Genomic DNA, 40,909 nt, shown 5'->3' with positions numbered 1-40,909 from the left:
TATTTCTGAACTACCAAACTTTTTCGAGAAAAAAAATGCAGATTGCATGAAACTTTTTTGCAGAGATTGATTTCTGTCAAGCCGCAAAACGGAAACTCCTTATTTATTATATATAAAGGACGTGTGGGCGCGCACAAATCTTTTTCTTCATTTCCGATGGCTGAAAAAGCACCCGAAACGCACCAATGCTGCTATTTCAAAGTTTCACTTTTAGAGGGAAGCTTTGCGGAAATGTGCAAAGAACGGGGAGATTTTGGATGGAAGAGCTATGAGGAAACACAAAGAATAGGGGCTGGCTTTGCGGAAATGTGCAATGAACGGGGCGGTGCTTTGCGGAAATCGCTACGCGATGGAAGTTGTGTTTTTGGGGAAAATTATTGGTATTGCGGTGAAAAAAGCGTACCTTTGCGTGCTGAACAGATAACTTATCACAAAACTATGAATCAAACTATTCTGAAAAGATACATTGCCATTTTCCTTTTCATCGCAACGGCTGCGGTGAACGGATGGGCAGCGACGCTAACAAACCGCTCTTTTACATCGCCTAACGGTTGCATCATCTGGAACACCATCACAACAGGCGATTCAATCACAGCCTTCGACATCAGTTACCGACAGGATAAAAACAGTAAGACACATCACGTGACAACCATCACAGAGTTTGGAGTAGAGACGAAAGACGGAGCTGGACACCACTTGAGACTGGTGGATACGAGTGATCCACACCCTGTGTTTGAAACCTACGCGATGATCGTGGGAAAGAAATCTATCTGCACCAATCACGGACGCGAAGTGGTCTATACGTTTGAGGATGATGTCAAACGCCAACAACGACTGGTGGTCAGACTCTATAACGACGGTGTGGCCCTGCGCTATGAGATGGATAACCTGTTGCACACACGTGTCACAACAGAACATACGACCTTCCGGATTGATGAGGGCACCAAGCGCTGGATGCAGAAATGGAACGAACCCTATGAGGATTTCTATCCACTCGCCACTACTGGCAACGACAACAACCACCGATGGGCTTTCCCTGCCTTGGTGGAAGCCGCTCCAAAGACATGGATGTTGCTGACGGAGGCAGGAATAGACGGTGGGCATAGTGCTGCATCGTTGTACAACGACAAACAAGCAACCGACTATCGTGTGGTGGCTGACGAACAACGACAGAACACCTCAGGAAGATGGGTTTCTCCTTGGCGTCTTGCCCTGATTGGCGGACTGGAAGATCTCGTAGCCTCAACACTCGTAACGGATGTCAGTGCGCCCTGCCGACTGAAAGACACGGCATGGATTCAACCGGGTGGTGTGTCGTGGATCTACTGGGCCCACAACCACGGCAGTCGTGACTTCAAGATTGTGTGTCAATATATCGACATGGCGGTTGCCCTTGGCCTGCCCTACGTGCTGATAGATGCAGAATGGGACGAGATGGGCAACGGCGGAACGATAGGCGACGCACTGGATTATGCGCAAAAGCAAGGTGTAAAAGTGCTGATCTGGTATAATTCCTCTACTGCATGGTTGGGGAAAGACGGAGCGCCAGGTCCCCACTTCCGCCTCAATGCGCCAGAGCGCAGAGAGCGCGAATTTGCATGGTTAGAACAACAAGGAGTGGCTGGCGTGAAGATAGATTTCTTTGCCGGCGACAAACAAGAGACTATGCAATACTGCATCGACCTGTTGGAGGCAGCAGCCCGCCACCATCTGATGGTGAATTTCCATGGTGCAACACTGCCACGCGGTTGGCAACGCACCTACCCCAACCTGCTATCGACGGAAGCTGTCTATGGTGCTGAATGGTACAACAACAGCCCTGTGCTGACGGACAAAGCAGCAGCACACAACGCCACACTACCCTTCACACGCGGTATTGTGGGATCGATGGACTATACACCCTGTACCTTCTCCGACTCGCAACACCCTCATATCACCACCCATGCGCACGAGCTCGCCCTTGCCGTACTCTTCGAATCGGGACTGCTCCACTGGGCAGACCGTCCTGAGAGTTATCTGACGCAACCGAAACAGGTGAAGCAGTTGATCGGTTCGCTACCCACCACCTGGGATGAGACACGCCTGTTGGCAGGTTACCCCGGAGAACAAGTAGTGATGGCACGGAGGAAAGGACGCGACTGGTATGTGGCAGGAATCAACGGAACCAACGAGCGGGTGACGCTGGAATTTAACATCGACTTTATCGGTAGTAAGAAAACCACGACAACCGTCTTTACCGATTCAGGGAATGCTTCGTCACCGTGGCACATCAACAGCAAAAGAATAGGCCGTATAGTCTGTGAGCCACGTGGCGGTTTTGTTATGGTTATCAAGAGTAAATAGACCCTATCAACGAACAATACTACAAAAAACAACTACAAAACGATGAACATCAAAACGACAATGAAACGAATGATGATGATCGCCCTAATGGCGGTTGTCACACTGATGGCTGGAGCAGAAAACTATCCGTACCGCAGCGACTACCTATGGGTAACCGTGCCCGACCATGCCGACTGGTTGTACAAGACCGGCGAGAAGGCAAACATAGAAATACAATTCTATAAATACGGAATACCTCGAAACGGCGAGGTGACCTATACCGTGGGCAACGACCTGTTGGGAACAGATACAAAAGGCACCGTCACGCTGAAGAACGGACGTGCCAAGATCAATATCGGAACGAAGAAAACGCCAGGATTCCGTGATGTCGTGCTGACCATGAAACTGGATGGACAAAGCTACACCCACCATGTGAAGGTAGGATTCTCACCTGAGAAGATACAACCCTTCACACAAGAGCCCAAAGACTTCAACACCTTCTGGCAAGGCAACCTCGACGAACTGGCAAAGATTCCGCTCAGCTACACCAAGGAGATTGCCGAGGAATACTGCACCGATAAGGTGGATTGCTATTTGGTGAAAATTCCCGTGAGCCGTCGCAAACAATGCGTCTATGGCTACCTCTTCTACCCCAAAAACGCGCAGCCAGGCAAGCATCCCGTAGTGCTCTGTCCTCCGGGAGCCGGCATCAAGACCATCAAGGAGCCATTGCGACATAAATACTACGCAGAGAACGGTTTCATCCGACTGGAGATAGAAATTCACGGACTGGATCCCCGACTGCCCAAGGAGACTTTCGATGACATCAGCCGCGCCTTCAACAGCGACGCGACAGGATATTTGGAAAACGGTATAGACAACCGCGACCGATACTATATGAAGCACGTCTATCTCGCCTTGGTGCGCTGCATTGACCTGCTCACCTCACTACCCGAATGGGATGGACGGAATGTTGCGGTACAAGGCGGCAGTCAGGGCGGAGCCCTCGCCCTCGTGGCAGCAGGTCTCGACAAACGCGTGAACCTCTGTGTGGTGAACCATCCTGCGCTCAGCGATATGGCAGGCTATACGGAGAAGGGACGCACCGGCGGTTATCCCCACTTCAATCGCATGACAGGACTCTACACCCCTTCCAATATCTCTACCATGGCGTATTACGATGTGGTGAACTTCGCCCGTAAGGTGAAAGCCACCACCTATATGACATGGGGATATAATGATAATACATGTCCGCCAACCACCAGTTATGCAGTATGGAATACGCTGAACTGCGAAAAAGAGTCGCTCATCACCCCCATCAACGAACATTGGACGAGCGATGCTACGGAATACGGACAGATGGTCTGGATAAAGAAACACCTACAATAATGAAACAAGAATCACACCTCCTGTCGTGGAAGCCACGACACACCGCAGTAGCCGTTGCCTGTTGCCTGGGAGCCCTACTCTCCGGATGCACCAACGATGCTTACGACAAGGGCGACGGCCCTTATTCCGATATGCAAGCCGAACTGGTTGATGTAAGTATCGGAGAAGAAAAGAAAGCCCTCGACTTCGTGACCGACAAGGGTCAGCACTATATGTTTGAAACTCCTGTCCTCGCTACATGGGCTTCAAAAGCTGATTCCACATACCGTGCCATCGTATATTTCGATGATTTGGGCAACGGAGTTGCCAAATGCAGGGCATTGGGAGGTGTACCCACCCTCCGTGCGAAAGAGCATAGGAAACTGCAGAATATGGCAGATGACCCTGTGGGTTACGAGAGTGTGTGGGTGTCAGACAACCACCGCTATGTGAACATGGCATTGCTGCTGAAGTCGGGAGTCTCTGATTCTAATTCAGCACTCCATAAGATTGCCCTTGCACAAGATACGCTGATCTGTCATTCAAACGGACGCAACACCGTGCACTACAGACTGTTGCACGATCAGAACAATATTCCACAATACTATACAGACCGGAGCTACGTGAGCATCCTGTTGCCCGAAACAACACCTCTCGACACCGTAGTGCTGCAGATGAACACTACAGATGGCGTGGTAAGCAAGGTCTTGACGATAAGATAAGGGCTTTGCTGAAATACGCAAAAAACGGAGGCTATAGAGAACGATATTAGCAATACGAGGCGGATTCATGATGGATCCGCCTCGCTGCATTAATTATAATAAGGTGTTAGAATCACATGCTTTCTAACATACGTTTAATCACAACCGAACATGAAATTTCTCTGTTGGCAGCTTCAGGAATAACGATGCTATCCGGACTCTCAATAACATTGTCAGTAACAATAAGACCACGGCGCACAGGTAGGCAGTGCATGAACTTAGCATGGTCGGTCCACGCCATGTGCTGTTCATCGACCGTCCAACTCATATCCTTCGATGTAATCTTACCATAGTCAGCAGGATTGGTCACGCCCGGATTACTCCAGTTTTTAGCATAGATAAAGTCCGCACCTTCGAACGCTTTACGCTGGTCGTACTCCACGCGAGCATTACCTACAAACTTCGGATCGAGTTCATAGCCCTCAGGATGAGTCACCACGAAATCCACATCGGCAGCATTCATCCACTCCGCAAATGAGTTAGGCACAGCCTGCGGCAATGCACGGCAGTGAGGTGCCCATGTGAGAACCACCTTAGGCCGTTGCTTCTTCTTATACTCCTCAATAGTGATGAGGTCTGCGAAAGCCTGCAGGGGATGCACGGTAGCCGTTTCCATGGCGAAGACCGGTTTTCCGCTATACTTGATAAACTGGTTGAGAACCGTCTCAGCATAGTCGTAGTCGCGGTCAGACAATCCAGCAAATGAGCGCACACCGATAAGGTCGCAATAGCACCCCATCACCGGAATAGCCTCCAACAAGTGTTCACTCTTATCGCCATCCATGATGACTCCACGCTCTGTTTCAAGTTTCCATGCACCCGCATTGACATCGAGCACGATGACATTCATGCCCAGGTTCATAGCAGCTTTCTGCGTAGAAAGACGCGTGCGCAGTGAATTATTGAAGAAAATCATCAGCAGTGTCTTGTTCTTGCCCAGATGCTGATATTTGAAACGATCGTTCTTAATCTCTTTAGCCTCGGCCAGTGCTTTCTCCAGCGGACCGATATCTTGTACGTTGATAAAACTTTTCATACAGGTTATGATAATTGATGATAAAAAGAAATGTCTTAGTTTCGAGTCTGTCCCTCACCCTCTATAATCCATTTATAGGTGCAAATCTCATCGAGTCCCATAGGTCCACGCGGTCCGAGTTTCTGCGTAGAGATTCCAATCTCAGCACCCAATCCGAACTGTGCCCCATCAGTAAACGAGGTTGGTGCGTTCCAATAGACGCAAGCAGCATCCACCTTTTGTTGAAAGAGCCGTGCGGCAGCCTCATCCTCGGTAATGATAGACTCGCTGTGTCCAGAGCCATACAGGTCGATATGAGCAAGTGCCTCATCAATAGATGCTACGGTGCGAATAGCGAGTTTATAGTCCATAAACTCCGTACCAAAGGAATCGTCGGTGGCAGGCATCAGGAGCGTATCGGGATAATGCCCTTTGAGTTGGTTGTAAGCCATACTATCTGCAATGAGAGTCACTTGTTTCTCCGCCATCGGAGCCACCAGTTGTGGGAGGTCAGCAAGTCGTTCCTGATGGATGATCAGGCAGTCGAGCGCATTGCAAACCGATACCCGTCGCGTCTTAGCATTAAGGATGATAGCCTGTCCTTTCTGCAAGTCACCACCTTTATCGAAATAGGTATTGACCACGCCAGCCCCCGTCTCAATGACAGGAATACGAGCATTATCGCGCACGAAATCGATGAGTTTTCTTCCGCCTCGTGGAATGCAGAGATCAATATATCCCACGGCATTAAGCATTTCGGCAGTAGCCTCATGAGTGGCAGGCAGCAGCGATACGGTATTTTCATCGATATTGTGACGCTTCAACACCTCATGGATGAGTGCAACGGCAGCACGGTTGGAGTCGTCAGCATCGCGTCCACCCTTGAGAACGCAGGCATTGCCACTCTTGAAACAAAGGGCAAAGACATCAAACGTCACATTGGGCCGCGCCTCATAGATGATGCCAATCACTCCGAAAGGCACAGTCACGCGATGAAGTCTCAACCCATTGGGGAGCGTTCGCTGATGACTGTTATGCCCCAGAGGCGACGGCAGTTTCGTCACGTTGCGCATATCAGCCGCAATACCTTCCAGTCGTTGTGGCGTCAGTTGGAGTCGGTCGTAGAGCGGATTCTTCACATCCATGCGCTCCAAGTCCTTAGCATTAGCCGCCAACAGCGTATCCTGCTGCGCCACGATAGCCTCCGCCACATCCAATAGGATGGAGTTGCGTTGCTCATCAGTCAGAGCCGATAGTGTTTTGCTGGCCCTCTTTACATCTTGAAACAGTTTTTCCATAGTTTTCTTCAAACAACAGATTGTTATGCTTTCACCAGTGGTACGAACTCCGTGTGTGGCACTTCCTCCTTGTTGTTGACCAAGTCAACGAGGATATTATCGCGCTCACCATTGGCAATAATCACCCTGATACCCGCTTGCGACACTTTCGTTGCCGTGGTGTATTTCGAGTGCATTCCTCCACGACCGAATGCACTCTTTTCAGGTTGAATATATTCAGAGAGGTCCCGTCCCGGCGCCACTTCACGTATGAGTTGGGCGGCAGGGTCTTCGGGATGAGTAGTGAAGATACCATCGATATTAGAGAGCAGGATCAGCGTCTCCGCATTCATCATCTGCGCGATGAGTCCCGACAGTTCATCGTTATCGGTAAACATCAGTTCGGTGACGCTCACCGTGTCGTTCTCATTGACGATAGGCAACACATCGTTTTCGAGCATCACCTTCATACATGCCTGCTGGTTTTGGTATTGTTCTCCCGGTTCAAAGTTTTCCTTCATGGTCAGCACCTGTCCGATATGGATATCAAATTCCCGAAAGAGGTCGTAATAGAGTCCGACGAGTTTGACCTGTCCCACAGCAGAAAACAGTTGTCGCTGTTCTACAGAGTCGAGCAGATGATCCACCTTGATTTCTCCGCGTCCACTCGCCATAGCACCCGACGACACGAGAATAACCTCATGGTCGTTTTGTCGTAGCCATGCAATCTGATCGACTAATGCCGACATACGCGTGACATCGAGTTTACCATCCTTACGGGTCAGCACGTTGCTACCCACCTTCACTACAATTCTTTTCATTTCTATAAGGTGTTCAACGGATTTATCCCTTTTGTTCCGAGTCTTTCTTACGTATTTCCACGCGGCGAATCTTTCCGCTGATGGTCTTAGGCAACTCATCAACGAACTCAACGATACGCGGATACTTATACGGAGCAGTTTCCTTCTTCACATGCTGTTGCAGTTCTTTGACGAGCTCATCGCCCGCTTTGTCCTTCCATTCCTTTCCTAATACGACTGTAGCCTTAACCACCATACCACGGATATCGTCAGGAACACCCGTAATGGCACATTCCACAACAGCAGGGTGAGTCATCAGTGCCGACTCCACCTCAAACGGACCGATGCGGTAACCACTCGACTTGATCACGTCGTCAATACGTCCTTCAAACCAATAGTAGCCATCTTCATCGCGCCACGCCATGTCGCCCGTGTGATAAACACCATCGTGCCATGCTTCGCGAGTCAGTTCCGGGTCGCGGTAGTATTCTTTGAAAAGACCGATAGGTTTGCGGTCTCCCACACGTACGACAATCTCTCCCTTCTCACCATCCTCACACGGCGTACCGTCAGGTTTAATCAGGTCGATGTCATACTGTGCGTTAGGCATTCCCATAGAACCCGGTTTCGGAGTCATCCAAGGCATGGTTCCCAGTGTCATAGTCGTTTCAGTCTGTCCGAATCCCTCCATCATCTGAATACCAGTTTTTTCTTTAAACTTATCGAATACTGCCGGATTGAGCGCTTCACCAGCCGTGGTGCAGTACTCCAGCGATGAGAGATCGTATTTAGAGAGGTCTTCACGAATCATGAAGCGATAGATGGTAGGAGGCGCACAGAACGAAGTGACGTGGTATTTCTCTATTTGTCTGAGCAGCGTATCAGCATTGAATTTCTCATGATCGAACACAAACACGGTAGCTCCGGCAAACCACTGTCCGTAGAATTTGCCCCATACCGCCTTACCCCATCCCGTATCAGCAACAGTCAGATGGAGTGAGTTTTCGTGCAGATTATGCCAGAACACACCCGTTGTAAGATGTCCCATTGCATAGAGATAGTCGTGTGCCACCATCTTCGGTTCACCACTTGTACCACTGGTGAAATACATCAGCATCGTGTCCTCGTTGGTATTGACGAAAGCAGGACGCACGAAGTGTGGTGCCTTTTTCCATTCCGACTGCCAGTCGCGGAAACCTTCAGGAATGGGTTTACCATGGTCAGTAACTGTGATGAGTAGCTTAACGGTAGGACTCTCCGGCATTGCCAATTTAATCTGTTCGGTCACATAGGCATCATCCACACAGATAATCGCCTTGACACTTGCACGCGTATTGCGATAAACGATATCGTGCTTGGTCAGCATGTGAGTAGCCGGAATAACGATGGCTCCAATCTTATGCAAAGCAAGCATGATGACCCACCATTCATAGCGTCTCTTCAGTATCAGCATGACAGGATCATTCTTCCCGATGCCCAATGTCAATAGGTATGAAGCCGCCTGGTCAGTCTGCTCTTTGAGTTCTCCGTATGTTGTGCGAATCTCGTCTCCTTGGTCGTTAGTCCAGAGGATGGCGAGTTTTTCAGGAGCCTCTTCCGCCCACACATCCATCACATCGTAGGCGAAGTTGAAGTTTTCGGGAATGATAAATTCCAGATGTTTGTTATAGTCTTCCACAGACTCGAAGTGTGTCTGCTTTAAAAATCTTTCAATCATGTTTGTTGTGTTTTTACTGCGTAAAGGGAAACTCCAAGCACTTCGTGTGTTGTAAGTCCCCAGTGTGTTGTTTGTAGCCTCCTTATTTCTCAACCACGAAGGCGAGGAATTTTACTGCTTTGTTGCCTACAGCGAGCATGCCGTGAGGTTTTCCTGAATCGAAATAAATGCTGTCTCCCTCTTCCAGGCGTATGGTTTTATCGCCGATGAAGAGATCCATTGACCCTTCGAGTACGAGGTTAAACTCCTGTCCGAGGTGAGTATTCTTATAGATTTTGTGTGCTTCAGGCTTGGGTTCTACGGTCACGATAAACACCTCCGCATCGTGGTTAACAAATCCACTGACCAGACTTTGGTATTTATAGGCCTTTGTGCGCTCCACGCTCATGCCCTGTCCTTTTCTCACTACGAAATATGATTTCATGCGTGGTGCCTCAGCAAACATCAGTTCTTCCGCCGACACACCATATTTTCGTGCAATCTTCATGAGTTTAGAGATGGTAATATCCACCTCACCGCGTTCTATCTTTTCATATACATCCACATCGATGCCGCAGGTTTCAGCCACTTCCTCAGCCGTAAGATCGAGCACGTCGCGCAATCCTCTGAGTCGTTCACCGATTTGTTTTAATTGTTCGTCCATTGTTTTTGTGTATAATCGTGTTATTATTTACTTTTAGCGTATTACAATCTTGTCAGACGGTTTCACTATTTCAGTCCGGCTTTCAGTCCGCGGATGACAGCAGAGGTAAAGCCAGCATGTTCCATCTCGTTGAGTCCCTTGATGGTCACTCCACCCGGTGTAGTCACCAAGTCGATGGCCTGTTCGGGATGCATTCCGCTTGCTTGCAGCAGTTTGACAGCACCCAAAACAGTCTGCATCACGATGTCTTTAGCAACATCCGCTTTAAAACCAAGTTCCACGCCGCCTTCAGAAGCAGCGCGGATGTAACGCATGGCATAAGCAATGCCACAAGAGGCAAGCGTAGTTCCAGCTGCCAGATGTTGAAAGTCAGTGATGAGTGTACTACCCATCTCATCGAATATTCCTTTGACGGTTGCGGTCTGTGCATCGTCAGCCCCTACGGGCACCATGAAGGTCATTGATGCCAATTGGGCAATGGCGATATTGGGGATTACGAGGAAGAATGGCGGTGTTTCGGGCAGTGCCTCACGCACCCGTTCCGGCGTTACTCCTGCTGCAATAACCACCAGGAGTTGGTCTTTTGGACGTATGCTTGCTCTGATACCAGCCAATACAGTATCAACGAGCCAAGGTTTCACACACACGCAAACGATATCAGCCGTTTTGGCTGCGTCAGCATTGTTTGTCGTGGTATTGACTCCCATTGCCTTGAATTTCTCCAATACTTCAGCCGTTGGGTCGGCCACTGTAATCTCTTCCTGCTTGAAGGATTTAGCCTTAAGCAATCCTTCTACGGTGGCGCCCCCCATGGCTCCAGCACCTATCATGGTAATTTTCATAATGCTGCGAAAACTTTATTGAGTTTATCGATAAACAGGTCTGCTTCTGCTTTGGTGAGGCAGAGTGGTGGCAAGAGACGCAGTACGTTGGTTCCTGCACAACCTGTGAAGCAGTGTTCTTGATAGATGAGCGGTTGTCTGACATCCTTATGTGGCACATCGAGATCTACGCCAATCATCATTCCTCTACCGCGCACATCGAGGATATGTGGGTTGTTGATTGCTCGAAGACGACCGATGAGATACTCTCCCACCTCGTTGGCATTCTCGACAAGATGCTCCTCTTCAAACACATCAAGTACGGCGAGTGCTGCTGCGCAAGCCAGATGGTTACCTCCGAAAGTGGTTCCGAGTTGTCCATATACGGGTTTAAACTCTGGCGAAATCAGTACGCCACCCATCGGGAATCCGTTGGCAATGCCCTTTGCCACGGTGATGATGTCGGGTCTGATGCCCAACCACTGGTGTGCAAAGAACTTACCGCTTCTTCCGTATCCACATTGTATTTCATCGCAGATGAGTATGGTGCCGTGCGCTTTACAGAGTTTCTGCAGTCCTTGCGCAAATTCGGCAGTGGCGAGTTTGATGCCTCCCACACCTTGTATGCACTCAAGAATGACAGCGCAGACATCTCCCTTAGCGAGTTCGTGTTCCCATGCTGCGAGGTCGTTGAGTGGCAGATAGGTCACGTGACCGTTATTGTTGATGGGCGCAATAATCTTCGGATTGTTAGTAACCTCTACTGCGAGCGATGTACGTCCATGGAATGCTTTCTCAGCCGAAAGCACTCTTGTGCGTCCATTGGTGAATGATGCGAGTTTCAAGGCATTTTCGTTAGCCTCAGCACCCGAATTGATCAGGAACAACTGATAGTCGTCGTAGCCCGAAATGCGACCGAGTCTTTCTGCCAATTCCACTTGCAGTTTATTGATTACCGAATTGGAATAGAATCCCAGTTTGTTCAGTTGTTCGTTTACCTTATTGATATAGTGTGGATGTGAATGGCCGATAGAGATGACCGCATGGCCTCCGTAGAGGTCAAGATACTCTTGTCCTTTATCGTCCCAAACGTGGCATCCTTTACCTTTGACGATATTTACATCGAACAATGGATAGACATCAAAGAGCTTCATATATGTTTTATTTATTTTATTGTTAGAAGGCAGAGGGTTTAAGTCTCAAGCCTGCGTGTTCATCGATACCAAACATGATGTTCATATTCTGCACCGCTTGTCCCACAGCACCCTTCAGAAGATTGTCGATGGCAGAGGTGATGAGGAGTTTGTTGCCATATTTCTCCACATGAACCAGTGCCTTGTTGGTATTGACCACCTGTTTGAGGTCGATGGGATTGTCGCTGACATGCGTGAAAGCCGCATGGCGGTAGAAGTCTTTATACGCTTCTTTCACATCCTCCAGCGGAGCTGGTGTACGCACCACAGCGGTGCAGAAGATGCCTCTGGCAAAGTTTCCGCGGTAGGGGATAAAGTCTATATCGGCATCAAGATAGCCCTGCACCTGTTTCAGCGACTGTCTGATTTCGGCAATATGCTGATGTTGGAAAGGTTTGTAGATGCTGAGGTTGTCGGCACGCCATGAGAAATGGGTGGTGGCTCCGGGTTTCTGTCCGGCTCCAGTACTGCCCGTGATGGCATTGACGCTCACATCTTCTTTCAGCAGATTGAGATAGGCAGCAGGAAGAAGTGCCAATTGAATAGCTGTGGCAAAGCATCCCGGATTAGCCAAATGTTGTGCGGTGGCAATCTCGTCGTGGTTGATTTCGGGCAATCCATATACGTAGTCGTGACTGCCTTTGATGCGGAAATCCTGTGCCAGGTCGATGATTTTCACGTTGGCGGGTATGGTATGTTCCTTGAGGAACGCCTCGCTCTTTCCGTGACCGAAGCAGAAGAACACCACGTCAACCTCGTCGAACGGCATCTGGTCGGTAAACTTCAGTTCGGTATCGCCTATGAGTCCTTCATGAACATCACTTACAAGGTTGCCTGCATTGCTTTCTGAATTGGCGAACACGATGTTTGCCTCAGGGTGATTGAGCAGCACACGGATGAGTTCTCCACCCGTGTAACCTGCTGCGCCAAGTATTCCTATCTTAATCATAATTGTCTGTCTGGTATAACGATCCAGCAGATGATATAGAATATCACCCCACTAAAACAAGTGAAGACAGTAGCCGCCAGCCATGCCAATCTTACGAGTGTTGGGTCGAAATCGAAGTATTCGGCAATTCCTGCACATACGCCCGCAATCTTTTTGTCGGGCGACAAAGTGAGTTTTCGTTCCATATCCTTGCTGTTAGAATCTATTGTATTGTTATGCTGTGATTATTTGCGCTCATCGGGATGAGTACCGTAATAGACGCGAAGTGGTGTAGAGAGCACCTTGATAAAGCCCTTGGCTTCGTCGGCAGTCCATCCGTTTTGTGTCTCTCCATATTCGCCGAGTTTCGACTTGGTGAGGTCGTTGTCAGAATCTACGCCGATAGTCTCAAAACCGTAAGGACGCAGTTTCAGAATAGCTGTTCCGGTCACATTGCGCTGACTTGAAGTAAGCATGGCTTCCATATCAGGCATGACGGGTTCGAGATACTGACTCTCGTGGAGGAACATGCCATACCAGTTGGCAACTTGGTCTTTCCAGTATTGCTGCCATTTAGAGAGTGTTGATTTCTCCAGCAGTCTGTGTGCTTCGATGATGAGTTTAGGTGCAGCAGCCTCAAAACCTACTCTTCCCTTGATACCGATGATGGTGTCTCCCACGTTGGCGTCGCGTCCGATGGCGTAGCTTGCACCTATTTCTTCAATTTTCTGAATGGCTTTCACTTTGTCGTCAAACTTCTCGTCGTTGACAGCAACGATTTCACCCTTGTCGAAAGTGATTTTCAGCGTAGCCTCAGCATCCTTTGCTGTGACGTGTTTGAGATATGCTTCTTCGGGCAATCCCTGTGTTGGATCGAGGAGTTCGCCACCGCAAATACTGGTACCCCATATTCCTACGTTATAAGAGTACTTCAGTTTGGTGAAGTCTGCAAAGAATCCATGTTCGTTGAGGAAGTCAACTTCCTCCTTACGGGTCAGTTTCTTATCGCGTGTCAGGGTGATGATTTCCACTCCGGGAGCCATCACGAGGAAAGTCATGTCAAATCTGATCTGGTCGTTTCCAGCACCTGTAGAACCGTGGGCAATGGCGTCAGCACCTATCTCCTTGGCATAGCGTGCAATGGCAATGGCTTGGAAGATGCGCTCAGAACTAACCGAAATGGGGTAGCAGTTGTTGCGGAGCACGTTTCCGAATATCATATACTTGAGCGATTTCTCATAGTATTCATGTGTCACATCGAGTGTTGCGTAGGCTTTAGCACCCAGTTTGAAGGCGTTTTCTTCGTTGGTTTTCAACTGTTCTGGGCTGAAACCGCCAGTATTGGCACATGCGGCATAGACGTCCCAACCGTCTTGTGCCAGTTTCATCACGGTGTAAGAGGTGTCAAGACCTCCTGAAAAAGCTACTACTACTTTCTTGTTTGCCATATCTTTCTTCGTTTTTTTGTTTTTATTTCCATGTTTCTCCCCTGCCCTTTCCTTAGGGTTTGTGGCGCTTGGCGTTGTCGGTAGGAAGGGCTGAGGACGTTGTTTCCTATTTTACTCCGTCCATTGCTTTAATACGTTCGAGCACTGCCTCAGGGATTTTCACGGGCAGGTGTTCTTCGGGATCGTATAGCATGGCGGTGCAGATGCAGTATTTTCGTCCGGTGCGGTGAAGCACATCTACATTGACACAACCCTCGCAACCGCGCCAAAACGATTCATCGTCGGTGAGGTCGGCAAAGGTCACGGGCTGGTAGCCCAAGTGTGTGTTCATCGCCATAACGGCAGCTCCGCTGGTGAGCGAGAATATCTTAGCATGTGGCCAGCGCACTCTTGCGAGCGAGAAGGTGAGGTCTTTGATGCGTTTTGCCACTCCGAGGCCTCTGAAATCAGGGTGTACGATGAGTCCTGAGGTTGTCACATAAGTTTTGTTTCCCCATGTCTCAATGTAGCTGAATCCTGCAAAACGTCCGTTTGACAAGGCTATTACAGCCTTTGCCTCTTTCATCTTCGTGGCAAGATATTCGTGTGTACGCTTTGCAATACCGGTGCCGCGCACCTTTGCAGCATCGGCGATGGTCTGCAGGATGGTATCTACATATACCTCATGCTCCGGACCTGCCACAATCACTTCTATTTCCTTATTGTCTGTCTGTTCCATCTATTTCGTTCAACTGACTATTTCGGTCTGTATTAATCTTTCGTCATTTCATGTTAGGCACTACTTCGCTCAGCGCGTCAATCACCTGCTGTGTATGCACGCCCTGCTTGATAACAATCAGAATGGTATCGTCGCCGGCTATCGTTCCGAGGATGTCGTCAATATTGCTGTTATCGATATTATAGGCTATACTGCTGGCGTAGCCCGGACGGGTCTTGATCACACCAATGTTACCTGAGAAGTTGATGCTCAAAAAACCAGGCACCTGCAACATCTCGCGCACGCTGTGCGGAGTGCTGACGCGCTTGTACATGGTGTCGTTGGGCAACACATAGACATAGTTGCCGCGCATGGAAGCGGCTTTTGCCACCTTCAGTTGTTTCAAGTCTCTACTCAGAGTTGCCTGTGTCAGCGTGAAGCCTTCTTGCTTTAAGGCGGTCAGCAATTCTTCCTGACTACCGAGTTCCTGACTGGAAATTATCATGCGGAGGGCCTCTAAACGGTCGTTTTTGACTTTCATAGTGCTAAGTATATTTATACGAATGTGGTGCAAAATTATACAATTCCATGCATATAACCAAACATTCTACTATCTTTTTTCAAAAAAAAAAGTGGATTACATGATTCAGACACTGTTCACTCAAGAATGAAGACAACCGTCCACGTATTATGTTGGGTATCATAGAAGAAGTGAAATGCAACATGCTACGCACGCGCACGCACGTTCATTATTATTATTATATTGATGCTCTACAGACTAAAAGCATCGTTTTCAGCAATCTTTTCAAACTTACATAATTTACTGGTAAACAATACTTTGCGGCATCACAGAAGCCACTTTTCTCAGCAAATTCATTGAAATTGGTCAGCAAATTCATTGAAATTGCTGAGGAAATTCATTGAATTTGCTTTGCTATGAACATCACATGCACATAGAGGGAACGTCACGAACACAACGAGAAAACGTCAGTTGCAAGGTGGAAGCGATATTGTTTCAGACTGCAACTGACGTCTTTGACTGTTTGATAAAGGGAAATGTTGTCTTATGGTTACCATATGCGGAAGCGCAAACGGTGGGTTGTCGATTTGTCGATGGCGTAGCGTTTCAGCACACCGGGACCACACGAACTATTGCCAAGTCCTAACACGGCACAATCAATAGACAGGTAGGTATGACCGTCGGGACGCAGTTCGTAGTGGTGGTTTTTTGTGGCCAACTCGCGTGCGGAATAGGGTAAGGCACTAAACGCAAAGGGTTCGCCTATGGCTTCAACGCGTATTGTCTTGCCAGCACCGTTGCGCAACACCACATAGGCACATGATCCGTGACTACCAGAATCCTGCGGACGCGCATAAGGGGTGTATTGTTCTGCCACGGTGGAAGTCCACTTGCCTATGGTGCAGGCAGCCTGTCGGTCGGGATAGTTGTCCCATGGTCCGAGTCCGTACCATTCCACTCGGTTGTAATCATCGGGCAGAGCCATGACAATGCCCAGTCGGGGCAGTTCGGGCAGCGTTCCCTGACAGGTGAAGGTCAGTTCGTATTCATCGTCTTGCTGTTCGGCTGTCATCGTGATGGTGCCTTCGGGCAGTCGTATCTCCTGTCGTCTGCCTCCGTCAGTCACTACCACTTGTGCGGTATCAAGGCCCTGTCGCTTCCAATCCTTTGCCAACCAGTTGCCAAAACTCTTATCGTTGTCGGTCGGTGCACGGAATGCTTGCAGGCGTATGTCTGCCAGCGAGACGATGGGCGACTGACGCTTATTTGCGGAGGATGCCATTGCCAAGAGATGATCGGCAAGTGGGAACTGTTCGTGGGTCACTTCCATACCGTTGCGATGGGCGGCGACAGTGAGTCGGATGTCGTGATCGGCATGGCGATTGATCAGTCGGGCGAAGCCATCAAGCGAGAGCTTTTCGGCGAATGTGCCCTGTGCAGCGGGTCGTCCATTGTCAGTCACAGTATATGTAAAGCGGTATTCTGAGAGTGGAATCTCGCTGTATCGCACGGCAGCCCGAATGGTGTTACCCTCGCGACGGAAGCATACTGGCGCATAAACTTTCTTCACTTCATAGTATTTCGGAGTGAGTTCGCGCTGACTGCGTACCACACCATTGAGGCAGAAAGCGTGCAGATTGGGTTTATCACCAAAGTCGCCACCATAGCAAACACTATCGCCACGGAGTATTCCCTGATCTACCCAGTCCCAGATAAAACCGCCTAACAGTTGACGATGACTGTAGATTTCGTCCCAATAGTCTTGAAAATTGCCCATCGCATTGCCCATCGCATGAGCGTATTCGCTGGTCAATATGGGGCGGGTATCGCCTGCATCGGCAATATCGAGCAGTCGCTCCCACCGTGCATTCTCAGCACGTTCGCGGTCGGAGCCCTCAGGTATGCCGGGATTGAGATATTCCTGGCGCACCCGTGGATAGAAGCGACTGATGACATCAACGGTCTTAGGGTCGTAAAGGTCGGGGTAATGGCCCTGCGCTCCTTCGTAGTGAACGGGGCGTGTGGGGTCGAACTCATGGAGCCAAGCTGCCATGGCAGCATGGTTGGGACCATAGCCACTCTCGTTGCCCAAGCTCCAAAAGATAATCGAAGGACGGTTTTTATCGCGCTCCGCCATGCGGATGCAACGGTCGAGAAAGGCGGGTGCCCAGTCGGGAGTACTTGCCAGGGTGCCTCGCAATCCGTGACTCTCACAGTCAGCCTCGTCCATCACAAACATGCCGATAGAGTCGCACAACTCATACCAACGCGGACAATTGGGATAATGCGACAGGCGCACGGCATTGATGTTGGCTTGCTTCATCAGCAAGAGGTCTTTGACCATCAGCTCTTCACTCATCACACGAGCTGTATGGGGGTCGTGTTCGTGGCGATTCACACCACGCAGTTTTACCACATGACCGTTGATAAACATCTCGCAGCCCTTGATTTCTATCTTTCGGAAACCCACACGCTCCTTCACTTGCTCTGCCACACTTCCGTCGGGGCGCAACAATACCAGGTGAAGGTCATAGAGATGGGGATAGTCGGCACTCCACAATCGTGGACGGGAAACCGTCATCGTCATGCGTCCCAACTTGCGATGCCCACGCTGTGGATACCATTCGTTCATGCGGACTGCCTTGTGTGAGAGGTCGAGCACCGTTGCCACATCTGCAGTATCGCTACCTACAGTCTGTCCGCCATCGGTCAATACGGCTGCCAAACGGTAGCCTTCGCCATCCTCGCCACGATAGACCGAGAACTGCGGGTCTATCTGCAACGTCCATTGGGCATCGGAAAGATTGTTGCAACAAGTTCGAATGGCAACATCGCGAAGTCGCACATCGGGAGTGTGGTAGAGCAATACGTCGCGATGGATACCGCCAAAGCGCCAGAAGTCCTGATCTTCGAGATAGGAACCGTCGCTGTATTTATACACCTCGACTGCCACTTGGTTCTCACCGCGATGCAGATAAGGGGTCACGTTGAACTCCGAGGGTTCCATCGATCCCTGCGAATAGCCCACGCGCTCGCCGTTGACCCATACGTAGAACGCACTCATCACACCTTCAAAGCGCAGGAAGGTCTGACCCTGTTGCCACTTTTCAGGCAACTGGAAGGTGCGCTTATACTGGCCTGTGGGGTTACGTTCCTCATAAGTGGTCCAGTCTTTTTTCGGCTCATCAGTAACGTAAGGGGGATTGATACGGAAGGGAAAACCTGCCGACACATAGATGGGGGTGCCGTATCCATTAACCTCCCAGTTGGCAGGCACGTTCAACCGTTGCCATGACGATGCATCGAAGTCAGTACGATAGAAGTCGGCTATGCGCTCCTGAGGGGTCCTGGTCCATCGGAAGTGCCATGCACCGTTGAGCGACAAACGGCTGTCGCCGGGCTTTTCGGCAAAGGGTATGAAATAGGCACGAGGTGCTTCGCGGTTGATCTGCAGCACATGGTGGTCTTCCCAATCGTGGTGTTCACGTGTGGGTAAGGATGATACGGATTGTGCCACTATCGGTGTGGCGGTCTGCAGCGCCATGCCACAACAGAACGTGGCGGTCAGCACGAGGCGCAGGATAGGATTCTTCATCGTTGACATGAGTATAGTGTATGGGAAACGAATCATCGTTTATTGTATTTCAAGTTCGCGAAACGATACGTCTGCCGACTCTACCGTGACGGTATAGGTGCCGGCATTGATCTGTGTTCCGGTGGTGGTGGAGAGCATCTTAAACTTTTTGGGCGTGGCAGGGAAGGTGATCTTGCGATCCACCAGCGTAATCTGCTTGGCATCAACAATGGTCAGGCGTGCCACAACAGGTGCGCCCGTCGTGTTCTTATAGCGGAAACGCAGCGCATATTCCTGTCCGAGACCCGGTTGAATGACAAACTGCGTGGCGGCAACCTGACCTTCGGCAGGGGTTGTCAACGGTTTGTAAGCCACGGCAGGACGAGTCTCTGTGTCCTTGGGCAAGAGGTCTTGGGGCAGTCGAGCTATGGTGTCGGTATCGAGCGCTTGCCATGTCGGACGACAATCGTGGGGAGGTTCAACCACTGGCTGCAGTGAAGCGATGGCAATGCCACTGATAACAGCCTGTCCGGCTTTAACCTCTGGGAATGAAATGCGCAGATGACCGCCCTCCACATGAACATTCGCCACACGTTTGGTGGCGGCACAATAGCCTGCCTCTGCCCACAGGTCTAGATCGTCGATAACAACCGAATCGTTGACTGCTACATCAAAGATGCGCAATCCCTCATAGTCATCGCCTTCTCCCCCATCCTTTCCATGCCATGGTTCTGCGAAGTATAGCTCTACTCGATAATCGCCATCGGCAACAGGGAAATCGTACCAAAGACGGTGACGACCGAAGCGGAAATACTGGAAGAGGCTTGCTGACTGTGTTCCGCGTATGCTATCGGTGATGTGGCGTTGGCTGGCTTGACGCGGATCGATGTTTTTAAAGTCCTGTGCCCACGAGTGCCAATAGCGCTGATCATCGGCGTGCCATTGCTGTCCATATTCATCAGTCATGCAATCGCCACCGCAGTTGATGCGATAGAGATAGTGGTAGCCCTCGGCAGCACGCAGGCAATCGGTCTGATGGTCGGCGGCTGTGAGTCGGAGCGACGGGGTGTTGCTCTTTCCTCTTTGGGCTATGATGGTATAGGCGAGCGATGGTTCTTCCCAGATGGTGAGCAGGCCTTTGTAGTTGATGGGGCCCACACGGTCGATACGGCGGTAGGCACCATCGGGTTGCACGCGTCCGGGATTGTCGTGAGAAACGAAGATCCACTGGAAATGACCGCAGACGCTGTCGGCAACCTGCTCGGCTAAGCGCATCTTGGTAGTAAGCAGTTGGGTGCTCTTTTCCTCACTGTATTTTGCTTCGCCATGCAGATCAAGGGTGCGCCAAGCACCGTATTCACCATTGAGCAACTGGTCGGGACGACACAACTCCTGATGATAGTTGTCGGCAGAACCGCCATAGGTGCCGCTCCAGTTCTGTACCACATTCCAATCGGTACCTTCACCGCCATTGCAAGTGGTAATGGCACGCTGGTCATGACAGGTGGGGTCGAGTGAACGGATAATGGCAGAACACTCTTCGGCAAAGTCTTTGGGCAACACACTTTCGTTTTGCAGTCCCCAAAGGATTACGCTCGGCGAGTTGCGACGCTCTTTTATCCATCTCACCAATAAGCGTTTGAAGTTCTGTCGGAATGCCGGTGTGTCGTACCAGATATGGGCTGAGAACTGACTCCAGAAGAGCATTCCCTGTTCGTCGGCAAGTTGCTGATAAAGCAAATTATGGGGCTGATGGGCTTCGCGCAAGGCATTGTATCCGGCGTGGCGTATCATTTTCATGCGTGAGCGTATCTGTTCGTTGGAGAACGCATGGCTCTGACCTAAAAGATGTTCGTATTCACAGGTGCCATTGATAAAGGTTGGCTGACCGTTGAGATAGAATCGGGGATCGTTATCATGGCGCAGTACGGGCCAAGATATGCTTCTTATGCCGAAAGGCGTGCGTACCTCATCGGTAGTTTTGCCTTGCCGCTTGATCATAGATGCCAAGGTGTAGAGATAAGGATCTGTCAAACTCCATCGATGTGCATCTGCTACAGCCTCAGCACGGGCTATCATGCGGGTCTCGCCGGGCTGCAAAGTCAAGGTATCGCTCTGTCGGAAAAGTTGCTTGCCACTGGCTAACGTGAACTTATTGACGAGTTCGAAGGTGGCTGGCAAACTGCCGTAGTTCTTCACCTCGGTTTCGATATATACCGAATCACAGGTATTGTTGTTCCAAATGTGTACACCAAACGGTTCGATACGCACCTCGTCGGTCTCGATGAGCGATACGGGGCGGAAGATGCCCAATGGTTGACTGCCCTCAGAGAAGCCCCATTCCGACGAGCAACCACCACAAACCCAGGGTGACTCGGTCTGCATAGATGGGTGCTCCACATGGATGGACAATTGGTTGGTGCCCGTTTTCAAACGATCGGTCACATCGAGCGTATAGACCGTACGGCCTACCAGTTCTCGCGGATATGCATGACCATTGATGCTGACTGTGGCATAGGTGCCCACGCCTTCCAACTGAAGGAAGTAGCGGCGACCTGCTTGTTTCTTACATTCGATGGTTTTGGTATAGTCGGCATTGCCGTGCAGATTGCCATGGCGCAACTGTCGGTAGCCGTAATAGTCATCGAAATTGTGGGGCAGATTGACTTTTATAGCCTCCTTCTTGCCCTTACCCGACAGGCGTGCCTGCCATCCTTCGTTGAGGTTGGTCACTTGGCGGCAACCTTTCCTCTCGGCTTTTGGAAAGTGGACAGAAGACCGTCCCATCGGCCGACTGGTAGCCACAGCAATGCCACGCTGCTGGTCGTTGTTGACAGCACAGTAGAAATGATAGACTACACCATCATGTTTCACCACATAACTCTTATGCGCAAACAGGTTGTCGTAGGGCTTTGAGGGGATTATCAAGTCTTCACCGTCCCAGTCAGTCCAATGGATAAGGTCGCGACTGACGGCAAAGGTATTGTAGGCACTGTAGCGACGAGACGGATTGTAAGCAGAGAAATAGAACATGACAAAAAGGTTGCCCATCTTCACAATCTGTGCATCGCCCGTGATAATGCCGGGTGCTTCATGGCTATAAACGGGATTGCCCTTGTAGCGCTGCCAGTGTTTCATGTCGTTGCTAAGGGCTATACCGATGCGCTCAGCTTTCAGTTGGTTGGATGGATTGATGCCGCCGGCATTGTAGAACATCACAAAACGCTTGCCCAGCGTGCGCTTGGGGTCGTCATATACCGTACTTTTATATTGTACCAACTTCTCCCACCATTGCGCATCCTTATCGTTGATGGACATCACCGGGCGCGACAGCGACTCCCATTCGTGGGCTTTGCTGACATCGCCTGCAGTCCATGCCAATCCAATATGTAAAGGTTCGCGTACTGCTTCATAACCAGTGCCGTGACCGCCAATATAGGTCATCCAGTGATGGCCCTTATAGGTGTTTATGCGGTAACTGCCATTCCATGTCCAGTCTATAAGTGCAGGGAATCCACCACGCTGATTCATGTCCCATCCGGCATCGCGATAACTCAGCAATCGACCTTCCACTTGCCAGTGTAAGAGGTCGTCGCTCGATGCCAGCCATGTCTCATAGCCACGTCCATCAAGTCCGCCTTTACCATTATACACCACATAGGTCATCAGCCAACGATTGCCTTCGCGGAACACCGTAGGACAGTCAATCTTATGACCATTATCGGCGGGAGCCACCACCATACCATATTTATAAGGTGTGCGTACTTCGTCATAGACGCGCTTCATGTCCTCGCGAGTGACAGCCACCTTTTGCTTATGGCGTGCAGCAAAGGATATCTGACTCAACAGCAACAAGGCTGACAGCAACAGAAACATCCGGTGGGTAAATGTAGTAGTATGCATCATTGTCGTATCTGATTCGTTTTATTTCTGAAACAGCCAATCAACCTCGTTGCCGGCACCGTTGAGTCCTGCATCGCGGGGCTGAATTTCACTGGATGTAAAACCAGCCACCATGATGATGCCCTTTGGCAAACGCAACAAATGATTACCAGCAGGAAGACAATACTGATGGATATTGACCTTCGGCATTTGTAGCATACTGATGGCATTGGTCAATACGGGCTCTGCCTGACCATATTCATTGCCCGTGGCATCAATCTCCAATTTTGGAGGATTCGCCCATTTATGGTCATCATCCTGAAAGAATCCAACCAGCACTTTAACAGGCTTGGGCGATGAAAAACTAATGGTGGTACCCTTGATGCGAGTAGTATCGCGATTGAGGACAAGGGCTTGAAGACCTTCCAGTTCGGGGGCTACGGCATCAACCTTAGTATCGGGACGACCTTCGAAAAGTATGGCATCCTTGGTTAGTGTCACAGTCTGCTGTCCGTCGGACAGTTTCACTGGGGCTGGAGTGACTGCCGCAATATGGGCTGTGGCTGTGGAATCAGCAGGATGACGCAATCGGTAGATGTTCTGTCGAAGTGCTTCCAACTCTTCTTCATAGATGGGCAGCATCTCTGTCCAAGTCTTATACTTGCCATCGTCGCCACCTACAGGGATGCGACGCTGTGCGGTCTGCATGGAATTGGCATAGAGATAGGTGTCGGCGGTGAGTTGGCAGAGCTTGCGCCATTCCTCAATAGACTGCTCCAACAACGGAACGGCAGCATCAAGGTGGCTGATATCCTTGCTCCATTTGTAGTTGAGAGCCTGCTGGGCAGCCAACACTTTCAGACGGAAAGCCTTGGCAAAATGGTAATAGCAACGCATATCGTTCTGCAAACGAAGGAACTCGTCTTTGTGGTTGCCCAGCGTTTCGGGTTGAATGGAAGTGATAGCGGCAAGAGCTGCAGCACCATGATCCACACATTGGTCTATGATATCAAGAGGCAACTCGCCTTCATGCGACTGATGGTTCCATTCCTTTTCCACGTATTCTATGAGTTTTTCACCCTTGGGACCACAACTTTCATAGAATCCAGGATAGATGGTATATTTGTAAGGATTGACCAGTTGTCCCATTTTCATGCCCAACAGGAGTGTTTGGCGATTGCCCTCGGTAATTCCGAAACGGCGCAACAACTTGGGCGCAATCTCTCCAGACTCATCATAGGCATTGAGTATGCGACCTGCCGTAAGTGTATCGGTCTGGTAATAATCTGCCAAAACCTGCTTCCAATAGTCATTATCGTTGTTGCGATGACAGTTCCAAGCATAACGGCCCCATGCCTTATACCACATCCAATCGCGGTCCAACTGTTTCAATCTACGTCCATCTGGCAATTTATCTGCTGCATAGGGCCAGTCCCAATAACTGGCTTGGGGATAGAGATGCAATCCTTTTGAATGGTGTACACGGTGCATAGCCTCTACCGTCTTACTGATAAACGCCGGTGACGACCATCGCCAAGGTTCCAGATTGGCAAGGATATGCACATTGTCGATATGGACAGGGGCGGCGGCAGCCAGTTGTCTATGGGTTTCACCCCACGGTCCACCCGGCTCGTAAGTAGTAAGCGACTCACCTGTATATTTCGACATCGTATAGATATTGGGATATAGTGGTAATGACTCACGGAGTACCAATGGACCATCGGTATCGTGGGAACGCAACACAACAGGAGGTATGTCGGTACGGCCAGATGCTTTCAGTCCGTCTTTGATACCGGGTATGATGGTCTCCTTCATCCATTTCACATCATCGTCAATAGATGCCATGGCCTCACCCAAACATACCAGCAATCCCACGTTGGGATATTTCTCGATAAAAGCCGCAACAGACTTACGGGTATAATCGCTTATGAGTGGTGTGATGGGGCGATGACGGTCTTGGGTCTTCAGTCCATAGTGGTCTGCAAAGGGTTTGCTGAGGATAATGTTATAAAACATCTGTATAACGAAGATGCCGCGACGGTCGGCTTCATGCGTAAGAAAGGAGAATATCTCTTCATTCTTACGGAACGTAGCCTCGTCAACCTCTAAGGCAAAGGGATAGTCTTTCAGTTTTACTAAGGAGGCAAAAGGATGTCCATTCCATAAATAGAGCGAGTTCATACGGTTCTCAACCATCATATCGAGATATTTCACCCACTCTGCTTTATCGTAGAACCAAGGGAAGTTTTCGGGAGTATAAGGATACTCATAGACTCCATGCCCCGGTAGATAGACTGTTTTCTGCAGACCGATACAAGTGCCACGCATCACCATTTCGGGGTGTTGCATGGTAGGCGAAACCATCAACATGTGGTTTTTCTTCACCTGTTCCACCAGTTCGTTGCATCCATAGATGACTCCCGTGGCATCGCCACCTTCTATCGTGATGGTTCGTTTGCGCTGTGAAAGACGAAAGCCTTCTTGCTTCAAAACGGTGCTGTCTTTCGATATTATCAGAGAGATGCGATAGTCTGCTTTACCCTTGACAAAGGAATAACCCAACGCAGAGAGCTTGCGCGACAGATATTCGGCTGCAAACTTTTCGCGGTTGGAAGCCTCTCGGCGAGTGGTGATGCTGAATGTCTGAGCATAGGATACTATGCTGACAGCCAGCAAAATCATAGTGAGTAGTTTTTTCATTTGTCTTGTTTCAGTTTCTTCAGATTGATTTGTTTGTAGGCCATCCGCTGTCGGCGCCAGGTATAGAGACAATGCAACGTGCCATCTTTACCCTGTATAATAGCGGGATAGGAATATTGGTCGATGGGCGAATCTTCTAAGGTCAACACCTTTTGCCAATGAGAGCCATCGGTGCTCAACGCTAACGACAAAGGTGTGCGCGGACCTTTCTTCGTATCGGGCAGCGTCTCAAAATCGTTATAAATCAAAGCATGGCGACCATCACGCAGAGTCACAGCATCGGTGCCACTCTGGTTGTTGGGCACGTCTGTCAACACCACTTTCGACCAAGAATCTCCATGATCATTGGAGAAAGAGGTGGCAAGACGACCATTGCGCGTGCGCATCAACACCTGCAAGCGTCCATCAGACAGACGAAGAATGGAGGGTTGTATGCTATAGATGGGCAATGCCGATTTGCCTTCATGATATATGGGATGGGCAAGATCTTTAGTATCTGCAGCCAGGTCAATGGTGGCTGGTTCGTTGGCAGCCTCTATCGGTCCCACGTATTTCCAAGTCTTGGTAGCTATGTCGTAAATCTCCACATGGAAGCGCCAACCCTTTCCTTCGGTAGAAGAACCGCATATCAGACGACCGTCAATCAGTTCGGGCTTGTTCTTAATAGGGCCGAGAAAACCTTTCGGCAACGGTTCCTTGTCACTCCAAGTACGGCCGCCATCCTTCGATTTTGTAAGCCATCCGGTCCAATCCCCTACCGTTGATCCTATTTTGAAAAACAGCCAAAGTTCGCCATCAGGCATCTCAAAGAGTACAGGATTCCAACATGCCTTGCGTTTGAGACCTTTCGGAAGCGTGACAAGCGTCTTCTTAGTGAGATAATCATAGGTCAATGCGCCACGTTGATCACTGAGCGTCTTCACCGGACCGGCTTCTGCAGAGGTTGTTTCTGCGTTGATGCCCGACAGTCCTGCTAATGCTGCCTGTGGAGTTCCTATTTGGAACACACCGTCTGCAGCAAGTATAGGGGTTGACCAGTGGTTCTCGCCCTTGCGTTTGATATTGACATAGATGCAAACATCAGGGTCGCGTTCATGCGTTCCACCGAAGTATGCGGTGATAAGATCACCTTTCTTGGTCTCTACAATAGTTCCGGCATGTGCCTCAGGGAAAAGTGTATGTTCATAAAGGAACTCATCTTTCATTATAGCGGCATGTGCTGTGGGAATCTCAACACGGAACTGGTAATGTCCAGAACCTACAGTTTTGACTGTACCATCAGGCAGATAAACCTCTGCTGTAGTATTACAAGGCACTTCCACCTCCCAGTCCAAATGTTGTAAGGTCTTTTTCCAATGACTGCTAATGCGACCGTAAGGCGACTCGTAATCTACGTTTGCCCATTCACAGTCCTGTATATCGAATGAAGGACGAAGTGTGAAATGGCGGAAAGCATCATTAGTACGGATTCCACCAATATACTGGTAACACCAAGGCAATAGGTCGCCCAAGAGCATCACATGATTACCTGAGTTCATTCGGGGGTTGGCAGTATTACCATTCCATAGTTCCCAAATGGTAGTAGCCCCATTGTTTGCCATATATCCCCATGAGGGATAACTCTTCTGAGTGGCGAGAAGATATGCCACGTCGGCAAATCCATTGTCGGAAAGTGTGCGCAATAGCCATGATATGCCTATGACACCACACGACACATGACCTTTGTTCTTGACACAAATATTCTCCACCACCTGACGAACAATGTCACTCTTGCAACTATCGGGTACTATGCCCAATGCCAAAGGCAGGATATTTGCTGTCACGGTATTATTACCATAATAGGTAGAATCAGGGAAGAGCACATGTCCCGGACGTAGCGAAGTACCTTTACGAACCGTCAGAAAATTGCGGTTGAAGGCCTCTGTCATTGTCTTTCGGATAGGATTCCAGCGCTCTGGCTCACAATTCCATTGTTCCAACAACTGTAGCACACGAATCATATAAGCCGTGGCTATCAGTTTTCCATCAGTAATGCGATTGGGATCTTGAGCGTGGATTAAGTCAAGTTTTTCAGGTGGCGGACACCAGTCACCATATTTATCTTTGGTGATAATACCATTTTGGCAGTATTCCTCTGTCATGTGCAATACCCATTTGCGAATAGTAGGATAAGAATCGTCAATGGGTTGCCGATTGCCAAACTGTCGCCACAACATATCACAAGTGAAAGGCAGAGCAGCAGGCCATGTCACGTTATCACTATAGTAATTCCAGAATGCAGGTGCCACGTCAGGAATACATCCATCAGATCGCTGTGCCTCACAGATGTCACGCATCCACTTTGCATAAAGGTATTCGTTATCAAACAAAAAGCTCTCACCAAGCGACCCCATTGTGCGATCGCCCAACCACGGCTGTCGTTCGTCGCGTTGCGGACAATCCACAGGCATCCCCTTGTAATTGCTGGCAATACCCCAGAAGGCATTATGCATGACTTTGTTTAATATCGTATCGCTACACTCGAAATGTCCAAGTACCGTCATCTCATCGCCTACAGTTTCTGCCTTACAGTCTGCAAGCGTAAGATTTTTCAATCCTTGTATCTCTACATAACGGAATCCATGATATACGAATGTGGGTGTCCACCATCTTCCGTTTTTACCTTCCTTTCCGTTACAAACATAGATATCTGTAGATTGTGCATTGCGAAAATTATCGCGATAGAGCGTACCATCGGCATTTAATCGCTCTGCATAGATGATGCGAATGGTGTCGCCTTGATGACCACGTACTCTGACTTTCAGCCATCCAGCCATATTCTGACCCACATCAACGATCCGTCCGTTGAGTTGACGGATATCGACAGTACCGTTGACTTTCATGCCTTTTCCCTGTGGGCGAAGCACTCCGGTGGGTATATCAGTCCGTTCAGCTTTCATCCATTGCGAGTCATCAAAACCTACAGAAGCCCATCCCGTCAGTTCCTTACGGGCGTCATACTCCTCACCATCATATTCATTGTTAGCGCGTATTGGTCCTTCAGCAGTTACCTTCCACCCCTTATCGTCAGTCTGTAGAAGTTGTGTGGTACCATCTGTATATTCCACCTTGACATTGATACGACACTTAGGGAAGCCGAACACAGGAATCTTATACGGCTTGTGTTGCTGCATAGGGAACAGTCGTCCGTTGCCCAATACAATAGCCAGACAGATGCGTTTGCCCGCTGTAGTTTGCGACGTTACATCGTAGGTGTTATAGTAAATAGTCTTACGATAGTCTGATGGGATAGGGTTCAAAACTCCATCACCCATACGTTGTCCGTTCACATAAAACTCATGCAAACCTATACCGGCAACGTATGCTGTAGCGCGTCGCACCATTTTGTTTTTCAGTTCAAACTCCTTACGCAGATAGCGAGCAGCCATGCGTGTATGGATTGTGCGTTGCTCTCCAGGCATCATACGCTCCAATCCTATCCAATAACCACGCCATTTGGCTTCGCTAAGCAGACCTATAGCAAAGGGAGTTGCATCCGTCCATGCACTCTCGCCTGCAGTAGTCCATACCTTCGCTTTCCAAGTATAATCGGCAGCTCCAGAGAGTGGGGTTCCTTGATATTCCACCCATAGCTGGCGGTCGGAAATGACTTTGCCAGAATTCCAAACCTCCCCTTGTGCATCTGCCACAACAATCTGATAGGCCGTTTGTCGCACATTATTCTTATCGGAAACTATCTGCCATGAGAAGCGTGGCTGCGATGTTGCTATGACAGCAGGCTGATCCATATTCTCCACGCGAAGCTTTGTCAGTCCGACTTTCGCCTCTGCGCCCAAAGCGAAAAAAGCCATGGCAAGAACGAGAAGTGTTTTCATATTTTTATTGCGTATAGTAGTGGTATGATTCATCATCGCGTCATCTTATTCGTTCAGGTCGCGTGCTTTCGGCTGATAGCCATCGGCAGAGAGTTGTTGTTGGTCTTCTTTAAGATAGTCTTTGGAGGCATCCACAGCAATAAGGACACCGTCTTCTATGCCAGTAGTCTGTGGGTGATATCTGAATGTCATGACTTTGTTTTCATATTCACCCAAATAGCGCAATTGTCCATTTGCAGCACTCATCCACCACACCTTCTTCTTATCTCCGGAAATCTTTGTCAGATTCAGACGCATGGCATTACTATTGTAGTTATATACCAACAAATAGTCATTGCCTCGTGTAGCAATAAGGCGATTATATTTCTCTCCGTTGTCTTCAATGACACTTTGGTCAGCCACCCGTTCGAAATAAGGGAAGGAAAGAATCAGACGCTTCAGATATTGCATCTGATTGAAGCCAGGATCGTTGAGTGCCTGATACCATGTTTTCACATCACCAGCATCACCATAGGATGTGGGATAACCCGGTTTGAGCATCTGCATGATAGCATTATGTCCATAAGTGTGACCACAACTACCGGCAAAAACGCTCCAATAGGCATAACGTCTGACATCATAATCTTTCCATCGAGCCTCATTGGCATCATGCAATCCTACAGGAATGTCCTCGTAGGAGGGTTCTGCATCAAGCACAGGCTTTATGGGTTTGTGTGCCCATGTAGAATCTACATACATCCAATTGTCCTCTTCTGTGTTATCAGGAATAGGATAGTCAGCATTGCCCATACGCTGTCCGTAACGTCGGTGCCCACTTTGGAACATGTGAAAATCGAGCCATGCAGCCTTGCTCCACCATCGTGCAGAAGTGTATCGTCCACGTGGATGATAGGTCATCAGGTGGTTCTTATCGATTGCTTTAATCGTTGTGGCGAGAGTCTCCCATACCTCTGGTCGGATATTTCCCTGTATATCTCCACCCATGATCCAGATAATGTTTGGCTTGTTTTTATAACGGTTGGCAAGAAATGTACCATACCGTTTAGCATCTTCCACCGATAGTTTACCGGCCTTAACCAGTCCGCCCCAGATACATACCATACCGATATATATACCCTTATCTGCAGCTTGGTCTATGATATAATCCATGTGATCCCAATAGCCATAAACCCCTTTACGGTCAATGTGTTGGAAGTTCCATCCATCGATATTGGAGGGTTGTCCATAGATATTATAGGCAGGCACACCATCAATAGTCTGCACCTGAATCACATTATATCCCGCTTTAGCACAGCGTTGCAGATAATATTCCGCCTCACTGCGGTCGAGACGTTCGGGTAAAAGCCATCCTGTGTCAGCAAGCCAGAAGAACGGAGTTCCATCGGCAAATTGCAGATAGCGTTGGTTGTCTGCCACTTTCAATACGCCATGGCTCCATGGTTTGGCAGCCTGCATGCCGATAGCCAGCAGCAGCAGTCCGAGAATGGATGTGAGTCTTTTCATATCGTTTATTGTTTTTGTATCGATGATTATTTCAGTATATATTCACCTCCTGCCACAGTGGTCAGTTGGTAGAGTTGTGTCGGTGCGATACCGTCAGCGCCCTTCTGGGTGTCCTTGATGCGCTTCAGATTCTTATGATGGAGTGCCACTTTACTACGGATCAGACATTTACCGCCATGTCGCGAATGGATAACAGCCTTAGTGATACGACCGTTTTGCCAATCCATATCGACCTCAAAACCGCCTCGCGCTACCAGTCCTTTCACGCTGCCGTTTGGCCATACTGAAGGTAGTGCGGGCAGGAGATAAAGGAATCCATCGTGGCTTTGCAACAGCATTTCGGCTATACCAGCCGTACATCCGAAGTTGCCATCAATCTGGAATGGGGGATGTGCGTCAAAGAGATTGGGATAGGTTCCACCACGCTGTTTGACAGTGCCGAATATCAAGAAGGTGTCGGCAGTCAGTGTGAGTTGGTCTTTGATGAGTTTGTAAGCATGGTCACCATCCAACAATCGTGCCCATGAGCATACTTTCCATCCCATCGACCAACCGGTAGAAACATCGCCTCTATGCGTCAGCGACACCTTTGCAGCATCAAACAGACGAGGTGTGCGGTATGGAGAAATCTGATTGCTGGGATAGAGTCCAAAGAGGTGTGAGAAATGTCGGTGGTTGTCGTTAGGATCATCTACATCGTCGAGCCACTCCTGCAATTGTCCCCATCGTCCCACTTGCATCGGAGGCATCTGCGAGAGTTGTTGCTTGATCAGATCAAGTGTATCGTTGTGCTCGCCCAGTAGTTTTGCAGCAGCCAACACATTGGTATAGAGTTCGCTGACAATTTGATTGTCCATCGTTACACCGGCATCGAGCGGTGATGGGCGCCCTTTGCCACCATGTTCAGGCGATTCGCCAGGACACACCACCAACCAATTATGATGGCGTGGGTCAGGTATCATAGTCTGGGTATAGAATAGCGCTGCCTGCAACATGACAGGATAGGATTTCTTGAGAAAATCCTTATCGGCAGTATATAGATAGTGTTCCCACAAGTGGCGGCAAAGCCATGCCGACCCTACGGGCCATAATCCTGTCTGCGCCCGATCCACAGGTCCTGTGATGCGCCATTGGTCGGTGTTATGGTGGAGCACCCATCCATCTACACCATACATCTCGCGTGCTGTCTGTCGTCCAGTGTTGCTCACTTCCTCTATCAATCGGAACAATGGTGCATTCATCTCGGTGAGATTGGTAGGTTCGGCAGGCCAGTAGTTCATCTCAAGATTGATATTGGTCGTGTATTTCGAGTCCCATGAAGGCAACATCTTCTCGTTCCAGATGCCTTGCAGATTGGCGGGATTGATATTATCAGGCTGTGACGATGAGATAAGCAGATAGCGGCCAAACTGGAAATAGGTAGCCACGAGATAGTTGTCGGTACGTTCACCGAAGTGTTCCACGCGTCGGCTGGTACTCTCTTTGGCAAAGGCATCGGCACCAAGATTCAGCGACACGCGGTCGTAGTAGTGGCGATAACGAGCTGTATGCTGTTCGCGCAGAGCCTCACATCCCGTTGTAATGGCTTGCTGGAGGCGTTGTTTCGACAGCATCGCCTCATCGCCTGTGATGTCTTTATAGTTTTTCACGTTGGTAGCAATAGCCACATATAGCGTAGCCTCATCGGCGCCAACGACACTGAGATTGCCGTCGCTACAATGAATGTGTCCGCCACGTGTGACAGCCGTGAGGCGTCCCATGAATCGCACTTTACCTTTGAGTCCTTCGTGTTTGGCCGATACGCCGTGGAGAATGACTTGTTGTCCTTCGCTGGCAGTCAACACATTATCATGTGGTGAGGTCATGTGTGCGGTAAACGTCAGTTGTCCCGGTTTGCTGGCAGTCAAGTGTACTGCCACTACTGCGGGGCCACCAATGGGAGTAAACACTTCACGCTGATAGCGCACACCACCCGATGTATAGCTGACCATAGACCGTGCGGTGCTGAGATCGAGCCATCGTTCATAGTCCTGATAGTCTGCATGTCCAGCCATTGATATATAGAGATCGCCGAAGGGCTGATAGGGCATTCCCATGTTTTGTCCCGCAGCATTGGGCATAACCTTCGCATTGGCCAAGTCTTGTGCTTCGCGATATTTACCTTCAAGGATAAGCTGCTGCACCTGTGGCAAATATTTTTTTGCCTCAGGATTGACCACATTGTTGGGCTGTCCAGCCCAGATTGTCTCTTCATTGAGTTGGATATGCTCCACGGCAGGTTGTCCAAACACCATGCCACCCACTACGCCATTACCTACGGGTAATGCCTGTGTCCATGTCATGGCCGGTTTGTCGTACCACAGCCGATAGTCTTGGGCTTTCATGGTGACGCATCCTACAAACAGCAGGAGTAATAGCAGATTACGTTTCATCATAGTTTGAAAGGGTATTGTGTGTATTATTTTAATTTTGTTTTCAGAGCTTCATCAGGCAAGATGGCCACTTTACTCTCGTCGAGCTTAGAGCGGTCGAGATGGAACACATCGATAAAGAAGTCATATACCGCCTTGCGTTTATTGGGTCCGAAGTCGTGTCGCTCATTGGGAAGATGCACATTGCGTACTTGTTCTTTCGCACCATAGAATCCATAGATACGTTGTAGATAAGGCATTTCTACGGTAGGTACCGATGCTGTCCAGTCGCCACCGTCGCTAACAATAAGCATGGGGCGCGGTGCCATAACGGCAGCCAGTTCGGGTTCGCACGTTCCTCCTGCGCTCAACTGCACAGGCATTCCGCTCTCACAGGGGCATCCGCCATCAAAATGGGAGGCGAGATGCACTACAGGTGCTGATGCTGTCACCCGATTATCCAATAGCGACAGCAGTACGGTGTGGGTTCCGCCGCCACTTCCACCCATCACGCCTACGCGCTGATGGTCGATGTCTTTCCGGTTGGTCAGCATATAGTCGAGCAATACATAGCCACAAGCTGCCTGATAGACATGGGCACGACTGGTGTGATGGGCTGCCTCGCCCACTTCTTCAGCCGACTGTCCCCATCCATAGAGATCGAAATCCACACATACGGCTCCCATGCGTGCCAGTGTTCCGAGGCGTTGTTGCTCGTCTTTTCGATAGCGCATGGGCCAGTGTCCGTCTGGACAGATGATGAGTGCATGCTTTCCCTTTGCTGTCGAAGCATATATGGTGCCGAAGAGATGCTGGCCTGGAGTCAGTTCGATACAGATATTCTGTGTGGTATATCCATCATGTCGGGTGATTTTGGAAAGTATGGGTTTACCCAATACGCATGAATCGAGAAAGGCGTCGAGACCTAACCTTTGTCTCACTTCGCGACGAAGTGTGTCGCGACGCGCCTCCCATTGTTCCTTGTTCTGATAGAGCGTTGAGAGGTAGTTGAGCATCTGCTGTCCCTCTTCCACATGTCGGCGTGGATACTCGTAGGGCTTTATTTTATAGAGTTTGTCACTTTGTTTCCACCAGTTCCAATCGAAGTATTTGCAGATATTGTCGAGTGTTTCCTCTATGGAATAAGGGCGCACACGGAAGTCGGCATAGGGCAATTGTCGTCCTACGGTATCTACATTATATTTGAATCGCACGCCGAAACGCTGAGCCACATCGTTCATCAAATCGCCCACTGGGCGTTCGTAGTTTGTTTCGAAAGTCTGTGCCATGACCATGGTGCATAGTATGGTAGCAAAGACTGTTGTCCATATTCTTTTCATTGTTTTCTATTAGATAGTATATATACCTTATTATATAGACGCACAAAGGGTCTGTTTGTCATCGGTGGAAAGTGAATGAAAGACAAAGAAATGACGAAACGTTTCCTTGAATGTATATTTTCTCTATTTATTGCCGTATGAAAAGCATAGAGGGCAACCATCCATCTGAACGGTTGCCCTCCTACGCTATATTTCTTGATCGTATTATTCTTCAGGAGCCTGTCCTATCAACTCCATGAATTCGTCGAGTTTCGGAGTGATAATAATCTGTGTGCGACGGTTGCGCTGCTTGCCCAATTCGGTGGTGTTGGGCTGGAGTGGGTTATACTCACCACGACCACCAGCGGTCAGACGCTTAGGATCTACACCATACTGGTTTTGAAGTGCCTGTACCACGCTTGACGCACGGAGGCAAGAGAGGTCCCAGTTGTTGCGAATGTTTTCACGATTGATGGGTACATTGTCAGTATTTCCTTCGATCAGCACATCATAGTCTTTGTAGTCTTTGATGATTTTTGCAATCTTCGAAAGTGTCTCTGCTGCGCGGTCGTTGATTTCATACGATCCAGACTTGTAGAGCATGTTGTCTGCCAATGAGATATAGACAACACCCTTGAGCACCTGCACGTCCACTTCTTTGAGTTCTTCTTTCGAGAGCGAACGAGTCAGATTGTTGGTCAAAACCACATTGAGCGAGTCGCTTTTCGACTTGATTTCCACCAGATGACGAATATACTTATTGGACTCATTGATCTGATCTACAAGTTTGTCGATGCTTACGTTATTCTGATTGGCATTGCTCAAACTCTTGTCGAGCGACTGCTGTAATGCACTAACAGCCTGCTCCTGGCGCTTGAGTTGTTCTTCCAAACTGGCTACGCGAACATTGGCAGCGGCCAATTTCTCTTTGGTATCCACATAGTTAGTCTGCAACGCTTTATTCTCCTCCTGACATGCAGCCAGGTCTTTTTTCATAGCACAACTGGACAACAGCAATGCTATTGCGAATGTCGTTACAATGTTAATCTTCTTCATTTCATTCTATAGTTTTTAGTGAGTACTTCGTATATTGATGTTGCAAAGATAGTGCAAACCGAGCGAAATACAAAGAGAAACGGAGTTTTTCTTTTATTTCCGAGGTGCAGCCTATCTAAGAGACGCAGTCTCAAAGATAGTGCAAACCGAGAGGAATACAAAATAAATTAGGATTTATTTGTATTTCCGAGGTGAAGCCTATCGTCATGCCCATCATGTTTAGTTGTTTTTGTTATGTGACAAACAGAAACGCAGAAAGTCAAAAAACATTTTGTTATTTTAACTAAACCATCGTCAAAGGAGAACCATAAATACAGCCCCACACGACTGAATATCAATCATTTAGCATACAATAACCTATATTTCCTTCTCAACAAAAATTATATTATCGTTCTCACCAATATTACATAGAAATATTGCCATACGTTGGACAAAAGTATTGTCAACGTTGGATAAGAGTATTGTCAACGTTGGACAAAAGTATTATCAAACGTTGGACAAAAGTATTATCAAACGTTGGACAAAAGTATTATCAAACGTTGGATAAGAGTATTATCAAACGTTGGACAAAAGTATTATCAAACGTTGGATAAAAGTATTATCAGACGTTGGATAAAGAAAGAAAAATATATTGTTCATATAAAAATTGATGGTCGATGGTGGTCGATGGTGGTCGAATACAAAACCATCGACCACCACATAACAATCATTCCAACAACACATTACACACATTGGTGGTCGAGTGGTCGATTTTTAAGACATCGCGTGTGCGTGCGCGAGAGAGAATTCAGAGAATCGCTCCCCTATTCCGTGCGACTCCTCTCGATACCATCCCGACCACATCCCGTCAATTTACAAACAATATCACGTTTACTGAGAACACTAAAAGGAGATAATTCACACCAAGTTTCGGAAACATACGGATAAATTTGGTTATTCGCCCAAAAATTAGTAATTTCGCAACCAAAATTCTAATTATAAAGGAACAAAGTACATGATTCTCTTTTTTAAGACTCCACAGACGAGTGTGATTGCCACTCAGGCAGATCATCAACTCGCAGAAAACGAAGTAAAGGAACTGTGTTGGCTCTATGGCAATGCTGAGCTATTGAGTGACCAAACACTGACAGGCTACTATGTAGGACCGCGTCGTGAAATGGTGACTCCTTGGTCAACGAATGCCGTTGAGATAACTCAGAACATGGGACTCAGCGGCATTCTGCGTATAGAAGAATACTTCCCAGTAGCGGGTGAGGATGCTGAGCACGACCCCATGCTGCAACGTATGTATCACGGACTGGACCAAGACATCTTCACCGTGAACATCCAGCCCGAACCCATCAAGTATGTTGATAACTTGGAGGAATACAACGAACAGGAAGGTCTGGCCCTTTCACCTGAGGAAATCGAGTATCTCCATAAGATTGAGAAAGAGAACGGCCGTCCGCTGACCGATTCAGAGATTTTCGGTTTTGCACAAATCAACTCTGAGCACTGCCGCCATAAGATTTTCGGTGGCACATTTATCATCGACGGCAAGGAGATGGAGTCGAGTCTTTTTGCCATGATCAAAAAGACCACACAGGAGAATCCCAACAAGATTCTGTCGGCCTACAAAGACAATGTGGCTTTTGCACAAGGTCCTGTAGTGGAGCAGTTTGCACCTGCCGACCAATCTACCAGCGACTATTTTCAGGTTAAAGACATCGAGAGCGTCATCTCGCTGAAGGCTGAAACCCACAACTTCCCCACTACCGTAGAGCCTTTCAACGGTGCTGCCACAGGTACTGGCGGTGAGATTCGCGACCGTATGGGTGGCGGTGTTGGTTCATGGCCTATTGCCGGAACTGCCGTATATATGACCGCCTATCCTCGTATCGAGGGTGAAGGCCGCGATTGGGAAACACTCATGCCCGTTCGCAAATGGTTGTATCAGACTCCTGAGCAGATTCTCATCAAGGCTTCAAACGGTGCCAGCGATTTCGGAAACAAGTTTGGACAACCGCTGATTACCGGTTCTGTGCTGACTTTCGAACATCAGGAGGGTCAGGAGAAATATGCCTACGACAAAGTCATCATGCTGGCTGGCGGTGTAGGCTACGGCACCAAGCGCGACTGTCTGAAGAAAGAACCACAGCCAGGCAACAAGGTTGTTGTGGTTGGTGGCGACAACTATCGCATCGGACTGGGTGGCGGTTCGGTATCGTCAGTAGATACTGGTCGTTATAGCAACGGCATCGAGCTGAACGCTATTCAGCGTGCCAACCCGGAAATGCAGAAGCGTGCCTACAACTTGGTGCGCGCACTCTGTGAAGAAGAAACCAATCCAGTAGTGTCAATCCACGACCACGGAAGTGCAGGCCACTTGAACTGTCTGTCGGAACTCGTTGAGGAATGTGGCGGTGAGATAGACATGGCTAAGTTGCCCATTGGCGACAAGACCCTATCGAGCAAGGAAATCATTGCCAACGAAAGTCAGGAACGCATGGGTCTGCTCATCGACGAAAAGCATATCGACCACGTACAGAAGATTGCTGAACGCGAACGTGCCCCAATGTATGTAGTAGGTGAAACCACAGGCGATGCCCACTTCTCATTCAAGCAAGCCGATGGCGTGAAACCTTTCGACCTTGACGTGGCACAAATGTTTGGCCACTCACCCAAAACCATCATGCGCGACAATACCGTAGAGCGCAAATATGAAAACGTAACCTATACGCAAGACAAGATAGACGAATACCTGCAGCGCGTGCTCCAGTTGGAGGCTGTGGCTTGTAAAGACTGGCTGACCAATAAGGTTGACCGTAGCGTGACGGGTAAGATTGCACGTCAGCAGTGTCAAGGCGAAATTCAGTTGCCACTGAGCGACTGTGGTGTTGTAGCCCTCGACTATCGTGGCCGTAAGGGTATTGCCACCGCCATTGGTCATGCACCACAGGCTGGCCTGGCATCTCCAGAGGCTGGCAGCGTATTGTCGGTAGCAGAAGCACTTACCAACATCGTATGGGCACCACTTGCCGACGGCATGGATTCGCTGTCGCTGAGTGCCAACTGGATGTGGCCCTGCCGCTCACAAGAGGGTGAGGATGCACGTCTCTACAGTGCTGTAAAGGCGCTGAGCGACTTCTGCTGCGACCTCCACATCAATGTTCCTACGGGTAAAGACTCGCTGTCGCTGACACAGCAGTATCCCAACGGCGAGAAGATTATCTCTCCAGGAACCGTCATCGTGAGCGCTGGAGGCGAGGTTTCCGACATCCGCAAGGTGGTAAGCCCTGTTCTCGTCAACGACAAGAACGCTTCTCTCTATCATATCGACTTCTCATTCGATGAGCAGCATCTCGGTGGTTCTGCCTTTGCACAGAGCCTCGGCAAGGTAGGCAGCGACGTGCCAACAGTGAAAAACGCCGAATACTTCGCCGATGCTTTCATGGCAGTACAGGGCCTTATAGAAAAAGGATGGGTTATGGCTGGTCACGATATCTCTGCCGGCGGTCTTATCACCACATTGTTGGAAATGTGTTTCGCCAACCAGAAGGGCGGTCTCCACATCAATCTGCACGACCTCTGTGCCGATGGCGACGTGGTAAAGACACTCTTCGCAGAGAACCCCGGTGTGGTTGTGGAAATCAGCGATGCCCACAAACAGGAATTTATCGACTATATGGAAGAACAAGGCGTGGCATTTGCCAAGATTGGCTATGCCGTTCCTGAGAGCCGCACCATCGTTGTTAAAGCTGGCGACAGCGAGCATACCTTCGACATTGACGCATTGCGCGACACTTGGTACAAGACTTCTTACCTGCTCGATCGTCAGCAGAGCCACAACGGCAAGGCTGCCGAGCGCTATGAAAACTATAAGAAGCAACCGTTGGAGATGAAATTCAACGACTCTTTCACCGGCACACTTGCTCAGTATGGACTATCGGCAGATCGCCGCACTCCATCAGGCATAAAGGCTGCCATCATCCGTGAAAAGGGTACTAACGGTGATCGCGAGATGGCCTACTCACTCTATCTGGCAGGTTTCGACGTGAAAGACGTGACCATGACCGACCTTGTAAGTGGTCGCGAGACACTGGAAGACATCAACATGATCGTATTCTGCGGTGGATTCTCAAACTCCGACGTACTTGGTTCTGCTAAGGGTTGGGCTGGTGCATTCCTCTTCAATGCCAAGGCAAAAGAGGCACTCGACAAGTTCTATGCTCGCAAAGACACACTTTCACTCGGTATCTGCAACGGCTGTCAGCTGATGGTAGAACTGGGATTGACCGGTGCTAAGGGAGCTAAGATGCTGCACAACGACTCTCATAAGTTTGAAAGTGAATTCATCTCATTGGCTATCCCTGAGAACAACAGTGTCATGTTTGGATCGCTGAGCGGCAATAAACTCGGCTTGTGGGTTGCCCACGGAGAAGGCAAGTTTGCTCTGACCGAACCAGAGAGCGCCTACAATGTCATTGCTAAGTATAATTACCACGGCTATCCAGCCAACCCCAACGGATCAGCCTTCGATATTGCAGGTATCTGTTCAGAGGACGGACGTCATCTCTGCATGATGCCACACTTGGAGCGCGCCATCTTCCCTTGGCAGTGCGCTTGGTATCCTGAGGCTCGTCGCATGGATGAGGTAACACCGTGGATTGAGGCATTTGTCAATGCCCGCAAGTGGATTGAAAAACAATGAGTAACATATACTGGAGCACATTCAGTACCTTCTTTAAGATTGGCATGTTCACCCTTGGGGGTGGATATGCCATGATTCCAATTATAGAGGAAGAGGTTGTCAACAAGCACCAATGGGTGTCAAAGGAGGACATGCTCGACTTGATTGCTATCGCCCAAAGCTGTCCGGGCGTCTTTGCCATCAATATTTCGATATTCATCGGATATAAGTTGCGCAAGACACGGGGAGCGCTGGTCACGGCATTAGGTACGGCTCTGCCTTCGTTTCTCATCATTCTTGCCATAGCCATCTTCTTCCATCAGTTTGAAGACAATAAGGTTGTGGCTGCTATGTTTCGTGGCATACGTCCTGCCGTTGTGGCTCTGATTGCCGTTCCAACTTTCAATCTT

Annotated in this window: 25 protein-coding genes (1 of these 25 running past the window's edge); 5 read left to right on the top strand and 20 right to left on the bottom strand. The window is 49.2% G+C overall.

Annotation, left to right across the window (positions count from 1 at the left end; all coding sequences use genetic code 11):
• Nucleotides 1–438 precede the first annotated feature (438 nt).
• The 3 genes from CIK96_RS02265 to CIK96_RS02255 are packed head-to-tail and all read left to right on the top strand — an operon-like array spanning nucleotide 439 to nucleotide 4,412.
• The gene (locus CIK96_RS02265) at nucleotides 439–2,343 is read left to right on the top strand and encodes a glycoside hydrolase family 97 protein (RefSeq protein WP_094439399.1); all 1,905 of its coding nucleotides are present in this window, start codon (nucleotides 439–441) and stop codon (nucleotides 2,341–2,343) included.
• Between the two features lie 60 nt (nucleotides 2,344–2,403).
• Nucleotides 2,404–3,711 (top strand): acetylxylan esterase, encoded by a 1,308-nt coding sequence (locus CIK96_RS02260; RefSeq protein WP_094439397.1) that lies wholly within the window; start codon nucleotides 2,404–2,406, stop codon nucleotides 3,709–3,711.
• The gene (locus CIK96_RS02255) at nucleotides 3,711–4,412 is read left to right on the top strand and encodes a NigD-like C-terminal domain-containing protein (protein WP_158214818.1); all 702 of its coding nucleotides are present in this window, start codon (nucleotides 3,711–3,713) and stop codon (nucleotides 4,410–4,412) included. The genes CIK96_RS02260 and CIK96_RS02255 overlap by 1 nt, the downstream gene beginning before the upstream one ends.
• Before the next feature lie 112 nt (nucleotides 4,413–4,524).
• Here the strand turns inward: CIK96_RS02255 and CIK96_RS02250 are convergent, their stop codons facing one another.
• The 20 genes from CIK96_RS02250 to CIK96_RS02155 form a co-directional block, all read right to left on the bottom strand.
• Nucleotides 4,525–5,487: an acetylornithine carbamoyltransferase gene (locus CIK96_RS02250; protein ID WP_094389731.1), complete on the bottom strand. Its 963-nt coding sequence runs from the start codon at nucleotides 5,485–5,487 to the stop codon at nucleotides 4,525–4,527.
• A gap of 35 nt (nucleotides 5,488–5,522) precedes the next feature.
• The gene (locus CIK96_RS02245; RefSeq protein WP_094439381.1) at nucleotides 5,523–6,764 is read right to left on the bottom strand and encodes a glutamate-5-semialdehyde dehydrogenase; all 1,242 of its coding nucleotides are present in this window, start codon (nucleotides 6,762–6,764) and stop codon (nucleotides 5,523–5,525) included.
• A 23-nt stretch (nucleotides 6,765–6,787) separates the two neighbouring features.
• Nucleotides 6,788–7,564: a glutamate 5-kinase gene (proB, locus tag CIK96_RS02240; protein ID WP_094439379.1), complete on the bottom strand. Its 777-nt coding sequence runs from the start codon at nucleotides 7,562–7,564 to the stop codon at nucleotides 6,788–6,790.
• Nucleotides 7,565–7,586: 22 nt separating this feature from the next.
• Nucleotides 7,587–9,260: an AMP-binding protein gene (locus CIK96_RS02235; protein ID WP_094389728.1), complete on the bottom strand. Its 1,674-nt coding sequence runs from the start codon at nucleotides 9,258–9,260 to the stop codon at nucleotides 7,587–7,589.
• Between the two features lie 82 nt (nucleotides 9,261–9,342).
• A complete protein-coding gene (locus CIK96_RS02230; RefSeq protein WP_094389727.1) occupies nucleotides 9,343–9,903 on the bottom strand; it encodes a helix-turn-helix domain-containing protein in 561 nt (186 codons plus the stop codon).
• Between the two features lie 65 nt (nucleotides 9,904–9,968).
• On the bottom strand, nucleotides 9,969–10,745 hold the full coding sequence (locus tag CIK96_RS02225) for a pyrroline-5-carboxylate reductase (protein WP_094389726.1): 777 nt from the start codon (nucleotides 10,743–10,745) through the stop codon (nucleotides 9,969–9,971).
• Nucleotides 10,742–11,878 carry an aspartate aminotransferase family protein gene (locus tag CIK96_RS02220; protein WP_094389725.1) on the bottom strand — a complete coding sequence of 379 codons (1,137 nt, stop codon included), beginning with the start codon at nucleotides 11,876–11,878 and terminating at the stop codon, nucleotides 10,742–10,744. Before CIK96_RS02220 ends, CIK96_RS02225 begins: the two co-directional genes overlap by 4 nt.
• Before the next feature lie 22 nt (nucleotides 11,879–11,900).
• On the bottom strand, nucleotides 11,901–12,866 hold the full coding sequence (gene argC, locus CIK96_RS02215; RefSeq protein WP_094389724.1) for an N-acetyl-gamma-glutamyl-phosphate reductase: 966 nt from the start codon (nucleotides 12,864–12,866) through the stop codon (nucleotides 11,901–11,903).
• Nucleotides 12,863–13,051, bottom strand: coding sequence for a PspC domain-containing protein (locus CIK96_RS02210; protein WP_094389723.1), 189 nt, complete (start codon nucleotides 13,049–13,051; stop codon nucleotides 12,863–12,865). Before CIK96_RS02210 ends, argC begins: the two co-directional genes overlap by 4 nt.
• Before the next feature lie 39 nt (nucleotides 13,052–13,090).
• A complete protein-coding gene (locus tag CIK96_RS02205; protein WP_094389742.1) occupies nucleotides 13,091–14,293 on the bottom strand; it encodes an argininosuccinate synthase in 1,203 nt (400 codons plus the stop codon).
• Nucleotides 14,294–14,399: 106 nt separating this feature from the next.
• On the bottom strand, nucleotides 14,400–15,011 hold the full coding sequence (locus CIK96_RS02200) for a GNAT family N-acetyltransferase (protein ID WP_094389722.1): 612 nt from the start codon (nucleotides 15,009–15,011) through the stop codon (nucleotides 14,400–14,402).
• A 43-nt stretch (nucleotides 15,012–15,054) separates the two neighbouring features.
• Nucleotides 15,055–15,531 (bottom strand): arginine repressor, encoded by a 477-nt coding sequence (gene argR, locus CIK96_RS02195; RefSeq protein WP_094389721.1) that lies wholly within the window; start codon nucleotides 15,529–15,531, stop codon nucleotides 15,055–15,057.
• Nucleotides 15,532–16,060: 529 nt separating this feature from the next.
• Nucleotides 16,061–19,054 carry a glycoside hydrolase family 2 TIM barrel-domain containing protein gene (locus tag CIK96_RS02190; protein WP_094439395.1) on the bottom strand — a complete coding sequence of 998 codons (2,994 nt, stop codon included), beginning with the start codon at nucleotides 19,052–19,054 and terminating at the stop codon, nucleotides 16,061–16,063.
• 90 nt (nucleotides 19,055–19,144) lie between these two features.
• On the bottom strand, nucleotides 19,145–22,987 hold the full coding sequence (locus tag CIK96_RS02185) for a malectin domain-containing carbohydrate-binding protein (protein ID WP_371592324.1): 3,843 nt from the start codon (nucleotides 22,985–22,987) through the stop codon (nucleotides 19,145–19,147).
• Between the two features lie 21 nt (nucleotides 22,988–23,008).
• Nucleotides 23,009–25,666, bottom strand: a complete 2,658-nt coding sequence (locus CIK96_RS02180) for a glycoside hydrolase family 20 zincin-like fold domain-containing protein (protein WP_094439375.1) — start codon at nucleotides 25,664–25,666, stop codon at nucleotides 23,009–23,011.
• Nucleotides 25,663–29,541 carry a family 78 glycoside hydrolase catalytic domain gene (locus CIK96_RS02175; protein ID WP_254047057.1) on the bottom strand — a complete coding sequence of 1,293 codons (3,879 nt, stop codon included), beginning with the start codon at nucleotides 29,539–29,541 and terminating at the stop codon, nucleotides 25,663–25,665. The genes CIK96_RS02180 and CIK96_RS02175 overlap by 4 nt, the downstream gene beginning before the upstream one ends.
• Before the next feature lie 45 nt (nucleotides 29,542–29,586).
• Nucleotides 29,587–31,044: a glycoside hydrolase family 140 protein gene (locus CIK96_RS02170; RefSeq protein WP_094435171.1), complete on the bottom strand. Its 1,458-nt coding sequence runs from the start codon at nucleotides 31,042–31,044 to the stop codon at nucleotides 29,587–29,589.
• 26 nt (nucleotides 31,045–31,070) lie between these two features.
• A complete protein-coding gene (locus tag CIK96_RS02165) occupies nucleotides 31,071–33,479 on the bottom strand; it encodes a glycoside hydrolase N-terminal domain-containing protein (protein WP_094439373.1) in 2,409 nt (802 codons plus the stop codon).
• Between the two features lie 23 nt (nucleotides 33,480–33,502).
• Nucleotides 33,503–34,795 carry a hypothetical protein gene (locus tag CIK96_RS02160; protein ID WP_254046262.1) on the bottom strand — a complete coding sequence of 431 codons (1,293 nt, stop codon included), beginning with the start codon at nucleotides 34,793–34,795 and terminating at the stop codon, nucleotides 33,503–33,505.
• 204 nt (nucleotides 34,796–34,999) lie between these two features.
• Nucleotides 35,000–35,830, bottom strand: coding sequence for an OmpA family protein (locus CIK96_RS02155; protein WP_094389716.1), 831 nt, complete (start codon nucleotides 35,828–35,830; stop codon nucleotides 35,000–35,002).
• Between the two features lie 994 nt (nucleotides 35,831–36,824).
• Between CIK96_RS02155 and purL the strand changes: the two genes are divergently transcribed.
• Both purL and CIK96_RS02145 read left to right on the top strand, forming a co-directional pair.
• Nucleotides 36,825–40,520, top strand: coding sequence for a phosphoribosylformylglycinamidine synthase (gene purL, locus CIK96_RS02150; protein ID WP_094439371.1), 3,696 nt, complete (start codon nucleotides 36,825–36,827; stop codon nucleotides 40,518–40,520).
• On the top strand, nucleotides 40,517–40,909 hold the 5' portion of the coding sequence (locus CIK96_RS02145) for a chromate transporter (protein ID WP_094389714.1). Its footprint extends 156 nt past the window's final position; the window shows 393 of its 549 coding nt (coding positions 1–393); its start codon is at nucleotides 40,517–40,519; the stop codon falls past the right edge of the window. The genes purL and CIK96_RS02145 overlap by 4 nt, the downstream gene beginning before the upstream one ends.

This window comes from Prevotella sp. P4-98 (genome assembly GCF_002251405.1).
Taxonomy (GTDB): domain Bacteria; phylum Bacteroidota; class Bacteroidia; order Bacteroidales; family Bacteroidaceae; genus Prevotella.
The sequence above is the reverse complement of the archived record's forward strand: the minus strand, read 5'-3'. Positions and strand labels throughout refer to the sequence as shown.

Bases quoted from the DNA above. Each gene is read 5' to 3' on its own strand.
- CIK96_RS02265 (WP_094439399.1), top strand. From the start codon at position 439: ATGAATCAAACTATTCTGAAAAGATACATTGCCATTTTCCTTTTCATC.
- CIK96_RS02260 (WP_094439397.1), top strand. From the start codon at position 2,404: ATGAAACGAATGATGATGATCGCCCTAATGGCGGTTGTCACACTGATG.
- CIK96_RS02255 (WP_158214818.1), top strand. From the start codon at position 3,711: ATGAAACAAGAATCACACCTCCTGTCGTGGAAGCCACGACACACCGCA.
- CIK96_RS02250 (WP_094389731.1), bottom strand. From the start codon at position 5,487: ATGAAAAGTTTTATCAACGTACAAGATATCGGTCCGCTGGAGAAAGCA.
- CIK96_RS02245 (WP_094439381.1), bottom strand. From the start codon at position 6,764: ATGGAAAAACTGTTTCAAGATGTAAAGAGGGCCAGCAAAACACTATCG.
- proB (WP_094439379.1), bottom strand. From the start codon at position 7,564: ATGAAAAGAATTGTAGTGAAGGTGGGTAGCAACGTGCTGACCCGTAAG.
- CIK96_RS02235 (WP_094389728.1), bottom strand. From the start codon at position 9,260: ATGATTGAAAGATTTTTAAAGCAGACACACTTCGAGTCTGTGGAAGAC.
- CIK96_RS02230 (WP_094389727.1), bottom strand. From the start codon at position 9,903: ATGGACGAACAATTAAAACAAATCGGTGAACGACTCAGAGGATTGCGC.
- CIK96_RS02225 (WP_094389726.1), bottom strand. From the start codon at position 10,745: ATGAAAATTACCATGATAGGTGCTGGAGCCATGGGGGGCGCCACCGTA.
- CIK96_RS02220 (WP_094389725.1), bottom strand. From the start codon at position 11,878: ATGAAGCTCTTTGATGTCTATCCATTGTTCGATGTAAATATCGTCAAA.
- argC (WP_094389724.1), bottom strand. From the start codon at position 12,866: ATGATTAAGATAGGAATACTTGGCGCAGCAGGTTACACGGGTGGAGAA.
- CIK96_RS02210 (WP_094389723.1), bottom strand. From the start codon at position 13,051: ATGGAACGAAAACTCACTTTGTCGCCCGACAAAAAGATTGCGGGCGTA.
- CIK96_RS02205 (WP_094389742.1), bottom strand. From the start codon at position 14,293: ATGGCAAACAAGAAAGTAGTAGTAGCTTTTTCAGGAGGTCTTGACACC.
- CIK96_RS02200 (WP_094389722.1), bottom strand. From the start codon at position 15,011: ATGGAACAGACAGACAATAAGGAAATAGAAGTGATTGTGGCAGGTCCG.
- argR (WP_094389721.1), bottom strand. From the start codon at position 15,531: ATGAAAGTCAAAAACGACCGTTTAGAGGCCCTCCGCATGATAATTTCC.
- CIK96_RS02190 (WP_094439395.1), bottom strand. From the start codon at position 19,054: ATGGCGCTGCAGACCGCCACACCGATAGTGGCACAATCCGTATCATCC.
- CIK96_RS02185 (WP_371592324.1), bottom strand. From the start codon at position 22,987: ATGCATACTACTACATTTACCCACCGGATGTTTCTGTTGCTGTCAGCC.
- CIK96_RS02180 (WP_094439375.1), bottom strand. From the start codon at position 25,666: ATGAAAAAACTACTCACTATGATTTTGCTGGCTGTCAGCATAGTATCC.
- CIK96_RS02175 (WP_254047057.1), bottom strand. From the start codon at position 29,541: ATGAAAACACTTCTCGTTCTTGCCATGGCTTTTTTCGCTTTGGGCGCA.
- CIK96_RS02170 (WP_094435171.1), bottom strand. From the start codon at position 31,044: ATGAAAAGACTCACATCCATTCTCGGACTGCTGCTGCTGGCTATCGGC.
- CIK96_RS02165 (WP_094439373.1), bottom strand. From the start codon at position 33,479: ATGATGAAACGTAATCTGCTATTACTCCTGCTGTTTGTAGGATGCGTC.
- CIK96_RS02160 (WP_254046262.1), bottom strand. From the start codon at position 34,795: ATGAAAAGAATATGGACAACAGTCTTTGCTACCATACTATGCACCATG.
- CIK96_RS02155 (WP_094389716.1), bottom strand. From the start codon at position 35,830: ATGAAGAAGATTAACATTGTAACGACATTCGCAATAGCATTGCTGTTG.
- purL (WP_094439371.1), top strand. From the start codon at position 36,825: ATGATTCTCTTTTTTAAGACTCCACAGACGAGTGTGATTGCCACTCAG.